General features: G+C 43.1%; 59 protein-coding genes and 2 riboswitches (2 of these 61 running past the window's edge). Of the genes, 16 read left to right on the top strand and 43 right to left on the bottom strand.

The window, feature by feature from the left end; translation table 11 throughout:
* A protein-coding gene (locus QWY16_RS06530) for a cation diffusion facilitator family transporter (protein ID WP_300992150.1) crosses the window boundary here: on the top strand, positions 1-937 show its 3' portion. 56 nt of this gene lie to the left of the window's left edge; 937 of the gene's 993 nt are visible here — the last part of the coding sequence; its start codon lies off the left edge, out of view; it ends in the stop codon at positions 935-937.
* A gap of 41 nt (positions 938-978) precedes the next feature.
* On the opposite strand, the gene QWY16_RS06525 is transcribed toward QWY16_RS06530, so the two are convergent.
* The 4 genes from QWY16_RS06525 to pruA form a co-directional block, all read right to left on the bottom strand.
* Positions 979-2,142 (bottom strand): iron-containing alcohol dehydrogenase, encoded by a 1,164-nt coding sequence (locus QWY16_RS06525; protein ID WP_300992148.1) that lies wholly within the window; start codon positions 2,140-2,142, stop codon positions 979-981.
* A 107-nt stretch (positions 2,143-2,249) separates the two neighbouring features.
* Positions 2,250-3,494, bottom strand: coding sequence for a Glu/Leu/Phe/Val family dehydrogenase (locus tag QWY16_RS06520; RefSeq protein ID WP_300992147.1), 1,245 nt, complete (start codon positions 3,492-3,494; stop codon positions 2,250-2,252).
* Positions 3,495-3,577: 83 nt separating this feature from the next.
* Positions 3,578-4,771: an ornithine--oxo-acid transaminase gene (locus QWY16_RS06515; RefSeq protein WP_300992146.1), complete on the bottom strand. Its 1,194-nt coding sequence runs from the start codon at positions 4,769-4,771 to the stop codon at positions 3,578-3,580.
* A 76-nt stretch (positions 4,772-4,847) separates the two neighbouring features.
* Positions 4,848-6,392: an L-glutamate gamma-semialdehyde dehydrogenase gene (gene pruA, locus QWY16_RS06510; protein WP_300992145.1), complete on the bottom strand. Its 1,545-nt coding sequence runs from the start codon at positions 6,390-6,392 to the stop codon at positions 4,848-4,850.
* A 154-nt stretch (positions 6,393-6,546) separates the two neighbouring features.
* On the opposite strand from pruA, the gene QWY16_RS06505 reads away from it, so the two are divergent.
* Positions 6,547-7,845: an AAA-type ATPase lid domain-containing protein gene (locus tag QWY16_RS06505; RefSeq protein ID WP_436837181.1), complete on the top strand. Its 1,299-nt coding sequence runs from the start codon at positions 6,547-6,549 to the stop codon at positions 7,843-7,845.
* Positions 7,846-8,146: 301 nt separating this feature from the next.
* Here QWY16_RS06505 and yugI read toward each other — a convergent pair whose 3' ends face one another.
* Both yugI and QWY16_RS06495 read right to left on the bottom strand, forming a co-directional pair.
* On the bottom strand, positions 8,147-8,521 hold the full coding sequence (yugI, locus tag QWY16_RS06500; RefSeq protein WP_300992142.1) for a S1 domain-containing post-transcriptional regulator GSP13: 375 nt from the start codon (positions 8,519-8,521) through the stop codon (positions 8,147-8,149).
* Positions 8,522-8,608: 87 nt separating this feature from the next.
* On the bottom strand, positions 8,609-11,233 hold the full coding sequence (locus QWY16_RS06495) for an RNA polymerase sigma factor (protein ID WP_300992141.1): 2,625 nt from the start codon (positions 11,231-11,233) through the stop codon (positions 8,609-8,611).
* A gap of 148 nt (positions 11,234-11,381) precedes the next feature.
* Between QWY16_RS06495 and QWY16_RS06490 the strand changes: the two genes are divergently transcribed.
* The gene (locus tag QWY16_RS06490; protein WP_300992140.1) at positions 11,382-12,716 is read left to right on the top strand and encodes a sodium-dependent transporter; all 1,335 of its coding nucleotides are present in this window, start codon (positions 11,382-11,384) and stop codon (positions 12,714-12,716) included.
* 102 nt (positions 12,717-12,818) lie between these two features.
* The gene (locus QWY16_RS06485) at positions 12,819-13,034 is read left to right on the top strand and encodes a helix-turn-helix domain-containing protein (RefSeq protein WP_300992139.1); all 216 of its coding nucleotides are present in this window, start codon (positions 12,819-12,821) and stop codon (positions 13,032-13,034) included.
* 38 nt (positions 13,035-13,072) lie between these two features.
* Here QWY16_RS06485 and QWY16_RS06480 read toward each other — a convergent pair whose 3' ends face one another.
* Together QWY16_RS06480 and QWY16_RS06475 are read right to left on the bottom strand one after the other, a co-directional pair.
* Positions 13,073-13,333, bottom strand: a complete 261-nt coding sequence (locus QWY16_RS06480; protein ID WP_300992138.1) for a DUF1871 family protein — start codon at positions 13,331-13,333, stop codon at positions 13,073-13,075.
* Between the two features lie 303 nt (positions 13,334-13,636).
* Entirely contained in the window at positions 13,637-14,353 is a 717-nt protein-coding gene (locus QWY16_RS06475; RefSeq protein WP_300992137.1) for a peptidylprolyl isomerase, read from the bottom strand.
* A 128-nt stretch (positions 14,354-14,481) separates the two neighbouring features.
* On the opposite strand from QWY16_RS06475, the gene QWY16_RS06470 reads away from it, so the two are divergent.
* From QWY16_RS06470 to mnhG, 8 genes are all read left to right on the top strand, one after another.
* Complete coding sequence (locus QWY16_RS06470; protein ID WP_300992136.1) at positions 14,482-15,711, top strand: MFS transporter; 1,230 nt, start codon at positions 14,482-14,484, stop codon at positions 15,709-15,711.
* Positions 15,712-15,921: 210 nt separating this feature from the next.
* The gene (locus tag QWY16_RS06465) at positions 15,922-18,336 is read left to right on the top strand and encodes a Na+/H+ antiporter subunit A (protein WP_300992135.1); all 2,415 of its coding nucleotides are present in this window, start codon (positions 15,922-15,924) and stop codon (positions 18,334-18,336) included.
* Entirely contained in the window at positions 18,323-18,745 is a 423-nt protein-coding gene (locus tag QWY16_RS06460; protein WP_300992133.1) for a Na(+)/H(+) antiporter subunit B, read from the top strand. Before QWY16_RS06465 ends, QWY16_RS06460 begins: the two co-directional genes overlap by 14 nt.
* Positions 18,745-19,092 carry a Na(+)/H(+) antiporter subunit C gene (locus QWY16_RS06455; RefSeq protein WP_300992132.1) on the top strand — a complete coding sequence of 116 codons (348 nt, stop codon included), beginning with the start codon at positions 18,745-18,747 and terminating at the stop codon, positions 19,090-19,092. Before QWY16_RS06460 ends, QWY16_RS06455 begins: the two co-directional genes overlap by 1 nt.
* Positions 19,085-20,566, top strand: coding sequence for a Na+/H+ antiporter subunit D (locus QWY16_RS06450; RefSeq protein ID WP_300992131.1), 1,482 nt, complete (start codon positions 19,085-19,087; stop codon positions 20,564-20,566). The genes QWY16_RS06455 and QWY16_RS06450 overlap by 8 nt, the downstream gene beginning before the upstream one ends.
* Positions 20,567-20,572: 6 nt before the next feature.
* Positions 20,573-21,052: a Na+/H+ antiporter subunit E gene (locus tag QWY16_RS06445; protein ID WP_300992130.1), complete on the top strand. Its 480-nt coding sequence runs from the start codon at positions 20,573-20,575 to the stop codon at positions 21,050-21,052.
* Positions 21,049-21,330 (top strand): Na(+)/H(+) antiporter subunit F1, encoded by a 282-nt coding sequence (locus QWY16_RS06440; RefSeq protein ID WP_300992128.1) that lies wholly within the window; start codon positions 21,049-21,051, stop codon positions 21,328-21,330. The genes QWY16_RS06445 and QWY16_RS06440 overlap by 4 nt, the downstream gene beginning before the upstream one ends.
* 16 nt (positions 21,331-21,346) lie before the next feature.
* A complete protein-coding gene (gene mnhG, locus QWY16_RS06435) occupies positions 21,347-21,676 on the top strand; it encodes a monovalent cation/H(+) antiporter subunit G (protein ID WP_300992127.1) in 330 nt (109 codons plus the stop codon).
* Between the two features lie 44 nt (positions 21,677-21,720).
* On the opposite strand, the gene QWY16_RS06430 is transcribed toward mnhG, so the two are convergent.
* Positions 21,721-23,214 carry a leucyl aminopeptidase gene (locus QWY16_RS06430; protein WP_300992126.1) on the bottom strand — a complete coding sequence of 498 codons (1,494 nt, stop codon included), beginning with the start codon at positions 23,212-23,214 and terminating at the stop codon, positions 21,721-21,723.
* Between the two features lie 147 nt (positions 23,215-23,361).
* Between QWY16_RS06430 and QWY16_RS06425 the strand changes: the two genes are divergently transcribed.
* Entirely contained in the window at positions 23,362-23,838 is a 477-nt protein-coding gene (locus tag QWY16_RS06425) for a divergent PAP2 family protein (RefSeq protein ID WP_300992125.1), read from the top strand.
* Between the two features lie 47 nt (positions 23,839-23,885).
* Here the strand turns inward: QWY16_RS06425 and QWY16_RS06420 are convergent, their stop codons facing one another.
* The 6 genes from QWY16_RS06420 to QWY16_RS06395 all read right to left on the bottom strand — a co-directional run bounded on the left by QWY16_RS06420 (position 23,886) and on the right by QWY16_RS06395 (position 27,586).
* Entirely contained in the window at positions 23,886-24,215 is a 330-nt protein-coding gene (locus QWY16_RS06420; protein ID WP_300992124.1) for a YuiB family protein, read from the bottom strand.
* Between the two features lie 296 nt (positions 24,216-24,511).
* Entirely contained in the window at positions 24,512-24,637 is a 126-nt protein-coding gene (locus QWY16_RS06415) for a YuiA family protein (protein ID WP_300992122.1), read from the bottom strand.
* Positions 24,638-24,779: 142 nt separating this feature from the next.
* Positions 24,780-25,277: an NUDIX domain-containing protein gene (locus tag QWY16_RS06410; RefSeq protein WP_300992120.1), complete on the bottom strand. Its 498-nt coding sequence runs from the start codon at positions 25,275-25,277 to the stop codon at positions 24,780-24,782.
* 55 nt (positions 25,278-25,332) lie between these two features.
* Entirely contained in the window at positions 25,333-26,547 is a 1,215-nt protein-coding gene (locus QWY16_RS06405; protein ID WP_300993323.1) for an NAD(P)/FAD-dependent oxidoreductase, read from the bottom strand.
* Between the two features lie 320 nt (positions 26,548-26,867).
* Positions 26,868-27,230, bottom strand: a complete 363-nt coding sequence (locus tag QWY16_RS06400; protein WP_300992118.1) for a HesB/IscA family protein — start codon at positions 27,228-27,230, stop codon at positions 26,868-26,870.
* A 119-nt stretch (positions 27,231-27,349) separates the two neighbouring features.
* On the bottom strand, positions 27,350-27,586 hold the full coding sequence (locus QWY16_RS06395; RefSeq protein ID WP_300992117.1) for a NifU family protein: 237 nt from the start codon (positions 27,584-27,586) through the stop codon (positions 27,350-27,352).
* Between the two features lie 83 nt (positions 27,587-27,669).
* Here QWY16_RS06395 and QWY16_RS06390 point away from each other — a divergent pair, with 83 nt between their 5' ends.
* Positions 27,670-27,996, top strand: a complete 327-nt coding sequence (locus QWY16_RS06390) for a YuzD family protein (RefSeq protein WP_300992116.1) — start codon at positions 27,670-27,672, stop codon at positions 27,994-27,996.
* Between the two features lie 340 nt (positions 27,997-28,336).
* On the opposite strand, the gene QWY16_RS06385 is transcribed toward QWY16_RS06390, so the two are convergent.
* Positions 28,337-29,659, bottom strand: a complete 1,323-nt coding sequence (locus QWY16_RS06385; protein WP_300992115.1) for an MFS transporter — start codon at positions 29,657-29,659, stop codon at positions 28,337-28,339.
* Positions 29,660-30,358: 699 nt separating this feature from the next.
* Positions 30,359-31,426, bottom strand: coding sequence for an NAD(P)/FAD-dependent oxidoreductase (locus tag QWY16_RS06380; protein WP_300992114.1), 1,068 nt, complete (start codon positions 31,424-31,426; stop codon positions 30,359-30,361).
* A gap of 151 nt (positions 31,427-31,577) precedes the next feature.
* Between QWY16_RS06380 and QWY16_RS06375 the strand changes: the two genes are divergently transcribed.
* Positions 31,578-31,814: a YuzB family protein gene (locus tag QWY16_RS06375; RefSeq protein ID WP_300992112.1), complete on the top strand. Its 237-nt coding sequence runs from the start codon at positions 31,578-31,580 to the stop codon at positions 31,812-31,814.
* Positions 31,815-32,084: 270 nt separating this feature from the next.
* On the opposite strand, the gene QWY16_RS06370 is transcribed toward QWY16_RS06375, so the two are convergent.
* From QWY16_RS06370 to QWY16_RS06325, 10 genes are all read right to left on the bottom strand, one after another.
* Entirely contained in the window at positions 32,085-32,849 is a 765-nt protein-coding gene (locus tag QWY16_RS06370) for a TIGR01457 family HAD-type hydrolase (RefSeq protein WP_300992110.1), read from the bottom strand.
* On the bottom strand, positions 32,836-33,294 hold the full coding sequence (locus QWY16_RS06365) for a DUF86 domain-containing protein (protein WP_300992108.1): 459 nt from the start codon (positions 33,292-33,294) through the stop codon (positions 32,836-32,838). The genes QWY16_RS06370 and QWY16_RS06365 overlap by 14 nt, the downstream gene beginning before the upstream one ends.
* A gap of 84 nt (positions 33,295-33,378) precedes the next feature.
* Positions 33,379-33,705, bottom strand: a complete 327-nt coding sequence (locus tag QWY16_RS06360; protein ID WP_300992107.1) for a YutD family protein — start codon at positions 33,703-33,705, stop codon at positions 33,379-33,381.
* 15 nt (positions 33,706-33,720) lie between these two features.
* Positions 33,721-34,644, bottom strand: a complete 924-nt coding sequence (gene lipA / locus QWY16_RS06355; protein WP_300992106.1) for a lipoyl synthase — start codon at positions 34,642-34,644, stop codon at positions 33,721-33,723.
* Between the two features lie 155 nt (positions 34,645-34,799).
* Complete coding sequence (locus QWY16_RS06350) at positions 34,800-34,922, bottom strand: methionine/alanine import family NSS transporter small subunit (RefSeq protein WP_300992105.1); 123 nt, start codon at positions 34,920-34,922, stop codon at positions 34,800-34,802.
* A 13-nt stretch (positions 34,923-34,935) separates the two neighbouring features.
* Positions 34,936-36,456: a sodium-dependent transporter gene (locus QWY16_RS06345; RefSeq protein WP_300992104.1), complete on the bottom strand. Its 1,521-nt coding sequence runs from the start codon at positions 36,454-36,456 to the stop codon at positions 34,936-34,938.
* Between the two features lie 191 nt (positions 36,457-36,647).
* The gene (locus QWY16_RS06340; RefSeq protein WP_300992103.1) at positions 36,648-38,225 is read right to left on the bottom strand and encodes a Na+/H+ antiporter NhaC family protein; all 1,578 of its coding nucleotides are present in this window, start codon (positions 38,223-38,225) and stop codon (positions 36,648-36,650) included.
* A 110-nt stretch (positions 38,226-38,335) separates the two neighbouring features.
* Positions 38,336-38,518, bottom strand: a riboswitch (Lysine riboswitch).
* A gap of 70 nt (positions 38,519-38,588) precedes the next feature.
* Positions 38,589-39,932, bottom strand: coding sequence for a bifunctional metallophosphatase/5'-nucleotidase (locus QWY16_RS06335; RefSeq protein ID WP_300992102.1), 1,344 nt, complete (start codon positions 39,930-39,932; stop codon positions 38,589-38,591).
* A 13-nt stretch (positions 39,933-39,945) separates the two neighbouring features.
* Entirely contained in the window at positions 39,946-40,773 is an 828-nt protein-coding gene (locus QWY16_RS06330; protein WP_300992101.1) for a sulfite exporter TauE/SafE family protein, read from the bottom strand.
* Positions 40,773-41,633 (bottom strand): DUF72 domain-containing protein, encoded by an 861-nt coding sequence (locus tag QWY16_RS06325; protein ID WP_300992100.1) that lies wholly within the window; start codon positions 41,631-41,633, stop codon positions 40,773-40,775. Before QWY16_RS06325 ends, QWY16_RS06330 begins: the two co-directional genes overlap by 1 nt.
* A gap of 184 nt (positions 41,634-41,817) precedes the next feature.
* Here QWY16_RS06325 and QWY16_RS06320 point away from each other — a divergent pair, with 184 nt between their 5' ends.
* Complete coding sequence (locus QWY16_RS06320) at positions 41,818-42,648, top strand: DNA alkylation repair protein (RefSeq protein WP_300992099.1); 831 nt, start codon at positions 41,818-41,820, stop codon at positions 42,646-42,648.
* Between the two features lie 545 nt (positions 42,649-43,193).
* On the opposite strand, the gene sufB is transcribed toward QWY16_RS06320, so the two are convergent.
* The 16 genes from sufB to QWY16_RS06240 all read right to left on the bottom strand — a co-directional run.
* Positions 43,194-44,591: a Fe-S cluster assembly protein SufB gene (gene sufB, locus QWY16_RS06315; RefSeq protein WP_300992098.1), complete on the bottom strand. Its 1,398-nt coding sequence runs from the start codon at positions 44,589-44,591 to the stop codon at positions 43,194-43,196.
* Between the two features lie 20 nt (positions 44,592-44,611).
* A complete protein-coding gene (sufU, locus tag QWY16_RS06310) occupies positions 44,612-45,052 on the bottom strand; it encodes a Fe-S cluster assembly sulfur transfer protein SufU (RefSeq protein WP_300992097.1) in 441 nt (146 codons plus the stop codon).
* Positions 45,042-46,271, bottom strand: coding sequence for a cysteine desulfurase (locus tag QWY16_RS06305; RefSeq protein ID WP_300992096.1), 1,230 nt, complete (start codon positions 46,269-46,271; stop codon positions 45,042-45,044). The genes sufU and QWY16_RS06305 overlap by 11 nt, the downstream gene beginning before the upstream one ends.
* The gene (sufD, locus tag QWY16_RS06300) at positions 46,271-47,575 is read right to left on the bottom strand and encodes a Fe-S cluster assembly protein SufD (protein ID WP_300992095.1); all 1,305 of its coding nucleotides are present in this window, start codon (positions 47,573-47,575) and stop codon (positions 46,271-46,273) included. The genes QWY16_RS06305 and sufD overlap by 1 nt, the downstream gene beginning before the upstream one ends.
* A gap of 18 nt (positions 47,576-47,593) precedes the next feature.
* Positions 47,594-48,379, bottom strand: a complete 786-nt coding sequence (sufC, locus tag QWY16_RS06295; RefSeq protein WP_300993321.1) for a Fe-S cluster assembly ATPase SufC — start codon at positions 48,377-48,379, stop codon at positions 47,594-47,596.
* A gap of 264 nt (positions 48,380-48,643) precedes the next feature.
* Positions 48,644-48,799 (bottom strand): YuzK family famiily protein, encoded by a 156-nt coding sequence (locus QWY16_RS06290; RefSeq protein ID WP_300992094.1) that lies wholly within the window; start codon positions 48,797-48,799, stop codon positions 48,644-48,646.
* 195 nt (positions 48,800-48,994) lie between these two features.
* Positions 48,995-49,525 (bottom strand): hypothetical protein, encoded by a 531-nt coding sequence (locus QWY16_RS06285; protein WP_300992093.1) that lies wholly within the window; start codon positions 49,523-49,525, stop codon positions 48,995-48,997.
* A gap of 99 nt (positions 49,526-49,624) precedes the next feature.
* A complete protein-coding gene (locus QWY16_RS06280) occupies positions 49,625-50,797 on the bottom strand; it encodes a dicarboxylate/amino acid:cation symporter (RefSeq protein ID WP_300992092.1) in 1,173 nt (390 codons plus the stop codon).
* Between the two features lie 190 nt (positions 50,798-50,987).
* Entirely contained in the window at positions 50,988-51,806 is an 819-nt protein-coding gene (locus QWY16_RS06275) for a MetQ/NlpA family ABC transporter substrate-binding protein (protein ID WP_300992091.1), read from the bottom strand.
* Between the two features lie 41 nt (positions 51,807-51,847).
* Entirely contained in the window at positions 51,848-52,516 is a 669-nt protein-coding gene (locus QWY16_RS06270; protein WP_300992090.1) for a methionine ABC transporter permease, read from the bottom strand.
* Positions 52,509-53,534, bottom strand: a complete 1,026-nt coding sequence (locus tag QWY16_RS06265; protein ID WP_300992089.1) for a methionine ABC transporter ATP-binding protein — start codon at positions 53,532-53,534, stop codon at positions 52,509-52,511. Before QWY16_RS06265 ends, QWY16_RS06270 begins: the two co-directional genes overlap by 8 nt.
* Positions 53,535-53,618: 84 nt before the next feature.
* Positions 53,619-53,723, bottom strand: a riboswitch (SAM riboswitch).
* Positions 53,724-53,756: 33 nt separating this feature from the next.
* A complete protein-coding gene (locus QWY16_RS06260) occupies positions 53,757-54,083 on the bottom strand; it encodes a thioredoxin family protein (RefSeq protein WP_300992088.1) in 327 nt (108 codons plus the stop codon).
* Positions 54,084-54,088: 5 nt separating this feature from the next.
* Positions 54,089-54,427, bottom strand: coding sequence for a ribonuclease M5 (locus tag QWY16_RS06255; protein ID WP_300992087.1), 339 nt, complete (start codon positions 54,425-54,427; stop codon positions 54,089-54,091).
* A gap of 136 nt (positions 54,428-54,563) precedes the next feature.
* A complete protein-coding gene (gene gcvH / locus QWY16_RS06250) occupies positions 54,564-54,944 on the bottom strand; it encodes a glycine cleavage system protein GcvH (RefSeq protein WP_300992086.1) in 381 nt (126 codons plus the stop codon).
* Between the two features lie 70 nt (positions 54,945-55,014).
* On the bottom strand, positions 55,015-55,377 hold the full coding sequence (locus QWY16_RS06245; RefSeq protein WP_300992085.1) for an arsenate reductase family protein: 363 nt from the start codon (positions 55,375-55,377) through the stop codon (positions 55,015-55,017).
* A 91-nt stretch (positions 55,378-55,468) separates the two neighbouring features.
* Positions 55,469-56,933, bottom strand: the 3' portion of a protein-coding gene (locus QWY16_RS06240) for an acyl-CoA dehydrogenase FadE (protein WP_300992084.1). Its footprint extends 317 nt past the window's final position; the window shows 1,465 of its 1,782 coding nt (coding positions 318-1,782); its start codon lies off the right edge, out of view; its stop codon occupies positions 55,469-55,471.

Below are 56,933 nucleotides of genomic sequence, written 5' to 3'. Positions count from 1 at the left end.
CATCACAAATACGTTTATCGCAATAATGAAAGGTGTAGCTTTCTTTTTCACAGGAAACGTTGCCATGTTTGCGGAAACGATGCACTCGATCGGTGACGCAGCGAATCAATATTTCGTCTTTATCGGTTCAGCATTATCAAAAAAAGCCCCTACCAAACAATTTCCTAATGGGTTTGGCCGGTTGTTGAATATCGTTCTGCTTGGTGCCGTCCTGATTGTTGGAATCATGGCTTATGAAACTATCGTCGAAGGCTGGCATCAAATGACTCAACCGGTTGAAGCAGAAGGATTCATCATCAGTGTTGTGGTGTTATCAATTGCCATTATTTTAGAAACTTTCGTTCTATATAAAGCCGGAAAAGAAATTCTTCATGAAGCAGGCGTCAAAGGTGGAGCAATGGCTCCATTGACAACAAGTTTTGCTCATATGGATCGCGCAAAGCCTGCAACGAAACTTGTCTTTATGGAAGACTTAGTTGCAACTGCCGGTGGTCTACTCGCTTTGATTGCTGTATTGATCGCCCATTATACCGGCTTCCTTGCAGTTGAAGGTGCTGCATCGATCGCCATCGGGTTAATGATGTTTTACGTGGTTATGAAAGTATTTCTTGAGAATGCACGGGGAGCTATCGGAGAAACTGATGAACAGATGGTTAATCACATCGCCCATTTACTGAGTGAACATCCGGATGTAAAAGATATCCGAAAGCTTGAAGTCATCAAGGAAGGTGAATTTCTTCATGTAGAGACGAAAGTTGAAGTTAATCCTTCACTAAGTGTCGCAGAAGCAGATGAACTTCAAGATCGTATAGCCGAGGTGCTGTTGAGCCAGCCAAGTGTCAATGACGTCGTTGTCTCGTTAGATGCAGATGACGGAGTGAAACATTGGACGCATGTAAGTAAACGCCCTGAATCCATGCCTCCAGTAACCGAATAATTAAAAAAGCTTGAGCGCAATTTTATGCGCTCAAGCTTTTTTTATAGAGATGCTTGCAATATTTCTTTCACATCTTCATCTTTCAACTTCGTAAAGTTGCCGAATTCCCCATAAACCATCGCTTTTTCAACCATTAAATCGATTTTAGTATCATCGATATTGTAGTCAACCAAACGCGTCGGGGCTCCAAGAGATGTCCAGAAATCCCGCAAACGGTCAATTCCTTCAAATGCTATTTCTTCTTCAGTCTTTCCTTCAGGATTCACATCGAAGACGCGAACAGCCATTTGAGCGAATCTGGAAGGATTAACTTTTACATTGTGGCGCATCCACTGCGGGAAAAGAATCGCAAGGCCACCCGCATGAGGAATATCATAGACAGCAGACACCGCATGTTCGATATTATGCGTAGCCCAGTCTCCGTTATAGCCCATTTGCAAGAAGTTATTCAGCCCCATCGTACCGGCGAATAAAATCGTTTCCCGGTGTTCGTAACTTTGTAGATCTTCCATTAATTTTGGCGCAGTTTCAATAACTGCCTTTAATACACCTTCACACATCCGATCTTGGACCGGTGTGTTTGTAGCATTGTTAAAGTATTGTTCAAAAATATGCGACATCATGTCAACAATTCCATAGACTGTATGATTTTCAGGCACTGACATGGTATAAGTCGGATCTAATATCGAAAATTTCGGGAAAGAAAAAGGACTTCCCCACCCATATTTTTCTTGCGTTTCTTCATTAGTGATAACAGATCCGGCGTTCATTTCAGAACCTGTAGCCGCAAGGGTCAATACCGTTCCGAATGGCAAAGCACTTTTCGGCTGCGCTTTGCGTGATACGAAGTCCCAAGCATCGCCTTCATATGTAGCGCCACAAGCTATCAGTTTGGTGCAATCGATAACAGAACCGCCGCCCACGGCTAGCAGCATCTCAATTCCTTCTTTTTTGCAGATTTCAATCCCTTTTCGCGCTGTCGAAATGCGAGGATTCGGCTCCACTCCTGATAATTCAAAAATTTCAAGTTCTGCTTCACCAAGAGTTTGCATCACTTCATCGTATATGCCGTTTTTCTTGATGCTGCCTCCACCGTATACAACCAGGACTTTCTTGCCGTATTTAGGCAATTCTTTCTTTACTGCGGCCAATTGACCTTTACCAAAAATTAACTTAACAGGATTATAAAACGAAAATGCATTCATTTTTCAGCCTCCTTTTCAAACTCTATTATGTCCATTCTATGAAAAAAACGCAAAAATTTGGATTAAAAAAACCGCTCAGGAAATTCCCAAGCGGTTAATCTTCAATATTATACCCATCCACGGAAGCGGGCAGCTTCTGCCGTTCTTCGGACACCTACCATATAGGCAGCTAAGCGCATGTCAATATTGCGCGTAATAGCTACATTGTATACATTTTCAAATGCATCAACTAATTTTTTAGTTAACTTTTCATCGACTTCTTCTTGTGTCCAGTAATAACCTTGGTTGTTCTGAACCCATTCAAAGTAAGAAACAGTTACTCCACCAGCGCTCGCCAATACATCAGGAACCAGCAGGATTCCACGATCAGATAGAATCTTCGTTGCTTCTGCAGTAGTAGGGCCATTTGCAGCTTCCACTACGATTGAAGCTTTGATGTTCGGTGCGTTTTCTGCAGTGATTTGATTAGAAATCGCAGCAGGAACAATAATGTCGCAATCCAATTCAAACAATTCTTTATTGGTAATCGTATTTTCAAATAATGTAGTCACTGTACCAAAACTGTCGCGGCGATCGAGCAAATACTCAATATCCAAACCATCTGGATCGTGAAGAGCACCGTAAGCATCGGAAATACCAACAATTTTTGCACCTTGATCATGCAAGAATTTAGCTAAGAAACTGCCTGCGTTTCCGAAACCTTGAATAACAACTCTAGCGCCTTTCATTTCCAAATCGCGTTTTTTAGCAGCTTCATTAAGAACAATCGTCACGCCTTGGGCTGTTGCTTTGTCCCGGCCTTGAGAGCCTCCCAGAACAATCGGTTTTCCGGTAATAAATCCTGGTGAGTTGAATTCATCAATTTTGCTGTATTCATCCATCATCCAAGCCATGATTTGAGAATTTGTAAATACGTCCGGTGCCGGGATGTCTTTGTTCGGTCCTACGATTTGGCTAATAGAACGCACATACCCACGGCTCAATTTCTCAATTTCATGCATTGACATTTCACGGGGATCGCAAATAATGCCGCCTTTACCGCCGCCGTATGGCAAATCAACGATTCCGCATTTCAGTGTCATCCACATAGATAATGCTATAACTTCTTCACGGTTCACTTCAGGATGGAAACGAATTCCACCTTTCGTTGGTCCTACTGCATCGTTGTGCTGTGCACGGAACCCGGTAAACACTTTTGTTTTTCCATCATCCATACGTACTGGAATACGGACTTCCATAATTCGCATCGGTTCTTTTAGAAGTTCGTACATCGCTTCTTCATATCCAAGTTTATCCAAAGCAGTTTTAATAACACTCTGCGTTGAAGTCAACAAATTCAAGTTTTCAGCCATTGTTTTAATTCGCCTCTTTATATTTATAGTTATAACTCCGCAACTAGTGTAACATAATTGAGTTTATATTTGTCAGTCCGTTCTTATTTTAAGAAGACTTTTTGAATGCGCTCAATTGCCCAGTCCAAGTCTTCTTTTGAAATAATCAGCGGTGGAGCAAAACGGATGACTGTGTCATGAGTTTCTTTGCACAGTAAGCCAAGTTCTTTCAATTGTTCGCAATATGGACGAGCTTCTTCTGTCAGTTCCATTCCGATGAATAAACCGCGTCCGCGAACTTCTTTAATAGAAGGATGATCGATTTCACGCAATTTGCCCATGAAATATTCTCCTAGTTCAAGTGAACGATCTGCCAGTTCCTCTTCTTGCAGCACTTCCATCGAAGCAATTGAAACAGCACACGCAAGCGGATTTCCGCCAAAAGTAGAACCGTGTGAACCTGGGTTAAAGACACCAAGGATTTCATGGTCAGCTACCACGCAAGAAATCGGGAATACTCCGCCGCCCAGCGCTTTTCCAAGTATGTACATATCCGGATTTACATCTTCCCATTCACAAGCAAACATTTTACCAGTACGCGCAAGGCCGCATTGAATTTCATCGGCAATGAACAGGACGTTGTTTTCACGGCAAAGTTCTCTTGCAGCTTTCAAGAAACCTTCTTCCGGCATAATGATTCCAGCTTCGCCTTGGATAGGCTCAATCAAGAATGCAGCTGTGTTCGGCGTGATGGCATTTCTTAAAGCTTCTAAATCACCGTAAGGAATCAAGTTGATGCCTGGAAGCATCGGTCCAAAACCTTTGCGGTATTCAGGATCTGACGATAATGAAACAGCAGTCATTGTACGGCCATGGAAATTCCCGTTGCAGGCAATGATTTCTGCTTGGTTTTCTTCAACGCCTTTAACATCATAAGCCCAGCGGCGGGCTGCTTTGAAAGCGGTTTCCACTGCTTCCGCACCCGTGTTCATCGGCAATGCCATTTCCTTGCCTGAAATATTGCAGATCATTTCATACCATGGAGCGAGCATATCGTTATGGAAAGCACGAGAAGTCAAAGTCACACGGTCCGCTTGATCTTTTAATGCCTTGATAATTTTAGGGTGGCGATGGCCCTGGTTAACTGCAGAATATGCAGAAAGCATGTCCATGAATTGATTGCCTTCCGGATCTTTTACCCAAACACCTTCCGCTTCAGTAATAACGATTGGAAGTGGATGATAGTTGTGAGCACCGTACTTTTCAGTTTTTTCAATAATTTGCTGTGTTTTTGTCATGTTATTTCCTCCTTTTTTAAAAAAGGCAGACGTTGCGTCTGCCTCTTTATGAATTACTATAACATTTGCCGAATAATTATAACATCTCTGAAGTTGTTTTAGCTTGCAGATGAAGAGTCAGGTAATCCGGACCGCCTGCTTTTGAATCCGTACCAGACATATTGAATCCGCCAAATGGCTGGTATCCAACAATAGCGCCTGTGCATCCGCGGTTGAAGTAAAGGTTACCGACATGGAAATCTTCACGTGCTTGCTCTAGGTGTTCACGGTTGTTTGTGATGACCGCTCCAGTCAAGCCGTATTCAGTGTTGTTGGCAATTTCAATCGCTTCAGTGAAGTCTTTTGCTTTTGAAATGCCGATAACTGGCCCGAAAATTTCTTCTTGCATGATGCGTGATTTTGGATCAAGGTCAGCAATGATTGTCGGGTTAACGAAGTAACCTGTTGAGTCATCTCCAGTACCACCAGCAACTAGACGGCCTTCCCCTTTTCCAATTTCAACATAGTCCATGATTTTCTTGTATGCCGCTGCATCAATCACTGGTCCCATGAAGTTGTTCTGGTCAACCGGGTTACCGATTGTCAATTCGCCCGTCAATTCAATGACACGGTCCAACACTTGGTCGTAAACATCTTCAACGATGACTGCACGTGACGCTGCAGAACATTTCTGTCCGCTGAATCCGAATGCAGATTTCACGATGGTCTGAGCTGCAAGTTCAAGATCTGCTTCTTTATCCACGACCATAGTATCTTTCCCGCCCATTTCAGCAATTAAACGTTTCATCCAGATTTGTCCTTCATTTACTTTAGAAGAACGTTCTGCAATGCGAAGTCCGACTGCACGTGAACCAGTGAAAGAGATAAAGCGAGTTTGCGGGTGATCAACAAGGTAATCCCCTACTTCAGCGCCAGGTCCTGGAATGAAGTTGACAACGCCTGCCGGCATTCCTGCTTCTTCTAGAACTTCGATGAATTTATAAGCGACAACCGGAGTTGTAGAAGCCGGCTTCAATAGTACTGTGTTTCCAGTTACCATCGCAGCTACAGTCGTACCAGCCATGATAGCGAAAGCGAAGTTCCAAGGCGAAATGACAACGCCCACGCCTAAAGGAATGTAATCATAACGGTTGTATTCGCCCGGACGGCTCATAACAGGCATGCCGTCTTTTAAACGAAGCATTTGGCGAGCATAGTATTCCAGGAAGTCGATTGCTTCTGCTGTATCTGCATCCGCTTCGTTCCATGGCTTCCCTGCTTCTTTTGTTAATAGAGCTGAGAATTCGTGTTTGCGGCGGCGAATAATTGCTGCTGCTTTGAATAGTACATCTGCACGTACTTCAGGTTTTACTTTTTTCCAAGTTTTAAATGCTTCAAGAGCTGATTGCATCGCTTTTTCAGCTAATTCTTTATTAGATTTAGAAACGCGGCCAACGATTTCTTCTTTGTCAGCTGGGTTGAATGATACGATTTTGTCTTCAGTCATTACACGCTCTCCACCGATGATCAATGGGTAGTCTTGGCCTAAATATGCCTCAACTGTTTTCAAACCTGCTAGAAAAGCATTGCGGTTTTCTTCGATTGAGAAATCTGTAAATGGTTCATGTTTGTAGGGAATCATGTAAATCCTCCTTGAATTTTGTAGGTATGCAAAAAAAATTTGCACTTCTAATATCTTTACATATATAATAATGCAAAAGATTGTTGCATTAATCAAGCATTTTCTATCAAAAAGCTAAAATAATTTTGAGGTGATAGTATTGACCAGCGAAGAAATGGACATGACGCCTTTTTTAAAATTCGCTGCCGAGCATGTAGCGGTTGGCATTCATGCAGTTGACCTGAAAGGCAAGACCATTTTATACAATAATAAAATGAAAGAAATTGAAGGATTCGACTTTGAAGAATTGGTTGACCGCTCCTTGTTGGAAATGTTCCGTTTTGACCAGCATGAAAGTACATTGCTTCAAGTGCTGCAAACAGGAGAAGCTGTTTTTAATGCGAAGCAAACATACTGGAACCGCAAAGGACAGCAAATTACGACTCTAAATGATACTTACCCCATTTATTCAAAAGGAAAGTTAATTGGAGCGATGGAAATGTCCCGGGATGTTACGACGCTTGAGAAAGTCGTGTATCAGCCATTGAAAAAATATGAAGAACCGATTACCTTCAACAGCATTACAGCTGTTTCGAATAGCATGAGAAAAGTGCTCGAAACCGCCGAGAAAGCGGCTGCGACCAAATTGCCGGTGTTATTGATTGGAGAATCCGGCACAGGAAAAGAGCTGATTGCTGAAGCCATCCATTGGGCTTCTTCTTCAAAAGGGCAACTTTACACCCTATACTGCCACGGCACCAATGGTGAATTGATTGATCAATTGAACAAAAACCTGTCCGCCAAATCCGGTGGCACGATTTATTGCGAACGCATCGATTTATTATCGCGGCCACTGCAAATCCAGTTATTGAAGATGGCTCAAGACCAAATGAGTGGCGATACATATTTTATCGCAAGTGTCGGCGAAGATCCGGTAGAGCTGATTGCTTCGAATAAATTATCAAAAGAGCTTTATTACTTCTTTTCCGCAATGACCATCAAATTGGAACCATTGCGGAACCGCAAAGAAGATATACAGCCTTTCATCGACGATTATTTATCACGCCACCGCATGAATTTCGGTTCTATGGTTCGCGGATTAGATGATGAAGTCAAAAAACTCTTTATGGCATATGATTGGCCTGGGAATTTGAAAGAACTCGAACTTCTTTTGGATGAAATCACCTCACTGATCACGACTCAGGAACATATCAGCTTAAATTTGCTTCCCTCGCATTTTAAGTCTAAAGCGATGAACAAAACCGCTTTGGCCCCTGAAGATTTTATCATCCGTTCCGGCAGGGAATTACTGCCGCTTGATGATTATTTGTTTGAAGCGGAGATGTACTATTTGCAGAAGGCAATGGATCTTCATGGAGGCAATGTAACAAAAGCAGCAGCGGCTCTCGGCATGAGCCGGCAAAATCTGCAGTACCGCTTAAGAAAAATCAAAAAAAATGAAGCGCAGACATGATGTCTGTGCTTCATTTTTTGCATTTGCGGCAATATGGCCGCCTGCATATTTCTTACTGTCTAGCTGCAACGGCCAGATTCTAGGGTCGTAAGCCGTTCCGCCTGTGTGGCTGAAAATACGCCACTTCGGCAGCCCGTCTTACGCCCGTCAAATCTAGACGGCCGTTTCCGCTTTTCTTATTGTCCAGTTCCGGCGATCAGGTCCTCGGGTCATAAGCCACCCCGGCTGTGCGGCTGAAAACATGCCGCTTCGCCAGTGCGTCTTATGCCTGTCGGACCTTACTCGATCGCCTACACTTTTCTTATTGCCCTGAACGTTTGATCCATTCTTGCATTTTGTCTTTCAATGAGTTGAATCCTTCAGAATCATTTTCATTCACGTGTGATTGAAGTGATTGTTTTGGTTTTTCAGTGCGTTGAGCTGCTGGTGGCTGCTCTTGAAGTGCACGGATTGATAAGCTGATTTTTTTTGATTTTTCATCAACTTCCAATACTTTTACGTTTACTTCTTGGCCTACTGCCAAATATTCGCTTACTTCTTTTACGTAGCCGTGAGTGATTTCTGAAATGTGGACCAATCCTTGTGTTTGATCGTCCAATGCCACGAATGCCCCGTATGGCTGAATTCCTGTTACTTTACCTGTTACTGTGTCGCCTGCTTGATATGTTTTTGTCATGTTCTACCCGCTCCTATACTTATCTAATTATCCTGTACACCTATTGGCATCTGTATATTATAGCACAGTACTAGCCCGGTAGTAAAATTAGTACATATTTAAATCTCCTATTTTCCAGCCTTTCTCGGTTTTCACCATAGTCAACTGGTTGCCATTAAAGGGTTCGCTCTCCACCGGCTGCTGGTTTTCAAAATACAAAATGCCGGTTTCCACATTAGGAATAAACCCGTAGTTGGCGGAATCCATAGAGAAAATCACCCGATTGGCCTCTGAAAGACCAATCACTCCGCGCGATTCTATCTGTGCTTCAAGAACTTCCGGTGCCTGCTGTGTTTCATCTTCGTACAAGGCAGACATTGTGCGGACGTCATCCTTTTCTTTTGCCAGCAAGAACATGCCGCCTATTTCACCAGGAGAAGCCACATTCAATATGTCTTCTTCCAGGTCAGCAGAAAATTCAGCATAGAGAGATTCCACTTTTTTAGTGAAGCTTTGTCCTTTTTCTGCAAGATCATAGGATTCATATAGATGATACTTTACGAGCCAAAGATCTTTTCCCGAAGTGACAAGCCCTGGCATATATTGCATTGGGCCATTTTCTTCAAAAAAATTCAGATATGGAAATAGCTCCAGGTTCTTGCCTATTCTGTGCACATTTTCCGGACCTGCTTCAATCCATCTCATGCCTGCAAAAAAATCAGGCTGTTTTCTCCAAAAACGCAGGTAGTCCTCCAGCTCCGGTTTCGCGCCTTCGTCTTCCATTAAATTCCACATTGTCACTGGATCCTCTTGCTGATTTGCATACTGATACAAAATTAAAGTATCCAATGGCGCAAGCCCTATTAACAGATTTTTATCATGCCCAGCAGAAAATGATTTATAAAGCTTAGCCATCGCTTCAAAATCATAATGCTCGATTTCAACTAACTCCTTTTCAACCACGACATCGCCATTCGGCAGTTTTTCTGCTAAGAGCCCCTTTTTTTCCATTTCCATCGCTTCCATAATATTCTCATACGCTAGATTGTCGTAGCTCTTGGATGAGGTCCAGCCACTGGCCTCCATTTCCTCCACAATCGGCAGCATTAGATAAAGCAGCGGGTTGCCCGCCTGTGTGCTGAAAGTTTTCCAAGCCAGCTGATATTCTTCTTTAACTACTCCATGACTATCGAATATCGTTTGATCTTCCGTTCCTTTAAGCAACAGGAAAAAGGAATGCTGAAAAATGAAAGCAAATTCCTGATACAACTTTGATGAAGTCTTTGCTTCCACCAAGTTAAGTTCCATATGACTCAATATTTGCGCCATATGCTCTGACGGCAACAACAGCCCCTTATCATCAAAATAAGGATCGTTCGCCAGAAGATTGAAATAAGCATTAGCTGTATAATCCTGATTCATTACATCACTTGAATACAGAGCTTCCGGGTGCCTTCTCACTATAAATCGCTCTTCTGCCGGATGCTTAACAACCGTCAGCCCCCTCTCCCTTAAAGAAGCCAGCAAACCTTGCACTTCAACAGGCAAGCCCTTCGGCTGTGCCATTAATTTTTCTGCAGATAAAAGTCCATTGAACTTCACTTGTGCTAAAGCTTCCTCGTGCTGCACCAATACTTGTTCAGCCGAAATCAGCAATTCTTTAGTTTTTGCTCCATAGCCATACAGGAATTCCAAGTTTTCTTCTCCAGTGAGGAAAACATCCTGCACCCCCATCGCCATTCCGTTAGGCGTATCGATTGCAAGCAGCAGCTTATCAACTTGCCGCTGCATCTTTTTCTTGTCATTCCCCATCTTTTCTATATTGCTTTCCTTAAATGTCCTCTTCATTAAAGCGTCCGCTTCTTTAACAAAAGCAAATTGCTCATATACTTCTGGATCTACCCCGAGGCGTGCAGGAGAAGATGCGCGAATATCATTGAATTCCGCACGCCATTCTTCCACCATTTTTGCTGTAACAGTTTCGTCAGCTTCTACTGAAGCCGGAGAATTGATGTTTGGATTGGGGTCATCAAACAGAAAAGATGCCCCGACCACTCCCGCCATGGCGATTCCCGCAACAGCAAGCAGGACAGTAGACCGTTTGGCGGCCGTCCTTTTTCCATCAGCATCCATTGCGTCAATCTGGATCTCCTCTTGTTGCTCATTTGTAGAAAAGTCACTTTCAGAAAGCGAAAAAGGTATTCTTGCATATGATTTCTCTATAAATTCCAGTCTTTTTTCTATCTGGACATCGTTCTGCAAAGCTAATCGATGAGTTAAAAAAGCCTTGGCTTGGATCACACTTTCGTGGATTTGCTGCTCTGGCTTCCCTAATATCCCGCTAACTTCCCATAGGCTTTTTCCATAAAAATTAACCAAAAGGAACGGAATTCGTTGTTGCTCATCCATTCCCTGTATTGCCTCATGGGTTTCCTTGTCTTCCTCAAATCGGAGCGCTTCCGTTTCCATGGATTCCGCTGTTTTTTCCCGATATCCAGTTAACAATTTAATGGCCGTCTGCCATAATCTTTTTTCTGCTTCTTCAGGTTGGATGTCGCTTAATAATGTATAGATTTTCCGGAACACTTCACCCTGATAGGCACTGGTTGCAGCTAATGGGATGCCATTTTGAAAGCCAAACCGGCCAATCAGTAATTGGTTTGCAAAACACCATTTGCTAAAAGCCGCACGGTCACCAGATTTAGCATGGAAAAACAACTCGTTTATTTCCATTTGGCCCTCTCCTTTATTTCGGACTATTCCAACAATTCCTTTTTTTGTTTATTATACACGAAGATAAAACTAGCAAATTACTTAAAGCTATTTTTTTTATTATTACTCGTGTAGAATAATAAAATGTTTGATTATTAGGAGTGAAGAAATGCATAAACGAGAACAATGGACTTCCAAAATCGGTTTTATCCTTGCAGCTGCTGGAAGCGCTATCGGGTTAGGCGCTATTTGGAAGTTCCCTTACGAAACCGGTTCAAACGGCGGCAGTGTTTTTATACTAATGTTCATTATCAGCACGATTGCTATCGGCTTGCCCATACTGATTGCGGAGTTTGTTATTGGCCGCAGAGGCCAGGCTGATGCTGTTACCAGTTTTAAAAAACAAGCACCAGGAAAGAAATGGTTTTTAATCGGCTGGTCCGGTTTTTTCTTTTCATTTATGATTTTGTCTTTTTACAGCGTAGTCGGCGGTTGGATTTTATCTTATTTAGGACGCTCCATCCTGCTGCAGCTTTCTGATTTAGGTGACAATGATTTTGCAAATTTGTTTAATGGAATTATCGGCAACCCAGTAGAAGTTTTAATTGCGCAAGGCTTGTTTATGTTTTTAACCATTTGGATTGTCCAAGGTGGAGTCCAAGCAGGAATTGAACGCGCCAGCAAAATTATGATGCCGGCATTATTGTTATTTTTCCTGGTGTTGATGATCCGTTCACTGACACTGGACGGCGCTATAGAAGGCGTTAAATTTATGCTTGTGCCGGATTGGTCATTCTTTACATTTGAAACAGCCTTAACTGCCCTTGGCCAGGCCTTTTTCTCATTGAGTGTCGGTGTTGCAGGTATGATTACATACGCTTCTTATTTATCAAAAGAAGAAAACTTGACTCGTTCTGCGCTCAGTGTCGTTTCACTGAATATCATCATATCTGTAATGGCTGGCCTTATCATTTTCCCGGCCGTCTTTGCACTCGGCTATTCGCCTGACCAAGGACCTGGACTGGTCTTCATCATTCTCCCGGCGATTTTCGATCAGCTGTTCATGGGTGAATTTTTGCTGATCATTTTCTTTGTGCTTATGCTGTTTGCAACACTAACCTCTTCTATCGCTATGCTGGAAATTGTCGTATCGATTGGTGTAAAAAACAAATACGAACGACGCCGCAAATTAGCATGGATATACGGCTTGATGATTTTCCTTGTCGGTATTCCAAGTGCCTTATCGTTCGGTGTTATGTCAGAACCGTTTTTGTTCGGTTATATATTCTTTGATTTCATCGATATTCTTACCAGTAAAATCGGTTTGCCGCTGGGAGCTCTCTTCACTTCCATTTTTGCCGGCTATGTTTTGACGAAAAAGGACAGCGCATTGGAATTGGAAGGCCAATCAACATGGTTCTCCATTTGGCGCTTCCTGGTCAGATATGTTGCGCCAGTTGCCATCATCATTGTCTTTATCCAAGGCATCCTGGATGTATTCTGAAAATAAATATCTTACTATGCCATAATTTGAGTTATTGAGAAGACATGGTTGTGGTATGATTTTAATAAGCAATTGCAATGCCATGCAAAGGAGTGTATGAATATGAGAGAAGATTTGCACGCCCAATTAAAGTTCCTTCGGGAAGAGCGCCGTTTGTCATTGGATGAATTGGCATTGAAAGCACGCGTTGGCGTTGCTCGCCTCCAAGCTTACGAATCAGGGGAAGAAATACCATCTGTCCAAACCATTCTAAAGCTTTCCAATGCTTTAGAGGTACCGGCTTCTAATTTGCTCGATTCGCTGGAGACATCTAACTAAAAAAGCTTTCGGCTATTGCAGCCGAAAGCTTTTTCTTTTTAGATGATGCATTTTGCTTCATATTTCAAAGCAAGCAATTTATACGAGATTTCTACGCATTTCTCGAGTGGAATCCACTTTTTAAAAGAAAACTCGTAAATTCTTTGAATCTGTTTCGCTAAGTCAGAAGGATGGTCCAATATATGTAATTGAGCTACTACAGCGACAATTTCTGTGCCGTGTAACTCTTCGCCTACCGAAAAAGGGTTCCATTCTTCAAGGATTCTGACTGCCCGCCGGTTCATTTCACTGGTTTCCATTTAATTTCACCTGACATTTCTGTAGTATTAAAGGCTATGATATCATAGAAAACAAAAAAGAAAAGAGAGATATTCCGAGTATTTTGAAGATGGTCCGGAATCTTGCTGTTTAAAAAGACTGGCCTCAAGATTTTTCCGGAATAACAATGCTTCTTTCGTATTGCTGATGTATATAGATATCGGGCTACGATAACCTTCTAAGCAATAATGAACAAGATTCGAACATTATTTCCAGTTAGGTGCAGCGGTGCTAGCCTAAACATAAAAAGAGGGGATCCGTTTTATGGAATTCCCCTCTTTTTATTATTGCTGTAGAATCTCGATCGATTCGATGGTAATGTCTTCGACGGGTCTGTCTTGTTGGGTTTCAGCAGCAGCAATCGCATCAACCACTTCCATTCCCTCTATCACTTGGCCGAATACCGTATGGGCACCGTCAAGCCAAGGAGTTCCGCCTATTTCGCTATAAGCCTTTTTCACTTCTTCAGGATAATCGGACGGAATGTTGCTTTCCGGCACTTCACTCGCCTGGACAATGAAGAACTGGCTGCCATTTGTTCCAGGTCCGGCATTTGCCATTGAAAGCGCTCCACGGAAGTTATACAGATTATCACTGAACTCATCTTCAAAAGGTTCACCGTAAATGCTTTCTCCTCCGCCTCCTGTACCGGTCGGATCACCGCCTTGCAGCATGAAATCTTCAATTACCCGATGGAACAGGAGTCCGTCGTAATAACCTTTCTCCGCATGTGTAAGGAAGTTTTCGACTGCCTTGGGAGCCAGTTCAGGGAACAGCTTAATTTGGATAGCGCCTTCTGATGTATTCATTTGCACCAAAGCTTCGTCCGGTGCCACTTCTTTAGTTAACTGAGGAAAACCTTCTACAGTTTTCGTTTCAGAAGCAGTTTCCGAAGATGTTTCCGCTTCTGTTGATGTCTCTTTTTTTGTTGTGTCGTTTTCTGCATTGCAAGCTGTTAGAAAAGCAGCCGCCAATACGGTTAACCATATCTTTTTTCTCATCTCATTCACCCCGCTTTATTTTAACATAAAAGTTTTTTGAAAACACTTGTAATTCACCTTCCTTTTTTCGAGTGACGAAATACATTATAATAGAACTAGATTCGCGGTTCAGAAAGAAGGGGTTCCGGATGAATAGACAAAAAAAGAATTTCTTTATAATTATGTTTACTAATTTCTTGGTGGCCGGCAGTACAACGATGATCATGCCTTTTTTATCTCTTTATATTGAAACGCTTGGCAATTATTCAGATGCCTATGTTCAGCGCTGGGCGGGACTTGTGTTCGGGGTTACGTTTGTTGCCGCTTTTTTGATGTCTCCTATTTGGGGAAGAATTGCGGATAAATATGGTTACAAACCGATCTTAATCATCAACGGGTTTGGGATTGCCATCAGCATTTTCTTAATGGGAACCGCTGATTCGGTCCATGAATTGTTCTTTATCCGGCTATTTATGGGAGTGGTGACTGGGTTTATCCCGACTTCCCTCGCATTTGTAAGTTCACAAACGCCTAAAGAAGAAGCCGGCAAGACGCTTGGCACGCTTCAAATGGGCAGTGTGTCCGGCACGTTATTTGGTCCGGTAATCGGCGGTTTGATGGCAGATACTTTCGGTTTTATATATACATTCATTATCACATCCGCCGTAATCGGAATTGCAGCGCTGCTGGTGGTTGTTGGATTGAACGAAATCAAACGCGTCAAGAAAAAAGACGCTCATGTATACGCAAGAAAAACGATTATTCAAGGGATTATCAATCATCGCCTGCTGTTTAATGTCATGATTATCACTTCTTTGATCCAAATCGGCAACTTTAGCATACAGCCGTTATTATCTTTATATGTCGCACAATTAACGGACGGGACACAAGTTGCGCTTTTAGCAGGAATAACTTTCAGTGCGACAGGTGTCGGCAATTTGCTGTTTGCCCGCCGTTGGGGACGCCTTGGCGACCAGATCGGCTACGAAAAAGTTTTGACGTTTTTACTGATTCTTGCTTTCGTCTTTATCATACCTCAAGCATTTGTTACTGAGCTTTGGCAATTGATGGTGCTGCGTCTGTTATTCGGCATTGCAGTCGGCGGGATGATACCGACCACTACAGCACTTATGAGAAGAGAAGCACCCATTGAAATCCAAGGAGAAATCATGGGGTATAATACAAGCTTCCGGTTTTTAGGCAATATCATCGGTCCGATGTTTGGAGGAATTGTCAGCGGATTTATCGGAATTCCTTCCGTTTTCATCGTAACAGGCTCCTTATTCTTAGTTTCATTTTTATTTTTAAAGTACACCACTTCGAAGCCTGAGCAGGATTTTGAAGATGTTTTGCTCGAACAAGAATTGAAATCCATGTAGAGAAAAGTCGATTTTCATTAGAAAGTCGACTTTTTTATTACCTTATAAAAAGTCACAAAATTTCCTTAATTGAGTTTCTTCCTATTACAAATGAAATTGAAAATTTAGAGCGTAGGCAAGCGGTTCTGTTTCTTACGGTGCAAATTGTCATGATGTACGTTATAATTTCTTAAGAAAGTCATCACGTATCCGCTTGAAAGGAGGATTCATTTGTCACTTGTGTTTTTGATTTTCTTACCTATACTTGCAGCGTGTTTGGTTCCGCTGTTGTTCAAAAAAATCGGCCGCATTCATACCGGCTGGTTTGTTTTAATTGTTCCGCTGGTTTTATTCGTGTATTACGCTACGCTGCTCCCTATTACGATGGACGGCGGGACACGGGTATCTGAGTTCCAGTGGATTCCATCACTCGGCCTCTCATTTGTTGCCTACCTGGATGGATTGAGCCTCCTGTTCTCGCTGCTGATTACAGGCATCGGATCTCTCGTCGTATTGTATTCAGTATTTTATCTGGATAAAAACCGCGAGCAATTACATAATTTTTACGTCTATTTACTGATGTTCATGACTGCCATGCTGGGCATTGTCCAGTCAGACCATATGATTTCCCTTTATCTTTTCTGGGAACTCACGTCGATTTCTTCGTTCTTATTGATCGGCTACTGGTATACACGCGACCGTTCACGGTTTGGGGCATTAAAGTCGATGATGATCACAGTTTTTGGCGGTTTGATGATGCTTGGGGGATTTGTGCTTCTCAGCATTATGGGAAATACATATTCGATCCGGGAACTCGTTTCCCAGGCTCCTGAACTTGTGAATCACGAGTTCTTTACGTGGGCTTTGGTGTTGATTTTGCTCGGTGCATTTACCAAATCCGCTCAATTTCCATTCTACATTTGGTTGCCGGATGCGATGGAAGCGCCGACTCCTGTAAGCGCTTATTTGCATTCTGCCACCATGGTAAAAGCAGGGCTTTATCTGGTCGCCAGATTTACCCCTATTTTTGCTGCTTCCGGCACTTGGATTTGGCTCGTAACCGGAGTCGGGTTGTTCACCATGTTCTGGGGTTCGTTCTTTGCATTGAAGCAGAAGGATTTAAAAGCGATTCTCGCTTTTTCAACAGTTTCCCAATTGGGCTTGATCATGAGTTTATTGGGTGCATCCGCACTCGGTTTCCATGTCGAAGATGCGGCGGGAACAGTCTTTAAATATGCCGCATTCGCAGCCATTTTCCACTTGGTCAATCACGCAGTATTTAAAGGCAGCCTATTCATGGTGGCGGGAATCGTCGATCATGAAACCGGCACACGCGATATCCGTAAACTGGGCGGTTTGATGAGCATCATGCCAATCAGCTTTACGCTTGCCATGATCGGGTCATTCTCGATGGCAGGAATTCCGCTTTTCGGCGGATTCCTGAGCAAAGAAATGTTTTTGACGGCTATGCTCGCCATTGCTGAATTCAATTTGTTCTCAATGGATGTATGGGGTGTCTTGTTCCCTGTACTGGCATGGATTGGAAGTGTCTTTACGTTTGTTTACAGCTTCTATTTTGTGTTCCATACTTTTGCCGGCAAGCACAAGCCGGAAGAATTGCCGAAACACGCTCACGAAGCGCCAATTGGCATGCTGGTATCCCCTGCTATTTTAGCAGCACTTGTCATTATCATTTTCTTTATTCCGAATCTGGTTGGCGATTGGATTGTCAAACCGGCAGTATTGGCTATCCAGCCGTTTATGTATAGTTCTCCGGATGAAGTTGATATCCATGTTTCTGCGTGGCACGGAGCCAATACAGAATTCTTTATGACACTCGGTATTTTTGCCGTAGGAGCTTTGCTGTTCTGGTCATTCCGTAAATGGAAGCGGGCATATGAAGTATTTCCCGATACCGTATCACTCAATCGCTTATACGATACTTTTACGTATTTGAGCGACGGCGGGGCAAACCGTTTTTCCGCAGTTTACATGACTGGCTTTATCCGTTCCTACCTGGTCTATATGTTCGGCTTCCTGGTGCTTATCGTCTTAAGTACATTGGTTCTAACAGAAGCCTTTGTCCTTGATTTGACTAATTCAGCACCGGTCGGAATTTATGGTATTGTCATTATCGCTGCACTGGTCGGCGGCACGACCACGATCCTTTTCGCAAAATCCAGATTGACTTCAATTATTGCGCTCGGAGCGGTCGGCTATTCGGTGGCTTTGTTCTTCGTCATGTTCCGGGCTCCGGATTTGGCTTTGACCCAGTTGGTTATTGAAACCATTTCTGTGGCGTTATTCCTTTTAGCGTTTTATCACTTGCCGAAAGTCAGCAAAAAAGAAGAACGGATGGGCTTTAAACTCGGGAATGCAGCAATTGCTTTAGGTGTCGGGGTGACCATGACACTGGTTGCTTTAGCGTCGCATTCGCAAAAAGTCTTGCCATCCATTTCCGAGTATTACAAAGAAACCGTTTACTCTGAAGCAGGCGGCGGCAATATCGTAAACGTTATTTTAGTCGATTACCGCGGTTTTGATACGCTATTTGAAATTACTGTTCTTGGAATTGCGGGAATTGCGATTATCACCATGATTAAACTCCGTTTAAGCAAAAAGGAGGAGCAACATGAAAACAAATGATGTGATGCTTCAAACCGCTACTAAAGTGGTGACGTTTATCATTTTAATGTTCGCTATCCACATTTTCTTCGCAGGGCATTACACCCCTGGCGGCGGTTTTGTCGGCGGGCTTTTGACAGCGAGCGCTATCGTTTTGTTGATGCTTGCCTACGATATTGAAACGGTAAAAAAAATCATTCCGTTCAACTATGTAATGATGACAGCTATAGGCTTATTGCTGGCTCTCGGAACTGCGAGTGCTTCCATTTTCTTTAATGTTCCGTTCTTTACGCATGCTTACGATTATTTTGATTTGCCGCTTTGGGGTGAAACGTCCTTGCATTCAGCTGCTTTGTTTGACCTAGGCGTTTACTTGGTTGTTGTTGGAGTTACGATGACCATTATTCAAACGATTGGAGAGGATGAATAATGGAAATTATTATGTCGGTTGTCATCGGCTTTTTGTTTATGGCAGCTGTCTACTTGATGCTTTCGAAAAGTTTGATCCGCATTATTATCGGTACCGGTTTGCTTAGCCATGGCGCCCACTTGTTGATTTTGACAATGGGCGGGCTTGGTGGAACCGCCCCCCCTGTTGTTGCTGAGGGAGTAAGTATTTCGGATTATGTCGATCCCCTTCCACAAGCGCTTATTCTGACGGCGATTGTTATCTCATTTGCGGTGACTTCATTTTTCTTGGTTCTTGCTTACCGCTCTTATCAGGAGCTTGGCACCGATAACGTGAATTTAATGAGAGGAACTGAAGACGATGATTAACTTACTTCTATTTCCTGTCTTAATTCCGTTGCTATTTGCTGCGATTTTGCTGTTTTTCCCTAAAAATATCCGCATGCAGCGAAGCATCGCTGCTCTAGGTGCCGGATTGGCATTAATCGCAGTCTTATTTTTAATAGCTAAAGTGAAGACAGATGGCATCCAAGCCGTTACACTCGGCAGTTGGGATGCGCCTTTTGGCATCACGATGGTATCCGACTTGTTTTCCGCTTTACTAGTACTAAGCGCGACAGTCATTACCCTATTCGTTATTTTTTATAGCTTTCCGACAATTGGCGTGGAGCGGGAGCAATCGTTTTATTACCCGGCAGTGCTTTTCCTGCTGACTGGTGTAAACGGCGCTTTTACTACTGGAGATATCTTTAACTTATTTGTTTTCTTTGAAGTATTATTGATGTCATCGTATATGCTGATTGTCCACGGCGGACAAAAGCCGCAATTGCGCGAGACGATCAAGTACTTGCTTGTCAACATCATTTCTTCCGCTTTATTTGTATCCGCTGTAGCTTTTTTGTATTCCGTTACGGGAACATTGAATATGGCTGATTTAGCCGTGAAAATCCCGCAAATTGAGGCTACTGGAATCCTGACGGTCATAGCCGTCCTGTTCCTGATTGTATTTGGCTTTAAGGCAGCTATTTTCCCGTTATATTTCTGGCTGCCGGGCGCTTATTACGCCCCGCCAATCCCTATTTTAGCTTTGTTTGGTGCTTTGCTGACCAAAGTCGGGGTTTATGCAATCATGCGTACATACACGTTATTTTTCACAATGAATACAGATTTCACGCATGAATTGCTGGCCATTATCGCAATCTTGACGATTCTTGCCGGCTGCATCGGCGCCTTGGCCTATTTTGATGTCAAGAAAATCATTATTTATAACATCATTATTGCGGTCGGTGTTATTTTGTTCGGCGTTTCTCAATTAAATGAAGCCGGTGTAAATGGGTCCATCTTCTATTTGATCCATGATATGCTGATCAAAGCAGCTTTGTTCTTCTTAGTCGGGATTGTAGCGGTCATTTTCGGCACATCGAACTTGCGCCAAATGGGCGGGTTGATGAAGACTTATCCGGTTCTCGGCTGGGTTTACCTGATTACCGCTTTCGGATTGGCAGGAATTCCACCGCTTAGCGGGTTCCCCGGTAAATTGCTGATTGTCCAAGGCGGTTTTGAAGGTCCGCAATTCTGGGGAAGCATCGTTATATTAGTCACCAGCTTGCTGGTACTGCTGAGTGTTATCCGCATTTTCGTTTATGCTTTCTGGGGAGAGCCGGTTGAAACCGTGCCGCTCAAAAAATCGACTTACCGCCAAATGATGATTCCTTCAGTGCTTTTGGTCGCGCTCACTGTGTTCCTGGGGGTCGGCGCTGAATTTTTCATGCCATTAATCAGCGGTGCAGGTGAAGTTCTATTAAATCCATCCATCTATATAGATGCGGTATTAAAGGAGTAGATGAAGATGGCATTGCAAATTTTACTTAATTTCTTTTTAGCTGGTGTTTGGATGTTCATGACCAACGCATTTACTCCTACAGGTTTTGCAATAGGCTTTATCGTAGGATTGCTGCTGATCATTCTAATGCGCAGATTCTTTTCCTACCGGCTGTATACTTCAAGGGTTTGGGCAGTCATTTCACTGTTCTTCCTGTTCTTGAAAGAATTGGTCCTTTCAAGTTTTTCAGTGTTTATGCTGGTTATTCAACCGCGTTTGAATATACGTCCGGCAATTTTCGAACTGGAAACCGAATTGAAGCATGACTGGGAAGTGACTTTGCTTTCCGCATTAATCACTTTAACCCCAGGAACTTTGGTCGTTGGCATTTCAGATGATCAAAAACGGCTTTACATTCATGCGATTGATTTCGAAGATATTGACGATGCGGTCTCATCGATCAAAAACACGTTTGAACGTGCCATTTTGGAGGTGAGCCGGCCTTGATGATGTTTTATTGGATATCCCTTTTGATTATCAGTTTTGCTTTTGCCGGCTTGCTGTACCGCCTGGTAAAAGGGCCTACTGTCGCTGACCGTGTGGTTGCGCTTGATGCCCTCGGCGTAGCACTTGTTTCTATAGTGGCTTTGTTGTCACTTATAATCGGAACTGAATTCTTCCTGGAAATCATTTTATTATTAAGCATCTTGTCTTTTATCGGGACAACTGCTTTTGCGAAGTTTATTGAGAGAGGAGTGATTTTCGATCGAAACAATAATCGTTAATATCCTCATCATCATATTGATCAGCACAGGTGTCATTTTCAGTGCCGTTACAGCTCTTGGGCTGGTTCGGCTTCCCGATGTCTATACACGGACGCATGCAGCTTCTAAGAGCTCTACACTTGGGGTGATGGGCATTCTGGCTGGAACGTTCATTCATTTCTGGCTGATTGAAGATCACTTTAATCCACAGCTGATTATCGCGATTGCCTTTTTGTTTATCACTTCCCCTGTAGCAGGCCATTTAATTGGCAGGGCATCTTATATGTCTGGTATTCCATTAGCTAAAGAAACTGTTCGGGATGATATGAAAGCTGCTGTCGAAAAAAAGTTAGACGAAAAAAAATAAAACAAGCCATCAAGCAACTTCTGCTTGATGGCTTGTTTTTTTGCTTACTGCCCTTCTGCCATTCTTTCAACCATCATGGCAAGTGTCCGGACCATCGCTCCAGTGCCGCCTTGCGGTCCCAGATCATGGCTGGACGCAGCATGGGAAGTTCCCGCTATATCCAGATGGATCCACGGTGTATTTTCAGCAAACTCCCCGACAAAACCGCCGCCGAAAATCATATGGCCGTCACGGCCAGGTGAATTATTCAAATCTGCAACATCGCTTTTGCGGATGCGGTTTTTGTCTCGTTCTGTCAGCGGCAATCTCCAGACAAACTCTCCAGTTTCCAGTGCCGCTTCCATAAACGTTTCAAAAAAGGCTTCGTCGTTTGTTAAAGCGCCTGTTTTGTCATTCCCTAGCGCAATGATCACGCCGCCAGTCAAAGTAGCTACATCAATAATATGTGTTGCTCCCAGCTGTTTCGCGTACGTTACAGAATCAGCCAATACCAAACGTCCCTCGGCATCCGTGTTCAAAATCTCAATCGTCTTGCCGCTCAGCGAAGTGATAACATCATCCGGCTTAAATGCATTGCCGGACACCATGTTGTCCGTAGAAGCGATGACAGCCACGACATTTTTCTCAGGCTTTAATTCGCCGATCACTTTCATTGCCCCGAGAACCGCAGCAGCACCACCCATATCGCCTTTCATCCCGACAATTCCGTCTTTCGGTTTTAATGAATAGCCGCCCGTATCAAACGTAATTCCTTTCCCGACAAGCGCAAGCGGATTTTCAAAACTGTCAGTCGCTTTGTATTTCAAAACGATCAAACGCGGTTCTTCAACCGATCCCTGGTTGACTGCTAGAATTGCGCCCATGCCCAATTCTTCAAGCTCCTCTTTGCCCAAGATATCCGTTTCAAAACCATAAGTTTCTCCCAGTTCTTTTGCATAATCAGCTAGTGCCGTAGCAGTCAAAAGATTGCCCGGCATATTTACAAGCGTCCGTGCTTCGTTGACCGATTCGCCGAATACTTGGCCAATAAATGCAGATGCTTGAATCTCTTCAGCATCCTCAGCAGTCAAAATGCTTAATGACTGGAGTGAAACTTCGGCTTCATTGGATGAAGTTTTATAATCATCAAAACGGTATGTCCCCATCGTGATTCCTTCAGCAGCCAGGTATGCCGCGTCTTCTGCTGCAATGCTGTCATTCTGGAAAGAATCCAAATAAATGGCTGCATGCTTGATTTTTTTCTTTAGCAGCTCTTTGCCGACCTGTCCGAAAGAAATTCGCAAATCGTCTTCCGTCAGTTTTTTCCGGTCATTCAATCCGACGAAAAGCACACGTGGAATTGCGCCTGACAGAGTTGGATAAATGACCAAAGAGTTGGAGTCAAAAGACAAATCTTTTTTGGTCCATTCTTCCAGCTTGCCGTTAAAGCGTCCTGAAAACTCGCTCCATCCTTTACTGTTTTCCGGATGGCGGCTCAAGCCAACCACTAAGATTTCAGCTTCAATATTTGCTGCATCCCTTTGTACGATAAGTTCCATTAAGATCCTCCTCTTTTTGGCTTTCCTTCTAAGTTTATCATGTATCTCAATCATCGAGTAGTTCGGTTTTCGAAATAGTTTGTTTAAAATGTGGTCAATGATTATGCTATACTTACAAAATATACCGTTTTGAAAGGTTGTGAAGTCATGGAGATTTTCTCTAACTTGCCTCTTATGATCGCGCTGTTTGCCATTTTGTTTGCCCAGTTTGTAAAAATACCCATCCAGTACATCGTATTCCGGAAACTGGAATGGAAATTGTTCATGTCAACAGGAGGCATGCCAAGTTCCCACTCTGCGGCCGTCACTTCCCTAACTACAGCTGTTGCTTTTGAACACGGCGTTGATTCCACTATTTTCGCTGTGTCGACTATGTTTGCTGTCATCACTATGTACGATGCGACGGGTGTCCGTTTCCAGGCAGGACAACAAGCATTGACGATCAATAAAATGCGGAATGACTTCTACATATTCATGGACGAAACAAGAAAATGGCCACAGAAAAAAGAAGAAGAAAAAATAGAAGAACTGAAGACCTTGCTGGGCCATAAGCCAAGTGAAGTTCTAGTAGGTGCCATCACCGGCATTGCCATATCCTTTTTCTTTTATGGCCTGCTAACATAAAAAATCCGCCAAACCGGTATTCCGGTTTGGCGGATTTTTTAAAGCTTTTAAAACATTTGATAACCCATTTTACGTAAAACCTTCATCACAATCCCGGAAGTGATCGCACCAGCAAAGCCAGCCAGCAACACCGCAATATCACTTCCTGTCAAAGAAGTCAGTGTATCCCCTAACATTGAAAAAGATTCACCTGGATTAGTGAAATAGTCAAAAAAGCTGACATCGTCGATAATCAACAATACAACAATCGGATAAACGATTGCCATAAGCCAGGTCATGCGCAAAAGCATATTCAGCAAAAAGCCGATGCCGAAAAACATGACAAAAAACAAAAGAACCGAAATTATTAATTGAACAATACTGAATGATGTATTCATGAACTCTAACCTCCGATATTCCTTTCATCAGTTTACCCGAAATACCACAGGCTTTCAACGAAGCAAACCAGAATTCATCGCTTTGTCAAATGTTGAACGAAAAGCGGAAATGGCCGTTAAGGTTCGACAGGCATAAGATGGATCGGCGAAGCGGCGTTCTTTGCCGCATAGCTGGGACAGCTTATGACCCGAGAACCTGGCCATTGCAGCTGGACACTAAGAAAAGCGGAGACGCTTATTTAATCAAACAAAAAAAGGTGCCTATGGAGCATCCTCCACAAGCACCTTTAAAGGAATCATTTCTTACCAGACCCTGAACAGTGGGAGCACGTTTCCGAACCGCCCAAACGCAATTGGAAGTAGCCTTGGCCTGCACAATAAGGGCATTTATTAGCAGGCAATGCTTTTTTGAAAAACGTCATTCGAAACACCTCCCCCTGTTATTGTTTGTAATATTCTGATAATATACCACGCAAGATTTCATTATGCAACTATAGAAAAAGGCGATGTAAACGGATACATCCCCCTTTTTCTTCCTTATGCCTCTTCTACCTTTGCTATACTCTATTTCTTGAAAAATAATTTATATGTAGAATAGCCAAAAATATCCCCTGGGTTAACATCTTCTATCTCTTGAAAACCTTCTTCTAAAACATAATTCACCATTTCCTGCAGCATAACGGATACAGCCTCATCTTTTGCCAGCTCATCCGGCGACAGCCATGCCGCTTCATACAATTCCGATAACTGCACTTTAACTGGTTGAGATTCATCAATCGCTGTTAATAAAAAAATGGCCATGTTGTCGCTGATTTCTTCTCTTATGACACCTGTACGGAAGCCAATCATTCCAAGAAGTGCACAATCGATGCCTGTTTCTTCTTTGACTTCCCGTATGGCAGCTTGGTCAATGGTTTCATTAGCCATAACAAAGCCGGCTGGCAAAGACCACTTGCCATACAAGCCGCCATATCTTTTTTTCACTACGAGCCATTGCTTTTGTGAATTGGTCACTAAACCGGCTGCTGCCAGCCATATATTGCCCCGCCTATGTTTTGTCATCAACTCTTCTCCTTTAACAAAAAAAGCCCCCGCAAGCGGGAGCTTTTGATTTTGATTACAGAACGTTGAACTTGCCTTTTTTCATGACCAGACCAGCGCCGCCTACTAAGAATAAAGCGCGGTTGTCGATCATTTTCTTCATGAATGAAGCGCGTTTGCCAGTGACTTTTTTGCCGAACACAACACCGATAGCGTCGTCTTCGCCTAATGAACACACAGTCCCTTTTAAGTCCGGGATAAACTCATGTGTGTCTTCGCCTTTAATCAATGAATTGATGTTTTTCGCTACTATTTCGCCTTGCTGCATAGCAATCTGTGCAGTTGGCGGATAAGGGCGGTTCGTTTCTTCGTTGATCATCAATGCGCAATCCCCAAGGATGAAAACATCTGAGAATCCTGGAGCACGGAGGTCTTTGTCTACTTTGACACGGGCACGCATGTTTTCAATGCCTGATTCTTCAATCAGTTTGCTTCCGCGTACGCCTGCAGCCCAAACAACTGTGCCAGCTTTAATGAATTCGAAGTCATCGTCGCCTTTTTTGATATTAACACCTTCAGGAGTCGCTTCAACAACCGGAGTTCCGATCGAGAATTCAATTCCCTTAGATTCAAGTTTGCCGACTGCGTAGCTGACAAGCTCAGGATCAAATCCTGGCAAGACCATTGGTGCAGCTTCAACACAAACGACACGGACTTTATCACGCGGTACGTCGAACTCTTTGCAAAGTTCCGGTACCCGGTTTGCAAGTTCCCCTAAGAATTCGATTCCTGTAAATCCTGCTCCGCCAACAACGATAGTCAAACGGCTGTCGTCTTTGTCTTCTTCTGCCGACCAGTTAGCGAATTGGAATTCGATGTGTTCGCGGATATAACGCGCTGCTTTTACGTTGGCGATTGAAAGAGCGTATTTATCAAGGCCAGGAATTCCGAAAGTTTCTCCTTCGAAACCTAAAGCGATTACAAGATAATCATATGTAAACACACCATTATCAGTTGTCACTTTCTTGCCTTTTACATCAATCGCTTCAACTGTCGCTTGGACAAATTTCGTTTTAACGCTGTCGATTACATCTTTGATATCGTAACGGACTTGCTCAGGAAGCAACGTTCCTGCAGCTGCTTCATGAAGCCAAGTGCTTTCGTAATGATATTCATTTTTGTTGATCAACGTAATGTCTGCGGCATCTGTGCCCAGAACTTTCTGCAAGTTCACTACAGTAGTTAACCCACCATAACCTGCTCCTAATACTAAAATTGACGGTCTTTTCACCACAATCGCAACCACCTTCAAATATTTTTTTAACCGGAAAAATAATAAATACGAGTCGTCTTTATTCCTTCAAACTCCTACCCTCTATACTAGCCCTTTTACATCTTGTTTTCAACCGGCAATTCCCTGACAGAAAGGTTTATACCTAAAGTGTGAAGGATTTATTACAGATAGCCGCAGGTAAAGGGAATTAACTTCATTAGGCTGCAGATTTCAAGTAAAACCAGTCCGTTACGAGGCCGAAGAAAGCATAAGTGGACATCAACTAAAAAGCCCTCTCAATAAAATGAGAAGGCTTTGGTTCCAATCTGTTTATATAATCAGCAGTTTTCAGGGGTGCCTGCTTTCTGGGCAGTCCGGAATGAAGTCCCGCAACCACACGAAGCAATCGCATTCGGATTTTCAATTGTAAATCCGCCGCCCATCAAAGATTGCTTATAATCGACAATTGTACCTTTTAAAATGGGTGCATCTTCTCTCGCCACTAAAATCCGGATGCCGAATTGCTCCAGTAAATCATCGCCGGACCCTTGTTCTTTCTCAAAAGCCATGCCATAAGTCAATCCGCTGCAGCCGCCGCCTTTTACAGCTACACGAAGAAAAGAATCTTCCTCTTCGTTGTGGCGCATCATTTCTTTTACTTGAACAGAAGCTGCTTCAGTAATCTCAACTACTTGTGTCATACGTATCACTCCTCTTTTGTCATCATAGCAATAAACCTTTGCTTGCTTCAAGTGAACAAGCTTGCTTGGAACTTATCTATTTGAACCAAAAAAAGGGACCTGTAATGGGTCCCTTGGCATTAAAATACTTGTTCTACTTCCACAACGCCAGGAATTTCTTCCATTAATGCGCGTTCAATTCCAGCTTTTAATGTTATGGTCGAACTTGGGCAGCTTCCGCAAGCTCCAAGAAGACGAAGTTTTACAATTCCATCCTCTATATCAACGAGTTCACAGTCTCCTCCGTCACGCAAAAGGAATGGACGCAATTTATCTAGGACTTCCATTACTTGGCTTTCCATCATAGCTTCAGTCATTTATATCGACTCCTTTCATTATAATCATTATAATGTGATTGAGAGGAAAAAGCCACTAATGAATTTACAGGAGGTTCACCACTATGCCGAAAGAAATATCCATCGAAGTTTACGGAACTGAAGTTATCTGCGCCAGCTGCGTCAATGCCCCTTCATCCATTGATACATATGAATGGCTTGAAGCTGCTATTTCACGCAAATACAAAGACCAGCCATTTTCAATTACCTATATCGACATTGAGAAACCACAAACCGAAGAGCATAAAAAAGACTATGCACAGCGTATTCTGGAGGATGAATTTTTCTATCCGCTTGTTCTGGTTGAAGGCGAAGTTGTCGGTGAAGGCTACATTCAGTTGAAACCTGTTTACAAAGAACTTGAAAAACATGGATTTCAAGCAGAAGCATAATAATAAAGCGCTCAAATGAGCGCTTTTTATTATGCCTTGCCCATTCGGCCCTTTGCAAGGTCGCGGAATTCAACCGGATTCAACAGCAGTAAAAAGAGGTCTTTATATAGGTTTCAATTAGTTTCTGTTTCTGTTCCATCCTATCTCTGCCTCCATAGAAACAGAAAAGCACCCGACCGAATCAGTCAGGTGCTCCATGCTATTATTTATTTGCGTTAGCGCCCATAGACATAACGTAAACATGGCTGATCCAATGCCCTTTTCAGTCTGATCAAGTTCAGCTTTTTCTATCTTTTCTGCTCTTTTTAGACTGCTTGATTTTTTAAAATGGCCTGGTAATTCAATTTGAAGCTTCAATAGGCTGTTTTGCTGTTGGATCGCTCTGACGATTTTTCTCCAGTTTCAATGTGAAAAGTGTAATCAGGCTGACAAGCATAAAGCCAGCAATTACGAACATGCCTTCTCTTAACTCGACAACCCCCAGCAGCATCGGTCCTATGAAACCACCCATTGCAGAAAGTGAACTTACTAATGCGATGCCTGCAGGTGCTGTCGATTGCGTAAAGAAGAACGTTAAATACGCATAGAAAGAACCCGATATTCCATACAATCCTGCAGAAGTGATTGATAACATTAACACCATTAATGGTGCAGTCGGTACTAGCGCACAACCAATGAGCCCAATCATGGCAATTGACATACATCCAATTAAGTGCTTTTTATAGGAATTTGTTCTGTCAGCATTCCACCCTACAAACAGAATTGCCGGGATGGCGATGAGTGATGGAATCATGGCCAACCAGCCAATTTGAATGTTCGTCGTTGAAGATGAAGATAAAGATTTAAGAATCGTTGGCATCCAATAAGCCAATCCATTGACAGCGACGAAGCCCGCTATATTAACGAGGGAGAGCTTCCAAACCTTCGAATCTTTCAACATAGCAAGATGGGAAGATTTATTGACCTGGGAACTCAGTTTTCTCTCTTTTTCCAATTCGCCTTCCAGCCATGTTTTTTCTTCGACCGTTAACCACTTGGCATCAGCAGGTCTATTGGTCATGTAAAACAGAACGACAATCCCCAATAGGACAGCTGGTATGCCTTCTAAAATGAACATCCATCTCCAACCGGCTAAACCACCCCATGAAATAGTATCGATGATCCAAGTTGACAGCGGCGCACCGATCAATGCACTCAATGGCAAAGCAACAAAAAAGACAGCGGTTGCTTTCCCTCTTTCACGTGCTCTGAACCAATACGTTAAGTACAGAATAATCCCCGGTGTAAAACCTGCTTCAGCCACTCCAAGTAAAAAGCGTAAGATGTATAAATGTGCAGCTGATTGTGCAAACCCGGTTAATACGACGATAATCCCCCAAGTAACCATAATCCGGGAAATCCATAGTTTAGCACCAAACTTTTTTAACATCAGATTGCTTGGAACTTCAAACAGGAAATACCCGATAAAGAACAAACCGGATAACAAACCGAATACTTCAGCCGTTAAAGCTAAATCTGCATTCATCTCCAAGGCAGCAAATCCAAGGTTGATCCTGTCTAAAAAAGCAACCGCATATAAAAGTAAAATAAACGGCAAAATCCTTTTCATCGTTTTCTTAACCGTTCTTTTTTCAATGGCAGTAATTGAATGTGTTTGATCCATTTCTTTCCCTCCGCTTCCATTTATGTATCCGCTTTCAAATTTCTCTTCACAAAGACTTTCAAGCTAAAATACCGTGGTAAATTCAGCAAGACATTTCGTATAAATCTTTCGTCTGATTAATGGCCAATACATGGATTAGAATGGAAAACTTTAAATATCTCCGCCTCCTTTTTCTTTAATTCTTCAACGCCACTTCATGTGATATTCCCTAAAAATTCAGACTATATCGATACTTTACGTGGTAAGCCACTTAAGTTCTAGAGTGTTAATTGTTAGTTTTCCAACGAAAACTCCGCAACAATTTTACAGTTTTTTCCGTATAGGCGTCTTAAAGCCTGATATCGCATAGGTTTCTCCTAATAAAATAAAAGACCTTAAACACTACTGTGTTTTAAGGTCTTTACAAAAATCATATTGTTTTGGTGAATTGGAAAAGCAATTCTTCTGCATATATAGAATAATGGCGGTGTGAATCTCGGCACGTCATGAACAAAGTGGGTCATGAGGATTCCCAGACGGCAAAAAACATCCATACCTATTTTACGAAGAAAAAAAGACGCCGCCGAACAAGTTCACACTCGTTCCGGCAGCCTCTTCCAAATTAAGAATCTTTAATTGCGTGCGGCTATTGTGCGAGCCGCTGAGAAATCCTCATTTATTCCCTGTTACCCCTTTATGCAACTGGGTTAACGGCACTTCTCAACCATTATGCCATTTGTACATCCACAAAACACCCGATTTCATTAAGCGGGCAATCCGGCCTGTTACCGTCCGGTCTGCTAAATAAGCAAAGCCTTGTTTTTTGCCGAGCGATCCAAGGAATCCTTTAAGCTGGATTTCCGGCATCTTCTCAGGCAACGGTTCGTTTCTCCAAACCGATTTCAGCACTTTGACGATTTGTTCTGCTTGTTCTTCAGCTAGCTGTGCGGATGGCGCCATTGGCAAGGCCGCACAATCTCCAACTACATATACATTCTCATAGTTGGGTATTTGATGGTATTGGTTGAGGACCACGCGTCCGCCGCTGTCGCTTTCAACACCTAATTCGCGCACCACTTTCACCGGCTGGATTCCCGCTGTCCATACAACTGCATCCACCGGGATGGTTTCTTCATGGTTGTAGAGAAGATTAGGCTCCACTTTCGTAATGTTGGAGCTAGGTACCACTTCCACATTGTTTTTGTCGAACCATTTTTTAACGAAATTACTCAATCGTTCCGGGAAGTCCCGCAAAATCCGCGGGCCTCGGTCAAACAGTTTGATTTGAAGATCCTGTCTGCTTTCACGCAGTTCACTGGCTAATTCGATGCCGCTGAGGCCAGCTCCCACAACCCCCACTATGGCTCCTGATGGAAGTCCCAACAGCGTATTGAAAGTGTCGCGAGTTTTTCCGATGGTCTGGATGCTGTACGTAAATTCATCTGCGCCTGGCACATTATGGTATTTATCTTCACAGCCTAATCCAATCACCAGATCATCGTATTCAATGCGCTCCCCGTTTTCCATAAAAACAAATTTTTCATCGAGACCGATTTTCTCGATTTCGCCGTGAACCAATTTCAAGCGGTCGCTTTCCGGGAAAGGCACACGCACTTCATTGTCTGATGCCGTTCCTGCTGCGAGTGCATAAAACTCTGTTTTCATGCTGTGGAATGGTGTCCGATCGATTAAAATAATTTCCGTATCCAATGGAAGGTTATTTGGCAATAAGCGAAGCAATATCCGCATATTTCCATATCCTCCGCCAAGCAAAACTAATTTTCGCATAAAGATCTCCCTTTTCATCCGTTTATCTGCACAATTTCTCAAATACGAGTATAGCCGATTGTGATAACTTTCACAAGCTATTATATAGAAATCAATTAATTGACTAACGCTATAAAAAAAGGTAGGATTTCGTAGTAGTGAGGTGACCAAAATGAAACCGATTGTGGAGTTTTGCATCAGCAATATCGCAAATGGATCACAAGAGACTTTTGAAAAACTAGAACGGGACCCTAACTTGGACGTATTGGAATATGGCTGCTTAAGCTACTGCACAAAATGTTCAGAATCCCTGTACGCACTCGTTAACGGCGAAATCGTAGAAGCCGATTCTCCTGAAGAATTAACTCAGAAAGTCTATGAATTTATAGAAGAAAATCCTTTATTTTAAGCCGTTGGAAAACGGCTTTTTTATTTATTGTCCAGACTCCAGCGCCCAGATTCTAGGGTCATAAGCCATCCAGCTGTCCAGTCTGCAGCACCTAGCCCCTCGAGTCGCTTCGGCCTTGTCGATAATGGCAAGGAACGCCATTCTCTTCAAGCCCTCCAGCGCTTGTCGGGACTGAACAGGCGCTTCCGCTTTTCGCACTGTGTGGCAAAAAGCGCCACTTCGCCGGGTCACCTTATGCCCGTCGAATCTATACGGGCGCTTGCGCTTTTCTTATATGTCCCAAAACCCTAGATGTTCCAGCACATGCGTCGGCTGGATGTCTTTTTTTATGACGTCTTCCATTGGAGTGACTCCTGTATTGACATGGACGGTGTCGATTTCAAAATGAACGCCTGCCAAGATATCGGTATCGTAATTATCACCGATCATGACCATATCGCTTTTATCAAAATCATGTTCATACATGATGGCATCAAGCATATGCCCTTCCGGTTTGCCGATATATATAGGCTCCACTCCGGTAGAAACGGAAACGAGTGTGGTAAATGCTCCGTTCCCCGGCACCAATCCTCTTTCTGATGGAAAGGCCAAATCACGGTTCGTGGATATGAATACCGCTCCTTTTCGGACTTCCAGGCAAGCGGTCGCCAGTTTATCATAATTCACATTCGGATCGATGCCCATTACCACAATATCTGCATCTTTTTCAACACGCGAGATGCCTTCTTGCTCCAATGCCTGGCTGAGTCCATCAGAGCCAATCATAAAGACGCTTCTGTTTGGATACCAGCGCTTGATGTATTTAGCAGCGGCAATAGCGGAAGACATGATCTGGGATTCCGTTGTCTCAATGCCAAAGCGTGCAAGCTTTTGATTCAACTGCTGTTGTGTCATCGACGCATTGTTTGTCACAAAAAACGGCTCAATGCCTTTTAACTGCAGCCTGTGGACAAATGCTGCCGCTTCCGTAACCGGCTCGGTCCCCCGGTAAACCGTTCCATCCAAATCCAGGCAATAAGCTTTATAATCTTTCATTTTTAGACTCCGGCAGAAATGCTGAGACTGGTCCCAGTTCATGTTCTAAATAATATTCGACTTTTGGTCCGAAATCCTTCAAAGATTCAAGGCGGGAACCGATTACAGCCACTAGTTCCTGATGGTCCACTTTCATGAATTCACGCACCAGCATCTTCCTCAATTCGACTACTTGCTTTAATGGTTCATCCATTTCTGCAGTAATCACTTTTTCATCAACCAAGATGTCTATGATATCCTCATAACTTCCCGGATCACGCATAATGAAACCATCAATCATCGAGTTTCCTACATCAATGATTGATTCGATGATATTATTCGCCAGGCGCTCCAAGGCCAACTGATCGACTAAAGTAGACCATTCCTTCTTTTCTTCATATAATTCCACCAGTGAAGACATATAAGCCACTGTCTCTGTAATTTTATTTCTATCAATAAAATACATCTAAAACCCTCCATTAAACGAATGCTTGTTTCAAATTTTCTCTTCTTTATCATATCATATAGACATGAAAAAACCCTCGCCAGATTATGAATCTGTTTCGAGGGTTTCCGTTTGCTGCTCTTCAACCGGAGCTGGCGCTTTGCCGGTCTTTTTAATGACAAAATAAGCACAGCCAAAATTGCAGTATTCATATAAATAATCCTGCAAGGTGCTGATTTTTGTATCATATGTTGCTTTATGATTGGAATCTTCAAAGAAACCTTTTAAGCGCAGTTGCCCATAGCCCCAGTCGCCTAATATATAATCGTATTTCGCAAGGATTTCGCTGTAGCGATTTGCTAATGCTTCTTGTTGAAATCCCTCCCGATAATCGATTATGATTTCATATTCCCATTGATCTAATGTAATCATCTTCGTCACCACCCATTAGCTGTTAGAAACAGCTGCTTGTATATCCCCAAGACGTTGACGCTCTTTTGCTGCTGCATTCACTTGTTCATCGGCATGGTAGCTGCTCCGCACAAGCGGACCTGCCTGGCAATGCGAGAATCCTTTAGTCATCGCAATTTCCCACAGTTCCTTAAACTCTTTTGGTGAATAGTATTTCTGAACCGGCAAATGCTTTTTGGACGGTTGCAAATACTGGCCAATTGTCATGATATCAACATCGTTTGCGCGCAAATCGTCCATCACTTCGATAATTTCCTCTTTTGTTTCACCCAGTCCAAGCATCAACGATGACTTCGTCGGAATTTCCGGGCGAATATCTTTAGCACGCTTCAAAAGTTCAAGAGAACGATCATAAGTGGCACGGGCTCTGACTCTTGGAGTCAACCGGCGCACTGTTTCAATATTATGGTTTAAAATATCAGGTTCTGCAAGCATTAAGCGTTCCAGATTTTCATACACACCGCCCATATCAGAAGGCAGGACTTCCACTGTTGTAAATGGATTTAAACGTTTGATGGCACGCACAGTTTCAGCAAACACTTCCGATCCGCCGTCTTTCAAATCGTCCCGGGCCACTGCGGTAATTACCGTATGCTTTAAGTTCATCAATTGCACAGACTTCGCTACGCGTTCCGGCTCTTGCAAGTCCAATTCATTCGGCAATCCAGTCTTGACTGCACAGAATCGGCACGCACGGGTGCATACCGCTCCCAAAATCATAAAGGTAGCAGTCCTACGGGTACCCCAGCACTCGTGGATATTCGGGCATTTCGCTTCTTCACAAACGGTATTCAGATTATTTTCCCGCATCATTTTCTTCAAATCTGTATAGTTCTCATTTGTATTAAGCTTAATCTTTAACCAATCGGGCTTTCTTAGATGTTCCTGTTTGACTGACACGCGCATCGTCCCCATTCTATTCAGCTTTATGTATGATTATTCTTCCCTTCCAAATGTACCATAAAGATTCACTGCCTACAACATAGCAAAATTTCCCATGTGGCAATGTCGACATATAAAAACCCGGAAGCGTTTATGCTTCCGGGCTGACATTTTTAAGCGTTTCCTCTTGCTTTATTTGCTCTGCTTTTGCTGACGGCATGAATGATGCTTGCTACTAATCCGCCCCAAATGATGACCATTCCGATAATCATTACTACGATTGCGCTTGTTGACATCGTATACGCCCCCTTATTTTTCTTCTTTAAATTCTGCGTAATCTTTATGCCATTTTCCAAAAGAAGCCAAAACGCCTAAGATGATGGCCGCTGCAGCTACTGTTACTCCAGCCGACATGATAAACATATTGGAATAGCCTTCATAGTTTCCATTGTCTGTATCGAATTGTTTTAGAATGTTCACTCTAAACAAACCGAACATCATGTAACCTAACACGATTGGTGTCACAATGCCTAAGCAGAATTTCCACCAGCCGCCAAGGCGGATATCAGAAATGCCATTGGCGTGGTCACGCAGCATATCCGCTTTTCGGAATACCCACACCACTAAGATCACTTCCACTAAACCAATGAAAGCTACACCAAACTGATTGATAAAGTAATCGACTACATCAAGGAAGTACAGACCGCCTTGAGTAGCAAACAAAATCGAAATCAAAGCAGCCAAACCTCCGCCGAAAGCTAAAGATTTGTTCCGGGTAATGCCAAATTTTTCTGAAACGCCGGCAACATACGTTTCTGTTATTGAAATCAATGAAGTCAACCCGGCAAGCGTTAATGATAGGAAGAAAAGTGCTCCAAAAAAGCCATTAAATCCTGGGAATTCATTGATGATCTGCGGGAATACAACGAACGCTAAACCGACACCAGCCGTAGCTACATCGGCAACCGCCACTCCTTGCTGGTTTGCCATGAACCCTAGAGCCGCAAATATCCCAATACCGGCAAGCAACTCGAATGCCGAGTTGGCAAATCCAGTAATAAAAGCATTATTGGTTAAATCTGATTTTTTCGGAAGGTAACTTGCGTAAGTAATCATGATGGCAAATGCTACTGATAAACTAAAGAAAATATGGCCGTAGGCAGCGACCCAAACAGCTGGGTTCATAAGCTCTTCAATGTTCGGTTTGAAGAAAGCATCAAGCCCCATCAATGCGCCGTCCAAAGTTACAGCACGTATTACGACAATCAAGAAAATGACAACAAGCGTCGGAATAAAGATGCGGTTTGCCAGTTCAATCCCCTTTTTGACACCGGCAAACAAAATCCCAAGAGTAATAATCCAAGTAAACGCTAGTGGAATAAAGACTCCCCATACAATTCCGCCCGTTTGTCCAGGCTGCACGGTTAATTGTAAAAATTCATTAAATAAGAATCCTTCTGTATCTGTTCCCCATGCTAGATTGAACGAGAAAATGGTATAGCGAATTGCCCATGCAATGATTACGGCATAATAACAAGATATTACAAACGATACAAAAACCGCCCACCATCCAAGCCATTCTAATTTTTTTCCGCTCATTCTAAAGAATGACAATGGCGCTGATCCACGAAACTTTTGTCCAATGGTGAATTCCATAATTAAAATTGGGATTCCTGCAGTTAGCAGTGCGAATAAGTACGGTATAAAAAATGCTCCTCCACCATTTTCATAAGCGACGTATGGAAAACGCCAAATGTTTCCTAGTCCTACCGCGGAACCGATTGCCGCCATGACAAAACCGGCTCGCGTACCCCATTGCGAACGTTCCATTTTTGTTCCTCCTTTGTTTCTTCCAATTCCCTGACAGAAAAATAGGAAGTTTGTTTATTTTCAGATTATTAGCTAATCTAAAAATAGTATAACGAGAGGATTTGGCAAAGTAAAGGAATTTCCGATAAATTTCCCACAAAGCTATTACTAAAATAATAAAAAAGCAGAGAATTAAATTCTCTGCTTTTTCTTTACTGCGTATTGACTTGCTTTTCAACTACAGACCCTTGTTTAGACCAAATTGTAAACAATATCACTAGAATAACAATAACTGAAGTTAACGCCATCCAAAGTGATCCCGTAACACCTATGACGATATACCCTACTGCCCCTATTGCTGCAGCAGTCAATGCATAAGGCAATTGGGTCAGAACGTGGTCCATATGATTGCTTCCTGCTCCTGTTGACGACAAAATTGTTGTATCGGAAATTGGAGAGCAATGATCCCCAAATACTGCACCTGCTAAAACTGCAGCCAATGCCGGCAATAAAAGCTCAGGTGCCGCTTGGGCCATGATATTTCCTGCAATCGGCAACAATATCCCAAACGATCCCCAAGAAGTTCCTGTTGAGAAAGCCATAAATCCAGCTAATACATATAACAAAACCGGCAATACCGCAGTCGGCAAGTTCCAGGCAGTTACCAAGTCAGCAAGATACGTACCTGTTTGAAGAGCATCGATTAAATAGCTCAATGACCAGGCAAATATTAAAATGAAAACTGCTCCTGACATCGATCGGATTCCTTCCGAAATTCCTTTTGCCATCCATGTAACATTCGCAGATTTATTTTGTTTGAACTGTCTCACATACAGCAGAACAGATGAAATTGCTCCAAGCAATCCGCCTATCAATAATGACAACGGCACATCCGTATTCTCGAATATCAGCCAAATATCAAAAATCTGGCCAGCGTTCTGGTAACCTGTATAAAGCATAGCTCCGATGGTTCCTGCCAGCAGCAATAAAATTGGAAGCAGTAAATCGATCACCCTTCCATGAGAATGCACTGGAAACTCTTCTTTCATTTCACCCGGAATTGTTTTATTGGCGTCATACAATTCCCCGGTTTCAATAGCAAGTCTCTCATGTTTTTTCATCGCTCCAAAATCCACATCACGAATAGCGATAAAAAAGACGATTGCTAAGGTAGCTACTACATAAAAATTCATCGGCGCCATCCATATAAAAGCTTGAAGCGCAGACATTTGCACATAACTCTGGCCCGCCAAAATCGTCGCTACAATACCGATGATGGCAGCTCCCCAACTGGATACCGGTGAGATTACACAAACCGGTGCAGCGGTCGAATCGATGAAGTATGCCAGTTTGGCGCGGGATACCCGGTAACGGTCGGTAATAGGGCGCGCAACTTGCCCAACGGCCAAAGCGTTAAAATAATCATCGATAAAAATGAGCATGCCCAGCATCACTGTAAGCATTTTCGCGCCTCTTCTTGATTTGATGCGCTTGGATGCCCATTCTGCGAAAGCTAAACTGCCTCCTGACAAGCTGACAAACGCAGTAATAATACCCAATAAGAAGAGAAATAAAATGATATAAACATTATAAGCATTAAAGCCTTCGTCCCAAAAAGTGACGGCAAATGAGTTAAATAATTCCTGCAGCGCTGCAAGCGGTGCAAAAGAAGTCAGGATGAGCGCTCCTGCTACGATCCCTGCCCCAAGCGACAACAGCACACGGCGAGTCAGCAACACCATGACAATCGCAATGATTGGCGGCAAAATCGAAAAAATTGTATTTTCCATGAAAAAGATTCCTCCTGTTTTCTAGGATGGAAGAGAAAGAAAAAAAGCTGACCGTGTCCAAATGGATACAGTCAGCTTTCTACAATTCGTCTGTGCTTCAAAACATCAAACAACCCTGTAGCTCTTCGCCTATGATTCATCATAAACGACAGTGGCATTCTTGTTCAGAATACCCCCAGCTCTTTTTTCAGTGACAGCAAAAAAAGAACTTCGGCAAAACTTCCTTTTGGATGTGTTCAACGTTGTCACACTCGCACATCGGACTTATAAGTTTTGCAGCCTCTACCCATCTATTTTTAATTCTTTGTAAGCATAGCTCACTCTTATTATAAAATCAAATGTATATTAACTTTGAATTTTCTTTCATTTAACGGCTTTGCTGCGAAAATATTGGCTGAAGACATCCCGCAAGAATTCCGGCATGAAATACTTTTTTGGAGCGCGTTTCAGTGACGGGAAAAAGTATCCGAATGTGAACATGTCCAATGTGACCAGCTGAAAAGTTTCATTATGTCCTGCCAACTTTCCGCCAATAAACAATTGATGGTTTTTCATTTCCAGATTGATGCGGATGATATTGCCAAATACCGCTCCCCGGAATCCCATGCCTTTCAACTCAATATTGGGCCATTCCGCATTTAATGACTGCTGGTAGATTTCTTTCAATTCAGCGCCAGTCAGACTGATGAGGCATGGATTAATCGGATGAGGCAGCATTTTATGGAAATCATAACGGGTCGTTTCCCCGACCGGCATGTCTTCCATAAATAATCCTGCATTGAAGATGGCGCAATCAGCTCCAGAGAATTCCAGCAGCGCTTCTCCGAACAGTTCAGCCAGCTGGGAATCTTTAAACCATTCCGCTTTCAGTTCATCTTCATTGTAAAAGACCGGTTCATTCAATTGTGATTTCCCTTGCTCGATGAGCATGTCATTAAAGTCTTCATCTGATCCACGAAGCGAAGACGTTTCAATCAATTCGGCTTTTTTCTCATGAATGGCCGGTTCAATCGTTACATGGCCAATATACATGCCAAATTTGCCAGCCGCCCCGAGCAATGTATCCCCGATCATTTTTCCTTCATGAAAAATGTGATGCGTATGTGCTCCCAGAATCACATCAATTTCCGGGCATAGTTCCGCCAAATACTCATCTTCTTTCACGCCAAGATGAGAAAGGCAGACAATTAGATCCACTTCATCTTTAATGGCTTCTACAGCCTCTATAATGGCATCCTTGGCATCAGTGATTGTCCATCCCAGCCGTTTATAGAAAGGGGTAAACTCAGCGGTTGCTCCGACCAGTCCAATCGTTAAGCCTCCTTGAGTTTTCAGCAGCTGGTAAGGTTTTGCCCATTCGGGGCGTTTGCCATCCGGCTCATATAGATTAGCTACAATCACATCGAAATCCGCTTGCACATATAATTCTTCCAATTCTTTTTTTGACAGCGTTATGCCTTCATTATTGCCTATTGTCACAGCATCGTATTCAGCATCATTTAATAACTCTACGTTGCCTTTTCCGGCAGTCCCTTCAGTGTATGGATGAGACCGGTCAACATGGTCCCCAATATCAAGGATTAAACAAACATCTCCTTCTTCCTGATGCCACCGTTTTCGTTCACTCAATAAATTCTTGATGCGAGGCCAATTGGAAAAATGGCTATGCAAATCGTTTGTATGATAAATATGAATGGTTTCACCCATAACTTACACCTCTTTAAGAACTAAATAATCCTTCGTAAATTGAACGCAGTCCCAATAATAACAAAGCAATCCGCAAGATAGCTACTAGCGTCTCTGATTTCAGTTTTTTGTTTAACGCCGCCCCTACCTTCGCTCCTATATAAGCCCCTGGCACTACCGCCAATGTATAGATCCAGGGAACATTGCCAAGAGACATATGGGTGATGGAGTTTACAATCGATGATAAAAAGACCATGAACATTGAGGTTCCGACGGCAACATGCGGTGGAAACAAAAATAGTAAAATCATGGCTGGCACCATAATTGATCCGCCACCGATACCAAACAAACCGGAAGCAAAGCCTACTGCGAAAGTCAGCAATAGAGCGGCCCACACGGGATAACCATACACATATTCTTGGTTCATAGAGTCTTTGAACTTTATTTTTCTGCCATTATTAACAAACCATTGCACTTTTTTCAACCGGTTCCGGACCAACAGTAATACGGAAAGAAATACCAGTAAGATGCCAAAATATAAGTTAAAGGAAGGCAAATCCAATCCTTTATTTACAAATGCCCCAATAATGGTTCCAGGTACACTGCCAATAAAAAAGATAAAGGCGCTCTTATAATCGACCGTTTTTACTTTCATATAAGAAAGAGTTGAAGACAATCCAGTAAAAATCATCATGATCACGGATAGCCCGACAATTTTCTGCGGGGTCAATTCCGGGAAAAAAGTAAAAGCTGTTCCGAGAAAAAGCATAGACGGAACTAAGATAACGCCACCGCCTAAGCCGATTAAAGCACCGACGATTCCTGACAGTAAGCCAACAATCGCGATTAATACAAATTCCATCAAAATTCACCTTCAAATAAGTCTAATTGTTTTTCGCTTAAGCCTTTAAATTCTAAATCATTCATCTGCTGAAACTCTTTTGCGTCTCCTGCGGCATGGCCCCCGGAATTATTATTAAAAATCACATAAACCTGATCCGTTGTTTTTTCCAATTCCGCTACCGCGCGACTGATTTCCTGCAGTTCTTTTTGGTTGTAATCGTATAAATAGCGGACTTCCCGCCATTTCTTGGCATTGCCGGTGTTCAGCCAGCCATGTACATTGCGGCCGTGCAGGCGCAGCAGCACTTTGTCTCTGCGGGTAGAAATAGGCACCAGAGGAATAGAACCATCCCCTGCCTGCGGTTCATCACAAACTGAATGGATCAAGTTGTTTTCTTTTAAAAATTCTATTGTTTTATCCCGCAATTCCGGCGCGTACCAAGATTGATGGCGAAACTCAATCGCCAAATCGAACTCTTCAAGACGCGCAGTAATTTCCCGGATTTGCTCAACATTATCCCGCTGGCAATCAAACCAAGGCGGAAATTGAAGCAGCACCATCCCCAGTTTCCCTGCTTCTTTCATCGGCCGAATCGATAAGCGAAACGCTTCGAACATTTCATCCCGGCTTGCAAATGGGTTTTCTCCACGCTGATGGCCGGTCATGCCTTGGTATGCTTTCACGACGAACTGAAATCCTTCCGGCGTTTCATTGATCCATTTGCGGATATTGCGTTCCGGCTGGACTGCATAGAACGATGAATCCAATTCTACAATTGGAAAATGCGCGCTATAATCTATCAGCTTTTCTGTTTTCTTTGAACCTGGGCTATAGACATCCGGATGGTCGCCCCAACCCGTCAACCCTACATAAATCATCGTTCCGCCTCCATTCATCGTTGTTATTTTATGATAGCATAGAAAAAAAAGAACGTCTTTTTTTAGGTTTACTCTCTACTTAATAAAAGAGTTCCTTTTCAAAAGTCATTTTGATGGCCGCTAAATAATATTCCAAAGACTGTGCTACACTTTTTAAAAGCTTATTTTAGGAGATGAAGCCATATTGAAAAAAGAATGGGACCACCAAGGAATTATTGAGAAATTTGAAGCCAATCGCAATGAGGAACTGGCTGTACCGATGGCAGCCTATATGAGAAACCAATTCCCTTTTTTGGGCATTAAAACACCTCTGCGTAATGCGTTGCTGAAAGAGCAGTTTTTGGAATACCAATTGCCGGCACCGGAACGATTGGCTGAAGAAGTTTTGAAAATCTATGATCTGCCGGAACGGGAATACCAGTATGCTGCCATCGCTTTGCTTGAAAAAATGAAAAAGCACTTATCGGTTGATGAATTGCCTTTTCTGCGTCAATTAATTGAAAGCAAGTCCTGGTGGGACAGTGTCGATTCTATAGCTCCCCGGATTGTCGGGCATGTGATACAAATAGATTGTGCTGCCGGAACCCCTATCATGTTTGAATGGACTGAAGCCGGCAATATTTGGACAAACCGTGCCGCTATCCTCCATCAATTGAAGTTCAAACATCAGACAGACACTGCAGTGCTTAGCCGCATTATATTGCAGCATGCCGGTTCTTCTGAGTTCTTCATCCAAAAATCCATCGGCTGGGCGCTGCGCGAATATGCAAAAACCGATGCCGACTGGGTCCGTTCATTCGTATCGGCTCATCGCTTGATGCCCCTCAGCAAACGGGAAGCGCTGAAGAATATAAATGACATAAAAAAGCCCGACGCATCGCCGGGCTTTTCAGGCTGCCGAGAAATTCATATGTTCTTCTTTCATTTCGCTCCAGGACGGACGCTTTCCGTGGGGTGCGTCCTAAGCCTCCTCGCTCGCTGGCAAAAACCTTGTGCTCCTGCATCGCTTCGCTAGCTTCGTCGCAAATGAACGGGCAAACTGCTTTTGCCCCATTCATTCCCTGCGGGGTCTCAGGGCTCACACTATTCCCACAGGAAAGGCATCAGCCAACCATAGTTGGGTGGTGCCTTTGCGACGAAGCGCCTGGCGCTGCAGGAGCACATCTTTGCCCTTCGCCGCCTTCCGCTGCATTCAACTTCCTTTTATCACCTTTAGAGATACTCTGAAATAGGGAGCTGATTCGGAAAGCTCTTCAATGTTTGTATCTGCTCCTTAGATATGGAGCCAACCAGCGGAGAAAACCGTACTGCTCCTGCAGTGCTGCGCACTTCGTCGCAAAGACTTAGCCTCGCAGGCGTCGGCTAATGTCTTGCCTGCGGGAAAGCGAGACAGCCGAGACCCTGCAACGCACTTTCATGTTTCGAAGCGGCTTGGCGCTCGCCCGCGGCAAGCGGAGCTGGTTGGCGGAATATCCGTAAAATGATCAAAACTAAATAATTTTCAACTTTTTCAACAACCTAAAAAGCCCGACGCATCAGCGCCGGACTTTTTATTATTCATTAACCGATAGAGCCTTCCATTTCGAACTTGATCAAGCGATTCATTTCTACCGCATATTCCATTGGAAGTTCTTTCGTGAATGGTTCGATAAAGCCCATTACAATCATTTCTGTCGCTTCTTGCTCAGAAACGCCGCGGCTCATCAAGTAGAACAATTGCTCTTCAGATACTTTTGAAACTTTCGCTTCGTGCTCCAAAGATACGTTATCGTTCAAGATTTCATTGTACGGAATTGTATCAGATGTTGACTGATTATCCATAATCAATGTATCACACTCAATGTTTGAACGAGCGCCATCAGCTTTACGGCCGAAGTGAACGATGCCGCGGTAAGATACTTTACCGCCTTGTTTCGAAATGGATTTCGAAACGATTGAAGATGAAGTGTTTGGAGCCAAGTGAATCATTTTCGCTCCAGCATCCTGGTGCTGTCCTTTACCGGCGATTGCAATCGACAAAGTCATGCCGCGTGCGCCTTCGCCTTTCAAGTAAACAGCTGGATATTTCATAGTCAACTTCGAACCGATGTTGCCGTCGATCCATTCCATTGTACCGTTGGCATCAACAAATGCACGTTTCGTTACAAGGTTGTAGACGTTGTTTGCCCAGTTTTGAATCGTTGTATAGCGGCAATAAGCATCTTTTTTCACGATAATTTCTACTACAGCAGAGTGCAGGGAATTTGTCGTGTAAACCGGTGCAGTACAGCCTTCTACATAGTGAACGCTTGCGCCTTCATCAACAATGATTAACGTACGCTCGAATTGGCCCATGTTTTCCGAGTTGATGCGGAAATAAGCTTGAAGCGGTGATTCCACTTTAATGCCTTTCGGGACATAGATGAACGATCCGCCTGACCATACTGCCGTATTCAAAGCTGCGAACTTGTTGTCTGCAGCTGGAATAACTGATTGCCAGTATTCCTTGAACAAGTCTTCGTTTTCACGAAGTGCAGAACCGGTATCTTTAAAGACGATACCCATGTCTTCCAATTCCACTTTCATGTTGTGATAGACTACTTCGGATTCGTATTGTGCAGAAACACCGGCAAGGTATTTTTGCTCAGCTTCAGGAATCCCCAGCTTGTCGAATGTCGCTTTGATTTCTTCTGGTACTTCATCCCAAGAAGTTTGGCTCGCTTCAGATGGTTTTACATAATACGTAATTTCATCGAAGTTCAAGGAATTCAAATCTCCGCCCCATTGTGGCATTGGCATTGAGTAGAATAATTTAAGAGCTTTTAGACGGGATTTCAACATCCATTCAGGTTCTTCCTTGATGTTTGAAATTTCTCTAACTATCTCTTCTGTAAGTCCACGTTTTGATCGGAACACCGAAACATCTTTATCGTGGAACCCATATTTATAATCACCGATCTCCGGCATTTTTTTTGCCATCGTCGTTCCTCCGTTCTATGTTACGATTTTTCTTCGCTTTGCACGCCTTTTTCCATGGCTTTCCATGCAAGAGTAGCACACTTAATACGAGCTGGGAACTGGGAGACACCTTGTAATGCCTCAATATCCCCTAAATCAATTGAATCATCGTACTCTTTTCCCAGCATCATATCCGAAAAGATATGTGAAAGTTTTAACGCCGTATCTACATCTTGCCCTTTAACTGCTTGTGTCATCATGGAAGCTGATGCCATGGAGATTGAACAGCCTTCCCCATCAAACTTCGCGTCTTTGACAATATTGTCTTCGACTTGAAGGGTCAGCTGAATGCGGTCTCCGCAAGTAGGGTTATTCATTTCTATATTGACACTGTTTGATTCAAGTGCACCTTTGTTGCGCGGTGTTTTATAGTGGTCCATTATGACTTGGCGGTAAAGTTGATCCAAATTATTAAAAGACATTATTGAAATACTCCTTTGCTGTACGCAGCCCTTCTACTAAACGATCGACATCCGATTCGTTATTGTATAGATAGAAACTAGCGCGTGCTGTAGCTGTCACATTAAGCCATTTCATCAGCGGCTGCGCACAATGGTGTCCCGCGCGGACAGCAATGCCACTCATATCAAGAACAGTTGCAACGTCATGAGGATGTACGTCATTCAAATTGAACGTTACAATGCCGGCGCGTTTTTGAGGATCTCGGGGACCGTAGATTTCAAGCCCTTCGATACCGCTCATTTTATCCATTGCATAAGCAGCCATGGCATGTTCATGCTGTTCAATATTGTTCAATCCAATTTCGTTCAGGAAATCGATTGCAGCGCCAAGCCCTACTGCTCCTGCGATAATTGGAGTTCCGCCTTCAAATTTCCAAGGCAGCTCTTTCCATGTTGAATCATATAGGCCGACAAAATCAATCATTTCTCCGCCAAATTCAACAGGTTCCATATCATTCAATAATGCTTTTTTGCCATATAATACGCCGATTCCTGTAGGCCCGACCATTTTATGTCCGGAAAAAGCGAAGAAGTCACAATCAAGCTGCTGAACATCAATTTTTAAATGAGGTGCTGCCTGCGCACCGTCCACAACAAGAAGCGCGCCATTTTCATGAGCAATCTGTGCAACTTCTTTTACCGGGTTCATCGTGCCAAGCACGTTGGAAACATAAACCATGGAAACGATCTTTGTGCGTTCAGTTATAGCTGCCCGTACCTGCTCCAACGAAATGGTTCCATCTTCTTCAAGTTCAATATATTTAAGAATGGCTCCGCGTTCTTTAGCTAATTGCTGCCACGGAATGATATTGGAATGGTGCTCCATATACGTGATAACAATTTCGTCGCCTTCATCCACGTTTGCTCGGCCGTAGCTTTGCGCTACGGTATTGATGGCAGTCGTCGTACCGCGGACAAAAATGACTTCTTCAGTTGAACTCGCGTTGATGAATTTCTGGACTTTTTCACGTGCGCCTTCATACTTTTCCGTCGCCCGGTTGCCGAGCGTATGAACGCCTCGGTGAACATTGGAATTGTCGAACTCATAATAGTTTTTCAACGCTTCAATCACTTGCACCGGTTTTTGGGAAGTGGCGGCACTGTCCAGATAGACAAGTGGATGGCCATTTATTTCTTGGTTCAGTATTGGAAAATAGCTTTTTATCTCTTGGTTGATCATTAGCGGACTTTCCTTTCGATAACCTCCGTCAATTGCTTTTTAACGCCTTCGATTGGCAGCACATTTACCACTGGTGCCAAGAAGCCGTGAATAACAAGACGTTCAGCTTCCTGTTTTGTAATACCGCGGCTCATCAAATAATACAATTGAAGCGGATCTACTCGGCCAACTGAAGCAGCGTGACCTGCAGTTACATCGTCTTCATCGATCAACAAAATCGGGTTTGCATCTCCACGGGCTTTCGGGCTCAGCATCAGTACACGGGATTCCTGTTCAGCATTCGCTTTAGTGGCACCATGTTCGATTTTGCCAATGCCGTTGAAAATAGCAGATGCAGCTTCTTTCATAACACCATGCGTCAGGATCTGGCCATCTGAGTTTTTGCCCCAATGCGTTACGGTCGTCGTAAAGTTCTGTTTTTGCGAACCTCTTCCAACAACGACAGTTTTTGTATCTCCTACCGAATTGTCGCCAACCAGGTAAGTTGTGTTTTCAGAAATCGTGTCGCTGTCATTCATCATGCCGAGTGCCCATTCGATGCTTGCATCACGTTTGGCGACCCCGCGGCGGTTAACATAAGTAGTAAATCCTTCAGCCAATACATCAACTGCTCCATAAGTGATTTTCGCATTGTCTTCAGCAATAACTTCAGAAACAATATTCGCCAAACCGTTCGCTTTTGGAACTGTTGAAATATATGTTTCGACATAAGTCACTTGGCTGCTGGTATCTGCTACAACCAATACATGGTTAAACAATGAAGCATCTTCATTGTCATGAATAAATACAACTTGGACCGGCTCTTCAACTACGATATTTTTCGGAACGTAAAGGAATACTCCACCGTTCAAAAGTGCCGCATGCAAAGAAGTCAATTTATGCTCTTCCGCTTTAACTGCTTCGTTCATGAAATATTTCCCTACAAGATCCGCATGATCGCGGATGGCCGTGAAAATATCCGTTAGGATGACACCTTGAGCTTTCAGCTCATCTGATAAAGCTAAATAAGCTGGTGTATTATTATGCTGGATATAAAGGTTTTTCTGCTTCAAGTCCACTAGAGATTTTACTTCCTCAGGCAACTCTGAAAGAGATGCATAAGCAGCACTATCTGTAGAATGGACTGGGAATTCAGTAAAGTTCCAGCCCGTTATTTTTGTTTTATCGGGTTTCGGCAGCGGCAATACTTCCGCAGCTGCAAGCGCTTGTACGCGCAAGTTCGTAAACTCTTCAGGTTCTGACTTTGAAGCCGAGAAGGAGCGCACGTCCTGCTCGGTTATTTTTAAATTTGTTTCAACCGTCACGTTAGTTTCCCCTTCCAATTAAGCTTCTTGTCCTACAGTCTCATCTTCAATTCCAAGTTCAGTTTTGATCCAGTCGTAGCCTTCTGCTTCCAATTTATGAGACAATTCTTCTCCGCCGGATTTAACTACACGTCCTTGCATCATAACGTGGACATGGTCAGGAGTGATATAGTTCAACAAACGCTGATAGTGAGTGATGATCAAGCAGCCGAACTCTTCACTTCTCATCTGGTTAATGCCATCTGCAACAACTTTCAAAGCATCGATATCCAATCCAGAGTCGATTTCATCTAAAACAGCGATTTTTGGTTTGATCATCATCAACTGAAGGATTTCATTGCGTTTCTTTTCCCCGCCTGAGAAACCTTCGTTCAAATAACGTTGAGCCATATCCTGTTCCATATCAAGGACTTCCATTTTTTTATCAAGTTCGCGAATGAATTTCATCAATGAAATTTCGTCGCCTTCCGCACGGCGGGCATTCATCGCTGAACGCATAAAGTCAGCATTGGTAACTCCCGAGATTTCGCTTGGGTATTGCATGCCAAGGAAAAGACCGGCGCGGGCGCGTTCATCAACTTCCATTTCCAATACGTCTTCTCCGTCTAAAGTGATCGTACCTGATGTTACTTCATATTTTGGATGCCCCATGATAGCAGAAGCCAAAGTTGACTTGCCTGTTCCGTTAGGTCCCATGATGGCATGAATTTCACCTGTATTAATTGTTAAATTTACACCTTTTAAAATCTCTTTTCCTTCGATTTCAACGTGTAAATCTTTAATGACCAAAGTTGACATGTAAATACCTCCATAAAGTTGATGTTGAATGGCAAACCATTCTTAATTAGTATCATTCTAATCTTAACCCAAATCAACCTTAGTAGCAAATCATTAAACCGGATAGCAATTTAAGAAATAAGCTTTTAAAAATACTGTATTTTCCTTATACCCCTAACATGATACACATAGAAAATTGAATATTTTAATTTTCAATGGAAAGGTTCTAAATGAGAATATATATCAATAAAAAAACCAGCGCCTTTTGGCACTGGATTCTTCCTTACTATATCAATGACGGTGTACCAGACGTTCTAAACGCGCAGCTACTTGCTGGCCTTGCTGATAGTCCTGTTCTCTACGTTGCTCTACTACTACAATTTTATCAGTGTCGTTTTGATATTCATCAATACCAAATCCGTGTACATCTCGAAATGCCTGTTCCATTTTCTCTGTATGCTCTATGCCATTTGAATCGATAGTGAACCATTCCTTTCGAATTTTAAAGTCAATTATATTATACCCTTATCTTTCTTGATAAAACGCTGACATGTTAATTTGTCAGAAAATAGAACTATTGTCATGCTTACTGAAAAACAATAGAAAAAAGGCCCAGCTTGAAATTGCTGGGCCTTTAACTATTTATTTTGCTACTTCTGTATATAGGCTTGAAGGGTTAAGTTCTTGCGCTTTTAGCAAGTCATTGAGTTTTTCATCTGCTTCGGCAAATTTTGCAATTGCAGCTTCGAAATCCGCTTCTTTTGTTAGTTCATCCGCTTTCATATCATATGATTCTTCAATAGAACCAAGAGCTGTTTCGATATCCTTTTTTTGATCAGCCAAAGTTTCCGGAATCTCGATCCCCTCTACCGCTGCTGCTATTTTCTCGGCAGATGCCTTCGCTGCATCTTTCATCGCTTGCAAGTCAGCGCCTTCTGGAAGAGTGCCTTCTGTCTGGTTTATTTCAAATGTATTCAAGTCGGCATCTGTGGCGTTAATCGTTTTAGATACCGACATGTAAAAACGCATGAATTCCTGTTTTGCATTTCCTGTTTCTTGAGCTGTTTTTTCAGTTTCCTTTTGTTCTTCGGTTGTTTCTTCTGTAGCAGTTTCTTCACTGCACGCCCCCAACAAAAGAGCTGCTAAAAAACCAATCATTAGTAATTTCTTCATTCAAAATCCCCCTTAGATATAAAATCCTTAGCTATAATAGCATAGCTTGTGGAAATCGTATACATAAGGGGGAATTGCCGAAATTCATAGAATTTCCTATTATTGCAACACTTTTTTACCGTTTGTGAAACGGTCGACAATCATAGCTAAAGCTCCGTCACCTGTTACGTTAGTAGCTGTACCAAAGCTGTCTTGAGCCAGATAAAGAGCAATCATTAAAGCAATCATTGTTGAATCGAAACCTAGCATTGCTTCCAGTAAACCGATCGCTGCCATGACAGCTCCACCCGGTACCCCCGGAGCGGCAATCATTGTTACGCCGAGCATAAAAATGAAAGGCAAGAAACCGACGAAAGTCGGCATATCACCAGTCAGTAGCAAAACACCGATTGCACACGAAACGATGGTGATTGTGCTTCCTGATAAATGAATTGTTGCAAATAATGGTACAGCGAAATCTACTACTTTCTCATTTGCTCCTGTTTTACGTGCTTGCTGTACTGTTATCGGAATAGTTGCTGCTGATGATTGTGTACCAAGCGCTGTAAAATAAGCAGGCAGCATTGTTTTCAATAAACGAAGCGGATTTTTTTGATTTAATGTTCCGGCCGTAGTGTATTGAAGCAATAGCATAGCCCAATGCAGGATAAGAATCATAACAAAGACCACTGCAAAGAGTGCCAGGATTTTAGCAACTGCTCCGCCATACGCCATATTGGCGAAAATACCAAAGATATGGAAAGGCAATAACGGAATAATGACATATGAAATTGTTTTTTCAATAATTTTCTGGAACTCATCGAAAAATGAAATCATGGTCTTGCTGCCGGTCGAAGCCATTCCGATGCCGAGCAGAAATGCCAGAATCAACGCTGACATTACACCGAATACAGGCGGCATATCCAAAGCGATGAATGAAGTTGCCAAAGCATTTTCCGGATCCTCAATGCCGCTCATCGAACCAGCTTTCATAAAGTTCGGAAGAATAGTAGTCGCAGCAAAAAATGCAAGAATCCCTGCTACAATCGTAGAGGCATAGGCGAAAAATGTAGCAAGCCCGAGCAATTTCCCTGAACCTTTCCCTAGCTGGGCGATGCCGGGTGCAATAAAACCAAGAATGATTAAAGGTACAACAAAGTTAAGAAAGTTCCCAAAGATCGATGTAAAAGTGGCAAAGATCCGTGCCATCCACTCTGGCGCAAAAGAACCGATTAATACACCTAAAGCGATAGCGACGATAATCCTCGGTAAAAGACCGAATTTAATTTTCATGATGTGTCCTCCCTAGATGAACATTTGTATTTTATTATTATACAAAAGTATCATATCGGTCTAGTAATTAGAATAGATTCTACAATACGCGAAATATTAAAATTATTTTATAAAATAAAAAAACTGGACATAGACTCAAAAAAATCGAGTCTACGTCCAGTTTTATGACGTGTGTAAAGCTATATCATTATTATTTGACAGGTACTACTGCCCCGCCCCATTCTTCTAAAATGAAGTCTTGGATTTCCTGTGATTTCAGGGTTTCCACTAATGCTTTGATATTTTCGCTGTCTTCATCGCCTTTATTGACTGCAATGATATTGACGTATGGAGATTCTGAACTTTCAAGTGCAATTGAATCTTCCAATGGGCTCAATCCTGCATCGATTGCATAGTTTGAGTTGATCAACAAAGCATCGCCTTCGCCTGCTTCATAAAGTTGAACCATCAATGCTGCTTCATAGTTCGCATCAAACTCAAGATTTTTCGGGTTTTCCACAATATCCTTCACTTCAGCAGTCGTTTTGTCTATGCCTTCTGCCAGTTTGATCAAGCCTTGAGCTTCAAGCATCGATAAAATACGGCCATGGTCAGCCACCGAGTTGCTCATTAAAATTGTTGCCCCTTCAGGAAGTTCTTCCAATGAAGCATATTTCTGAGAATAAACACCGATCGGTTCAATGTGGATTCCGCCTGCGTTTTCAAAATCATAGCCAAATTCCTTCTTTTGAGACTCCAAATATGGAATGTGCTGGAAATAGTTGGCATCAATTTCTCCAGCTTCTAAATCTTGGTTCGGCAAAATATAATCCTGATATGTCTCAATATCTAATTCAATTCCTTGCTCTTCAAGAAGCGGCTTTGCCTGTTCCAAAATAATTGCGTGCGGGACGTTTGAAGCGCCCACTTTTAATGTGCTTGTCTCTTCTTCGCTTGCTCCGCCATTGCCGCCTCCGCAGCCTGCAAGTACAAGTGCTGTCAATAATGATCCTGCTAGTAATTTTTTCATGTAACCGATCCCCTTTTTCTATGTTTTTTATAGTTCAGCTGTTAGCGTTTATCTGATTTTGTAGTCATTCGGTCACCAATAAACTGGATTGCGAAGACGATAATCAAAATCAAAATAGTTGCCATAAGCGTAACATCTTCCCGGCTTCTCTGGAAACCGTCCAAGAACGCAAGTGTTCCTAGGCCGCCCGCACCGATAATTCCGGCCATGGCAGTATATCCCACCAATGCAATCGCTGTAACTGTGATACCTGAGATTAATGCCGGTTTGGACTCTGGCAGCAACACTTTACGGATAATCGTCCAAGTTGTTGCGCCCATAGAACGCGCAGCCTCGATGACTCCTTTATCAATTTCCTTCAGCGCAATCAATACCATGCGCGCATAAAATGGCGCCGCTCCAATAATCAAGGCAGGCAATGCAGCATTCGGCCCTCGGATCGTGCCGATGAGAAATTTCGTAAACGGAATCAGCAAAATGATTAAAATGATAAACGGAATCGAACGGAAAATGTTGACGAATGCACCAGTCAACCAATTTACCACACTGTTAGCCCATAATTGTTTCGGTGCCGTCAAAAATAAGACGATTCCCAAAACCAATCCGATGACAAATGTAAAGAACGTCGACATGGCTGTCATATATAATGTTTCGAGCGTCGCTTCCCACATACTGTCCCAATCGACATTCGGGAATAATGACTCAATCATTTGCCATCACCTCCGTCTGTACACTTTCAGCGTTCAAGAACGCGAGAGCTTCGGATATCTGTTGCTGCGAACCTTTCATTTGTAATACCAATGTGCCATAAGCTCCTCGCTGCGTATGCGATATATTTCCTTGCACAATATTGATCTCTACAGGGTATTTCCGGATCAGCTTAGTCAAAATAGGCTGTTCCGTCTGTTCACCGACAAAAACCAATTTCACCAATTCGCCTGTCGGGTAAAGTTCCCGCAGATGTTTAATCGTTTCATGCGAATCTTCCGTATCGGTGACTTGAGCGACAAAGCGCTTCGTAATTGGCTGCTTTGGCGCCTGAAAGACATTCAATACGTCTCCCAGTTCAACGACGCGCCCGCCTTCCATAACAGCGACACGATGGCAAATCTTCCGAATAACGTGCATCTCATGGGTAATGAGAACAATCGTAAGCCCGAGACGTTTATTGATATCGACCAGGAGTTCCAGAATCGAATCGGTTGTCTGCGGATCGAGTGCTGAAGTGGCTTCATCACATAGCAGCACTTCAGGTTCATTAGCCAGCGCACGGGCAATGCCGACACGCTGTTTCTGGCCGCCCGACAGCTGGGACGGATAAGCATGTTCTCTACCCGTGAGCCCAACTAATTCCACCAATTCCTGAACGCGGGCGTCGCGCTTGTTTTTTGGAACACCTGCGATTTCAAGTGGAAATTCAATGTTTTCTTTTACTGTGCGTGACCACAGAAGGTTAAAATGCTGGAAAATCATACTGACTTTCTGGCGCGCTTTCCGCAGCTCTAGTCCTTTACTTGCCGAGATATTTTGGCCGTTTATTGTTACCGTCCCCGAAGTAGGCTTTTCCAATCCGTTCAATAAACGGATCAATGTACTTTTCCCTGCCCCGCTATAGCCGATAATGCCAAAAATTTCACCGGATGAAATCGACAGATCGACATGGTCGACAGCTGTTAAAGTGCCTTTGCCTGTGTCGAAAACCTTCGACAGTTCTTTTAATTCAATCATCCTTTTACAACTCCTAATCCAAAATAAAAAACCCTTCCGCGCAGAACTGAGCAGAAGGGTAACCGTGAAAACACGAAAACCGCTCTCTCATCTCCCAAAGCTTTTGCTTTGTGTGATTTGGCACCATTTCATTTTCATGACGGTTGCCGGGCTTCATAGGGCACTTCCCTCCACCACTCTAAATAAGAGTTACGATATGAAATTATTGTTCAGAAATCCAATTTACCATGCTCGACATTTTTCGTCAACAGATTTCAATTTCCCGTATAGGTAAGGCACAGACTGGAATGCGTAAATCTTTTCTTTCAGCTGCCCGTTTTCTGTAATGAGCAGGCAAGGTACACTTTCCACCTTGTACAATTCGGCAATTTCCTGAACAAAATTCAAATTCGCTTTGCCCATCGGCAAATCCGGGAACAACTCTTTTACGACATCCATCATTTTAGAAGCAACTTGGCATGTACCGCACATCGGCGTATATAAATAATAAGCCGCGGCAGAGCTAGTGTTCTTTTCTTTTAGCCAATCTTTATGTGTCCATTCTTTCATCGATTTCATCCCTCAGTTAATAACTTATTGACTTGAACATTTGCTGAAATCAGCACATCGAGCAAGATCCGGATCGGCGTCGCTGCCACTTCCTTGTAACTGCGATTGATATAAAAATGCCGGGCTTCAGGGAATTCGCGTTTAACAAGTTTCCGCAGCCGTTCACCTGATTTATCCGCATCCACCAATATGATGATATCCAAACCTTCATAAGGCAGCAATAATTCTTCAAGCCTCGATGCACTAACTGTACCATTTGTGCAAACAATCGTCACGGGTTCTGCAATGAGCGGCGCTATTCGTGTTTTATCCGTTAGCCCTTCAACCACAATTACTTTATCCATAAGTCAACACCTCGCTGATATATGATGAAAGATTAGGTGTAAAAGCTGCTCCTTATTGGATCAGCCTATAGATGCTTATTTCATCCAGTGCCCAGCTAGCAAAAAAAGCGCCAAGTAATAGGCGCTTTTTAGGATATTACTCGTTGATCATTTCCTGATATTGTTCAGCTGACATCAAGTCGTTGATTTCAGCTTCTTCTGGAGATTCGATTACCACCATCCACGCATTTTCATACGGAGATTCGTTTACAAATTCAGGACTGTCTTCAAGCTCAGTGTTGACTTCAATTACACGCCCGCTAATAGGCGCATAAAGCTCCGAAACAGTTTTAACTGATTCTACGCTGCCAAATGGCTCATTTCTTTTTATTTCATCGCCAACTTGCGGCAATTCTACGAAAACGATATCGCCAAGTTCAGCTTGTGCAAAATGCGTGATGCCAATACGTGCTGTACCGCCTTCAACTTTAACCCATTCATGCTCTTTAGAATAACGAAGTTCTTGTGGTGTGCTCATCGAAAACCCTCCAAATTATGTAGTGTACTCATTTCTCAGTTTGACATAAAGCCTGGGGAAATACAAGATTTCACTGCTCTCTCTTCCAGGTATTTTCAAACTCTTCTTCTTTAAATCCGAGTGTCGCTTTTTCCCCATCCCAAGCCAAGGGGCGCTTAATCAGCATTCCGTCTGACGACAGCAGCTTCAGTTGCTGATCTTCAGGCATTTCTTTCAATTTGTCTTTCAATCCGAGTTCCCGGTACTTCAAGCCGCTTGTATTAAAGAACTTCTTCAATTCAAGTCCGCTTTTCTCATAAATCCCACGAAGTTCGCTGTCAGACGGCGGTGTTTCAGCAATGTTTATTTCATTGTATTCAATGTTATTTTGTTCAAGCCATTTTTTTGCTTTGCGGCATGTTGTGCATTTCGGATATGCATAATAGGTAATCATTCTAAAACCTCCTTTTAACCAAGCTTACCAAAATTAGCACTCTTGGTCGATGTAAAAAAACGCAGCCGAAGGCTGCGTTTTCAAAGAAAGCTTAGACTACATATTTCTCTGCTTCCACTAATCTAACAGCTGCTTCCCGCTTTTTCGCAATCACGTTATACGGAGTTGAACGCGTCAGTTTACGCAGTGCAGAAAGCATCATGCGCTGATTGTCGCCTTCCACAGCCGCAAGCAATGTCTCTTTTGCGTCTTTCTCAATTTTGTCAAAGGCTTCTTGGCAATATATTTGCGTATACAACAATTTTTGCTGGGCTTTTTCTTCTCCGGATGCTGCAATCGCTTTTTCCGTGCGGAGCACAGCAGATTCCATCGCAAAGACGTTCGAGACGATATCCGCGATGTTCACAAGCACTTCCTGTTCTTGTTCGATCTTTGCACCATACGTCTGCGCCGCAAGGCCAGCTGCAAGCAAAGCGATTTTCTTGGCGTTTTTCACCAAGTATTTTTCCTGTGCCAACGCTTCTGTGCCAACTTCTTCCGGCATCATCATGAGCAATTCCTCTTGCAATTTCTGTGCGTGCTGCAATAAAGGAAGCTCGCCTTTCATCGCTTTGCGCAGCAATGTACCTGGTACCAGCAAACGGTTGATTTCATTTGTTCCTTCAAAAATCCGGTTGATGCGGGAATCACGGTAAGCGCGCTCGATTTCATACTCTTGCATGAATCCGTATCCACCGTGCAGTTGAACGCCTTCATCAACAATATAATCCAGCGTTTCTGTGCCAAAGAATTTATTCATTGAACATTCCACCGCAAATTCTGCAATCGCATCCGCCACTAACTTCCCATTGGCATGCTCTTCTTCTGTAAAGCCGCTCATGCGGTCTTCAAATAGACCAACTGTGCGGTATACCGAACTTTCCAATGCATACAATTGAGAAGCCATCGTCGCCAGTTTTTCACGCGTCAAATTGAAGGAAGAAATGGGTGTTTTAAACTGCTGGCGCTGATTCGTGTAAGGAATCGTGATTTCCATCGCACGTTTTGAACCGCCGACTGTGCCGACCCCTAGTTTGTAACGGCCGATATTCAAAATGTTAAATGCGATAATGTGGCCGCGCCCTGCTTCGCCCAATAAGTTTTCTACTGGCACTTCCGCATCCTGCAAGACTAATGTGCGCGTGGAAGAGGATTTGATGCCCATCTTCTTTTCTTCCGGTCCAACAGAAACACCGTCATAAGCACGTTCCACAATAAAGGCTGAGAATTTCTCGCCGTCAATTTTCGCATAAACAATGAACACATCCGCAAATCCTGCGTTTGTAATCCATTGTTTTTCACCATTTAATACGTAATGCGTACCGGCTTCATTTAACTTAGCCACTGTTTTTGCACCCAGTGCATCTGATCCGGAGCTTGGCTCTGTAAGGGCATACGCGGCAATCAGTTCGCCAGTTGCCAAACGCGGCAAGTACTTCTGCTTTTGTTCTTCATTGCCGAACAGCACAATTGGCAATGAGCCGATGCCAACATGGGCACCGTGTGTAATCGAGAAA

This window comes from Planococcus shenhongbingii (genome assembly GCF_030413635.1).
GTDB lineage: Bacteria > Bacillota > Bacilli > Bacillales_A > Planococcaceae > Planococcus > Planococcus shenhongbingii.
The sequence above is the reverse complement of the archived record's forward strand: the minus strand, read 5'-3'. Positions and strand labels throughout refer to the sequence as shown.

What these genes read in the sequence shown, in the direction of transcription:
- QWY16_RS06525 (WP_300992148.1), bottom strand. Translation starts at nt 2,142, where the DNA reads ATGAATGCATTTTCGTTTTATAATCCTGTTAAGTTAATTTTTGGTAAA.
- QWY16_RS06520 (WP_300992147.1), bottom strand. Translation starts at nt 3,494, where the DNA reads ATGGCTGAAAACTTGAATTTGTTGACTTCAACGCAGAGTGTTATTAAA.
- QWY16_RS06515 (WP_300992146.1), bottom strand. Translation starts at nt 4,771, where the DNA reads ATGACAAAAACACAGCAAATTATTGAAAAAACTGAAAAGTACGGTGCT.
- pruA (WP_300992145.1), bottom strand. Translation starts at nt 6,392, where the DNA reads ATGATTCCCTACAAACATGAACCATTTACAGATTTCTCAATCGAAGAA.
- QWY16_RS06505 (WP_436837181.1), top strand. Translation starts at nt 6,547, where the DNA reads ATGGACATGACGCCTTTTTTAAAATTCGCTGCCGAGCATGTAGCGGTT.
- yugI (WP_300992142.1), bottom strand. Translation starts at nt 8,521, where the DNA reads ATGACAAAAACATATCAAGCAGGCGACACAGTAACAGGTAAAGTAACA.
- QWY16_RS06495 (WP_300992141.1), bottom strand. Translation starts at nt 11,233, where the DNA reads ATGGAAATAAACGAGTTGTTTTTCCATGCTAAATCTGGTGACCGTGCG.
- QWY16_RS06490 (WP_300992140.1), top strand. Translation starts at nt 11,382, where the DNA reads ATGCATAAACGAGAACAATGGACTTCCAAAATCGGTTTTATCCTTGCA.
- QWY16_RS06485 (WP_300992139.1), top strand. Translation starts at nt 12,819, where the DNA reads ATGAGAGAAGATTTGCACGCCCAATTAAAGTTCCTTCGGGAAGAGCGC.
- QWY16_RS06480 (WP_300992138.1), bottom strand. Translation starts at nt 13,333, where the DNA reads ATGGAAACCAGTGAAATGAACCGGCGGGCAGTCAGAATCCTTGAAGAA.
- QWY16_RS06475 (WP_300992137.1), bottom strand. Translation starts at nt 14,353, where the DNA reads ATGAGAAAAAAGATATGGTTAACCGTATTGGCGGCTGCTTTTCTAACA.
- QWY16_RS06470 (WP_300992136.1), top strand. Translation starts at nt 14,482, where the DNA reads ATGAATAGACAAAAAAAGAATTTCTTTATAATTATGTTTACTAATTTC.
- QWY16_RS06460 (WP_300992133.1), top strand. Translation starts at nt 18,323, where the DNA reads ATGAAAACAAATGATGTGATGCTTCAAACCGCTACTAAAGTGGTGACG.
- QWY16_RS06455 (WP_300992132.1), top strand. Translation starts at nt 18,745, where the DNA reads ATGGAAATTATTATGTCGGTTGTCATCGGCTTTTTGTTTATGGCAGCT.
- QWY16_RS06450 (WP_300992131.1), top strand. Translation starts at nt 19,085, where the DNA reads ATGATTAACTTACTTCTATTTCCTGTCTTAATTCCGTTGCTATTTGCT.
- QWY16_RS06445 (WP_300992130.1), top strand. Translation starts at nt 20,573, where the DNA reads ATGGCATTGCAAATTTTACTTAATTTCTTTTTAGCTGGTGTTTGGATG.
- QWY16_RS06430 (WP_300992126.1), bottom strand. Translation starts at nt 23,214, where the DNA reads ATGGAACTTATCGTACAAAGGGATGCAGCAAATATTGAAGCTGAAATC.
- QWY16_RS06425 (WP_300992125.1), top strand. Translation starts at nt 23,362, where the DNA reads ATGGAGATTTTCTCTAACTTGCCTCTTATGATCGCGCTGTTTGCCATT.
- QWY16_RS06420 (WP_300992124.1), bottom strand. Translation starts at nt 24,215, where the DNA reads ATGAATACATCATTCAGTATTGTTCAATTAATAATTTCGGTTCTTTTG.
- QWY16_RS06415 (WP_300992122.1), bottom strand. Translation starts at nt 24,637, where the DNA reads ATGACGTTTTTCAAAAAAGCATTGCCTGCTAATAAATGCCCTTATTGT.
- QWY16_RS06410 (WP_300992120.1), bottom strand. Translation starts at nt 25,277, where the DNA reads ATGACAAAACATAGGCGGGGCAATATATGGCTGGCAGCAGCCGGTTTA.
- QWY16_RS06400 (WP_300992118.1), bottom strand. Translation starts at nt 27,230, where the DNA reads ATGACACAAGTAGTTGAGATTACTGAAGCAGCTTCTGTTCAAGTAAAA.
- QWY16_RS06395 (WP_300992117.1), bottom strand. Translation starts at nt 27,586, where the DNA reads ATGACTGAAGCTATGATGGAAAGCCAAGTAATGGAAGTCCTAGATAAA.
- QWY16_RS06390 (WP_300992116.1), top strand. Translation starts at nt 27,670, where the DNA reads ATGCCGAAAGAAATATCCATCGAAGTTTACGGAACTGAAGTTATCTGC.
- QWY16_RS06385 (WP_300992115.1), bottom strand. Translation starts at nt 29,659, where the DNA reads ATGGATCAAACACATTCAATTACTGCCATTGAAAAAAGAACGGTTAAG.
- QWY16_RS06380 (WP_300992114.1), bottom strand. Translation starts at nt 31,426, where the DNA reads ATGCGAAAATTAGTTTTGCTTGGCGGAGGATATGGAAATATGCGGATA.
- QWY16_RS06375 (WP_300992112.1), top strand. Translation starts at nt 31,578, where the DNA reads ATGAAACCGATTGTGGAGTTTTGCATCAGCAATATCGCAAATGGATCA.
- QWY16_RS06370 (WP_300992110.1), bottom strand. Translation starts at nt 32,849, where the DNA reads ATGAAAGATTATAAAGCTTATTGCCTGGATTTGGATGGAACGGTTTAC.
- QWY16_RS06365 (WP_300992108.1), bottom strand. Translation starts at nt 33,294, where the DNA reads ATGTATTTTATTGATAGAAATAAAATTACAGAGACAGTGGCTTATATG.
- QWY16_RS06360 (WP_300992107.1), bottom strand. Translation starts at nt 33,705, where the DNA reads ATGATTACATTAGATCAATGGGAATATGAAATCATAATCGATTATCGG.
- QWY16_RS06350 (WP_300992105.1), bottom strand. Translation starts at nt 34,922, where the DNA reads ATGTCAACAAGCGCAATCGTAGTAATGATTATCGGAATGGTCATCATT.
- QWY16_RS06345 (WP_300992104.1), bottom strand. Translation starts at nt 36,456, where the DNA reads ATGGAACGTTCGCAATGGGGTACGCGAGCCGGTTTTGTCATGGCGGCA.
- QWY16_RS06340 (WP_300992103.1), bottom strand. Translation starts at nt 38,225, where the DNA reads ATGGAAAATACAATTTTTTCGATTTTGCCGCCAATCATTGCGATTGTC.
- QWY16_RS06335 (WP_300992102.1), bottom strand. Translation starts at nt 39,932, where the DNA reads ATGGGTGAAACCATTCATATTTATCATACAAACGATTTGCATAGCCAT.
- QWY16_RS06330 (WP_300992101.1), bottom strand. Translation starts at nt 40,773, where the DNA reads ATGGAATTTGTATTAATCGCGATTGTTGGCTTACTGTCAGGAATCGTC.
- QWY16_RS06325 (WP_300992100.1), bottom strand. Translation starts at nt 41,633, where the DNA reads ATGATTTATGTAGGGTTGACGGGTTGGGGCGACCATCCGGATGTCTAT.
- sufB (WP_300992098.1), bottom strand. Translation starts at nt 44,591, where the DNA reads ATGGCAAAAAAAATGCCGGAGATCGGTGATTATAAATATGGGTTCCAC.
- sufU (WP_300992097.1), bottom strand. Translation starts at nt 45,052, where the DNA reads ATGTCTTTTAATAATTTGGATCAACTTTACCGCCAAGTCATAATGGAC.
- QWY16_RS06305 (WP_300992096.1), bottom strand. Translation starts at nt 46,271, where the DNA reads ATGATCAACCAAGAGATAAAAAGCTATTTTCCAATACTGAACCAAGAA.
- QWY16_RS06290 (WP_300992094.1), bottom strand. Translation starts at nt 48,799, where the DNA reads ATGGAACAGGCATTTCGAGATGTACACGGATTTGGTATTGATGAATAT.
- QWY16_RS06285 (WP_300992093.1), bottom strand. Translation starts at nt 49,525, where the DNA reads ATGAAGAAATTACTAATGATTGGTTTTTTAGCAGCTCTTTTGTTGGGG.
- QWY16_RS06280 (WP_300992092.1), bottom strand. Translation starts at nt 50,797, where the DNA reads ATGAAAATTAAATTCGGTCTTTTACCGAGGATTATCGTCGCTATCGCT.
- QWY16_RS06275 (WP_300992091.1), bottom strand. Translation starts at nt 51,806, where the DNA reads ATGAAAAAATTACTAGCAGGATCATTATTGACAGCACTTGTACTTGCA.
- QWY16_RS06270 (WP_300992090.1), bottom strand. Translation starts at nt 52,516, where the DNA reads ATGATTGAGTCATTATTCCCGAATGTCGATTGGGACAGTATGTGGGAA.
- QWY16_RS06265 (WP_300992089.1), bottom strand. Translation starts at nt 53,534, where the DNA reads ATGATTGAATTAAAAGAACTGTCGAAGGTTTTCGACACAGGCAAAGGC.
- QWY16_RS06260 (WP_300992088.1), bottom strand. Translation starts at nt 54,083, where the DNA reads ATGAAAGAATGGACACATAAAGATTGGCTAAAAGAAAAGAACACTAGC.
- QWY16_RS06255 (WP_300992087.1), bottom strand. Translation starts at nt 54,427, where the DNA reads ATGGATAAAGTAATTGTGGTTGAAGGGCTAACGGATAAAACACGAATA.
- gcvH (WP_300992086.1), bottom strand. Translation starts at nt 54,944, where the DNA reads ATGAGCACACCACAAGAACTTCGTTATTCTAAAGAGCATGAATGGGTT.
- QWY16_RS06245 (WP_300992085.1), bottom strand. Translation starts at nt 55,377, where the DNA reads ATGATTACCTATTATGCATATCCGAAATGCACAACATGCCGCAAAGCA.